This is a genomic window from Pantoea sp. ANP04 (assembly GCF_041982285.1).
Classification (GTDB): Bacteria; Pseudomonadota; Gammaproteobacteria; order Enterobacterales; family Enterobacteriaceae; genus Pantoea; species Pantoea eucalypti.
Genome location: NZ_JAUTYS010000011.1, coordinates 55951 through 113621 on the forward strand (window position 1 = coordinate 55951; position 57671 = coordinate 113621).

At 54.8% G+C, this 57671-nt stretch carries 59 protein-coding genes (1 of these 59 running past the window's edge); 40 read left to right on the forward strand and 19 right to left on the reverse strand.

Annotated elements, in window-relative coordinates; translation table 11 throughout:
- Window positions 1–485: 485 nt before the first annotated feature.
- The gene (locus Q7C21_RS15475; RefSeq protein ID WP_110411566.1) at window positions 486–1409 is read right to left on the reverse strand and encodes a Kdo(2)-lipid IV(A) acyltransferase; all 924 of its coding nucleotides are present in this window, start codon (window positions 1407–1409) and stop codon (window positions 486–488) included.
- Between the two features lie 253 nt (window positions 1410–1662).
- Here Q7C21_RS15475 and Q7C21_RS15480 point away from each other — a divergent pair, with 253 nt between their 5' ends.
- Complete coding sequence (locus Q7C21_RS15480; protein ID WP_003849918.1) at window positions 1663–2712, forward strand: rhodanese-related sulfurtransferase; 1050 nt, start codon at window positions 1663–1665, stop codon at window positions 2710–2712.
- 39 nt (window positions 2713–2751) lie between these two features.
- On the opposite strand, the gene Q7C21_RS15485 is transcribed toward Q7C21_RS15480, so the two are convergent.
- The 9 genes from Q7C21_RS15485 to grxB form a co-directional block, all read right to left on the reverse strand.
- Window positions 2752–3327: a YceI family protein gene (locus Q7C21_RS15485; RefSeq protein ID WP_078804271.1), complete on the reverse strand. Its 576-nt coding sequence runs from the start codon at window positions 3325–3327 to the stop codon at window positions 2752–2754.
- 1 nt (window position 3328) lies between these two features.
- Complete coding sequence (locus Q7C21_RS15490; protein WP_003849915.1) at window positions 3329–3904, reverse strand: cytochrome b; 576 nt, start codon at window positions 3902–3904, stop codon at window positions 3329–3331.
- A 295-nt stretch (window positions 3905–4199) separates the two neighbouring features.
- A complete protein-coding gene (solA, locus tag Q7C21_RS15495) occupies window positions 4200–5312 on the reverse strand; it encodes an N-methyl-L-tryptophan oxidase (protein ID WP_008925919.1) in 1113 nt (370 codons plus the stop codon).
- A 94-nt stretch (window positions 5313–5406) separates the two neighbouring features.
- Window positions 5407–5661, reverse strand: a complete 255-nt coding sequence (bssS, locus tag Q7C21_RS15500) for a biofilm formation regulator BssS (protein WP_003849911.1) — start codon at window positions 5659–5661, stop codon at window positions 5407–5409.
- A 246-nt stretch (window positions 5662–5907) separates the two neighbouring features.
- Window positions 5908–6180, reverse strand: a complete 273-nt coding sequence (locus Q7C21_RS15505; protein ID WP_003849909.1) for a hypothetical protein — start codon at window positions 6178–6180, stop codon at window positions 5908–5910.
- A gap of 144 nt (window positions 6181–6324) precedes the next feature.
- Window positions 6325–6570, reverse strand: coding sequence for a DNA damage-inducible protein I (gene dinI, locus Q7C21_RS15510; RefSeq protein WP_003849907.1), 246 nt, complete (start codon window positions 6568–6570; stop codon window positions 6325–6327).
- A gap of 62 nt (window positions 6571–6632) precedes the next feature.
- The gene (gene pyrC, locus Q7C21_RS15515; RefSeq protein WP_003849906.1) at window positions 6633–7676 is read right to left on the reverse strand and encodes a dihydroorotase; all 1044 of its coding nucleotides are present in this window, start codon (window positions 7674–7676) and stop codon (window positions 6633–6635) included.
- A gap of 134 nt (window positions 7677–7810) precedes the next feature.
- Window positions 7811–8374: a lipoprotein gene (locus Q7C21_RS15520; protein WP_003849904.1), complete on the reverse strand. Its 564-nt coding sequence runs from the start codon at window positions 8372–8374 to the stop codon at window positions 7811–7813.
- 115 nt (window positions 8375–8489) lie between these two features.
- The gene (gene grxB, locus Q7C21_RS15525; RefSeq protein ID WP_003849902.1) at window positions 8490–9137 is read right to left on the reverse strand and encodes a glutaredoxin 2; all 648 of its coding nucleotides are present in this window, start codon (window positions 9135–9137) and stop codon (window positions 8490–8492) included.
- Between the two features lie 299 nt (window positions 9138–9436).
- Here grxB and rimJ point away from each other — a divergent pair, with 299 nt between their 5' ends.
- From rimJ to murJ, 4 genes are all read left to right on the forward strand, one after another.
- The gene (gene rimJ, locus Q7C21_RS15530) at window positions 9437–10027 is read left to right on the forward strand and encodes a ribosomal protein S5-alanine N-acetyltransferase (RefSeq protein ID WP_003849899.1); all 591 of its coding nucleotides are present in this window, start codon (window positions 9437–9439) and stop codon (window positions 10025–10027) included.
- Between the two features lie 16 nt (window positions 10028–10043).
- Window positions 10044–10682, forward strand: a complete 639-nt coding sequence (locus Q7C21_RS15535; RefSeq protein WP_008925922.1) for a DUF480 domain-containing protein — start codon at window positions 10044–10046, stop codon at window positions 10680–10682.
- Between the two features lies 1 nt (window position 10683).
- Complete coding sequence (locus tag Q7C21_RS15540; protein ID WP_008925923.1) at window positions 10684–11604, forward strand: Gfo/Idh/MocA family protein; 921 nt, start codon at window positions 10684–10686, stop codon at window positions 11602–11604.
- A 121-nt stretch (window positions 11605–11725) separates the two neighbouring features.
- Window positions 11726–13264, forward strand: coding sequence for a murein biosynthesis integral membrane protein MurJ (gene murJ / locus Q7C21_RS15545; RefSeq protein ID WP_003849898.1), 1539 nt, complete (start codon window positions 11726–11728; stop codon window positions 13262–13264).
- 308 nt (window positions 13265–13572) lie between these two features.
- Here murJ and flgN read toward each other — a convergent pair whose 3' ends face one another.
- The 3 genes from flgN to flgA form a co-directional block, all read right to left on the reverse strand.
- Window positions 13573–14004 carry a flagellar export chaperone FlgN gene (flgN, locus tag Q7C21_RS15550; RefSeq protein ID WP_003849895.1) on the reverse strand — a complete coding sequence of 144 codons (432 nt, stop codon included), beginning with the start codon at window positions 14002–14004 and terminating at the stop codon, window positions 13573–13575.
- 5 nt (window positions 14005–14009) lie between these two features.
- Complete coding sequence (gene flgM / locus Q7C21_RS15555) at window positions 14010–14318, reverse strand: flagellar biosynthesis anti-sigma factor FlgM (RefSeq protein WP_003849894.1); 309 nt, start codon at window positions 14316–14318, stop codon at window positions 14010–14012.
- Window positions 14319–14423: 105 nt separating this feature from the next.
- Window positions 14424–15083 carry a flagellar basal body P-ring formation chaperone FlgA gene (gene flgA, locus Q7C21_RS15560; protein WP_008925924.1) on the reverse strand — a complete coding sequence of 220 codons (660 nt, stop codon included), beginning with the start codon at window positions 15081–15083 and terminating at the stop codon, window positions 14424–14426.
- Window positions 15084–15237: 154 nt separating this feature from the next.
- On the opposite strand from flgA, the gene flgB reads away from it, so the two are divergent.
- The 11 genes from flgB to flgL all read left to right on the forward strand — a co-directional run bounded on the left by flgB (window position 15238) and on the right by flgL (window position 25210).
- A complete protein-coding gene (flgB, locus tag Q7C21_RS15565; RefSeq protein WP_003849889.1) occupies window positions 15238–15651 on the forward strand; it encodes a flagellar basal body rod protein FlgB in 414 nt (137 codons plus the stop codon).
- Window positions 15652–15653: 2 nt separating this feature from the next.
- Window positions 15654–16058: a flagellar basal body rod protein FlgC gene (gene flgC / locus Q7C21_RS15570; protein ID WP_003849888.1), complete on the forward strand. Its 405-nt coding sequence runs from the start codon at window positions 15654–15656 to the stop codon at window positions 16056–16058.
- A 12-nt stretch (window positions 16059–16070) separates the two neighbouring features.
- The gene (gene flgD / locus Q7C21_RS15575) at window positions 16071–16745 is read left to right on the forward strand and encodes a flagellar hook assembly protein FlgD (RefSeq protein ID WP_003849885.1); all 675 of its coding nucleotides are present in this window, start codon (window positions 16071–16073) and stop codon (window positions 16743–16745) included.
- Window positions 16746–16771: 26 nt separating this feature from the next.
- Entirely contained in the window at window positions 16772–18028 is a 1257-nt protein-coding gene (gene flgE, locus Q7C21_RS15580; protein WP_003849884.1) for a flagellar hook protein FlgE, read from the forward strand.
- A 20-nt stretch (window positions 18029–18048) separates the two neighbouring features.
- The gene (locus Q7C21_RS15585; protein WP_003849882.1) at window positions 18049–18804 is read left to right on the forward strand and encodes a flagellar basal body rod protein FlgF; all 756 of its coding nucleotides are present in this window, start codon (window positions 18049–18051) and stop codon (window positions 18802–18804) included.
- A gap of 17 nt (window positions 18805–18821) precedes the next feature.
- Window positions 18822–19604 (forward strand): flagellar basal-body rod protein FlgG, encoded by a 783-nt coding sequence (gene flgG / locus Q7C21_RS15590; RefSeq protein ID WP_003849881.1) that lies wholly within the window; start codon window positions 18822–18824, stop codon window positions 19602–19604.
- Window positions 19605–19664: 60 nt separating this feature from the next.
- Complete coding sequence (locus Q7C21_RS15595; RefSeq protein WP_008925927.1) at window positions 19665–20375, forward strand: flagellar basal body L-ring protein FlgH; 711 nt, start codon at window positions 19665–19667, stop codon at window positions 20373–20375.
- Between the two features lie 9 nt (window positions 20376–20384).
- Window positions 20385–21494, forward strand: coding sequence for a flagellar basal body P-ring protein FlgI (locus Q7C21_RS15600; RefSeq protein WP_003849879.1), 1110 nt, complete (start codon window positions 20385–20387; stop codon window positions 21492–21494).
- On the forward strand, window positions 21494–22456 hold the full coding sequence (flgJ, locus tag Q7C21_RS15605) for a flagellar assembly peptidoglycan hydrolase FlgJ (RefSeq protein WP_003849878.1): 963 nt from the start codon (window positions 21494–21496) through the stop codon (window positions 22454–22456). Before Q7C21_RS15600 ends, flgJ begins: the two co-directional genes overlap by 1 nt.
- 124 nt (window positions 22457–22580) lie before the next feature.
- Window positions 22581–24230, forward strand: a complete 1650-nt coding sequence (gene flgK, locus Q7C21_RS15610) for a flagellar hook-associated protein FlgK (protein WP_192377523.1) — start codon at window positions 22581–22583, stop codon at window positions 24228–24230.
- A 14-nt stretch (window positions 24231–24244) separates the two neighbouring features.
- A complete protein-coding gene (gene flgL / locus Q7C21_RS15615) occupies window positions 24245–25210 on the forward strand; it encodes a flagellar hook-associated protein FlgL (RefSeq protein WP_003849876.1) in 966 nt (321 codons plus the stop codon).
- Between the two features lie 374 nt (window positions 25211–25584).
- On the opposite strand, the gene rne is transcribed toward flgL, so the two are convergent.
- On the reverse strand, window positions 25585–29037 hold the full coding sequence (gene rne / locus Q7C21_RS15620; protein WP_375150867.1) for a ribonuclease E: 3453 nt from the start codon (window positions 29035–29037) through the stop codon (window positions 25585–25587).
- A gap of 573 nt (window positions 29038–29610) precedes the next feature.
- Here rne and rluC point away from each other — a divergent pair.
- The gene (gene rluC / locus Q7C21_RS15625) at window positions 29611–30567 is read left to right on the forward strand and encodes a 23S rRNA pseudouridine(955/2504/2580) synthase RluC (protein WP_003849873.1); all 957 of its coding nucleotides are present in this window, start codon (window positions 29611–29613) and stop codon (window positions 30565–30567) included.
- 13 nt (window positions 30568–30580) lie between these two features.
- On the opposite strand, the gene Q7C21_RS15630 is transcribed toward rluC, so the two are convergent.
- The gene (locus Q7C21_RS15630; protein WP_003849872.1) at window positions 30581–31168 is read right to left on the reverse strand and encodes a nucleoside triphosphate pyrophosphatase; all 588 of its coding nucleotides are present in this window, start codon (window positions 31166–31168) and stop codon (window positions 30581–30583) included.
- Window positions 31169–31308: 140 nt separating this feature from the next.
- Between Q7C21_RS15630 and yceD the strand changes: the two genes are divergently transcribed.
- The 14 genes from yceD (at window position 31309) to ptsG (ending at window position 43517) form a co-directional block, all read left to right on the forward strand.
- Entirely contained in the window at window positions 31309–31830 is a 522-nt protein-coding gene (gene yceD / locus Q7C21_RS15635; RefSeq protein ID WP_008925931.1) for a 23S rRNA accumulation protein YceD, read from the forward strand.
- 14 nt (window positions 31831–31844) lie between these two features.
- Window positions 31845–32015 (forward strand): 50S ribosomal protein L32, encoded by a 171-nt coding sequence (gene rpmF, locus Q7C21_RS15640; protein ID WP_003849870.1) that lies wholly within the window; start codon window positions 31845–31847, stop codon window positions 32013–32015.
- 25 nt (window positions 32016–32040) lie between these two features.
- Window positions 32041–33081: a phosphate acyltransferase PlsX gene (plsX, locus tag Q7C21_RS15645; protein WP_003849869.1), complete on the forward strand. Its 1041-nt coding sequence runs from the start codon at window positions 32041–32043 to the stop codon at window positions 33079–33081.
- On the forward strand, window positions 33082–34035 hold the full coding sequence (locus Q7C21_RS15650) for a beta-ketoacyl-ACP synthase III (protein ID WP_003849868.1): 954 nt from the start codon (window positions 33082–33084) through the stop codon (window positions 34033–34035). It abuts the gene before it with no gap.
- 16 nt (window positions 34036–34051) lie between these two features.
- Window positions 34052–34984, forward strand: a complete 933-nt coding sequence (gene fabD, locus Q7C21_RS15655; RefSeq protein ID WP_003849867.1) for an ACP S-malonyltransferase — start codon at window positions 34052–34054, stop codon at window positions 34982–34984.
- Window positions 34985–34994: 10 nt separating this feature from the next.
- Window positions 34995–35729, forward strand: coding sequence for a 3-oxoacyl-ACP reductase FabG (gene fabG, locus Q7C21_RS15660; protein ID WP_003849866.1), 735 nt, complete (start codon window positions 34995–34997; stop codon window positions 35727–35729).
- Between the two features lie 154 nt (window positions 35730–35883).
- Window positions 35884–36120, forward strand: a complete 237-nt coding sequence (gene acpP / locus Q7C21_RS15665) for an acyl carrier protein (RefSeq protein ID WP_003849865.1) — start codon at window positions 35884–35886, stop codon at window positions 36118–36120.
- An 85-nt stretch (window positions 36121–36205) separates the two neighbouring features.
- Window positions 36206–37447, forward strand: coding sequence for a beta-ketoacyl-ACP synthase II (gene fabF, locus Q7C21_RS15670; protein WP_008925932.1), 1242 nt, complete (start codon window positions 36206–36208; stop codon window positions 37445–37447).
- A 91-nt stretch (window positions 37448–37538) separates the two neighbouring features.
- Complete coding sequence (gene pabC / locus Q7C21_RS15675) at window positions 37539–38354, forward strand: aminodeoxychorismate lyase (protein WP_008925933.1); 816 nt, start codon at window positions 37539–37541, stop codon at window positions 38352–38354.
- Window positions 38351–39370, forward strand: coding sequence for a cell division protein YceG (gene yceG / locus Q7C21_RS15680; RefSeq protein WP_003849861.1), 1020 nt, complete (start codon window positions 38351–38353; stop codon window positions 39368–39370). Before pabC ends, yceG begins: the two co-directional genes overlap by 4 nt.
- Window positions 39360–39992: a dTMP kinase gene (gene tmk, locus Q7C21_RS15685; RefSeq protein ID WP_003849860.1), complete on the forward strand. Its 633-nt coding sequence runs from the start codon at window positions 39360–39362 to the stop codon at window positions 39990–39992. Before yceG ends, tmk begins: the two co-directional genes overlap by 11 nt.
- Complete coding sequence (holB, locus tag Q7C21_RS15690; protein WP_033743184.1) at window positions 39992–40981, forward strand: DNA polymerase III subunit delta'; 990 nt, start codon at window positions 39992–39994, stop codon at window positions 40979–40981. Before tmk ends, holB begins: the two co-directional genes overlap by 1 nt.
- Before the next feature lie 18 nt (window positions 40982–40999).
- The gene (locus tag Q7C21_RS15695) at window positions 41000–41791 is read left to right on the forward strand and encodes a metal-dependent hydrolase (protein WP_003849858.1); all 792 of its coding nucleotides are present in this window, start codon (window positions 41000–41002) and stop codon (window positions 41789–41791) included.
- A gap of 289 nt (window positions 41792–42080) precedes the next feature.
- Window positions 42081–43517 carry a PTS glucose transporter subunit IIBC gene (gene ptsG, locus Q7C21_RS15700; protein WP_003849857.1) on the forward strand — a complete coding sequence of 479 codons (1437 nt, stop codon included), beginning with the start codon at window positions 42081–42083 and terminating at the stop codon, window positions 43515–43517.
- A 52-nt stretch (window positions 43518–43569) separates the two neighbouring features.
- Here the strand turns inward: ptsG and Q7C21_RS15705 are convergent, their stop codons facing one another.
- Window positions 43570–44709 carry a glycoside hydrolase family 105 protein gene (locus Q7C21_RS15705; protein ID WP_154926090.1) on the reverse strand — a complete coding sequence of 380 codons (1140 nt, stop codon included), beginning with the start codon at window positions 44707–44709 and terminating at the stop codon, window positions 43570–43572.
- Window positions 44710–44712: 3 nt separating this feature from the next.
- Complete coding sequence (locus tag Q7C21_RS15710; RefSeq protein ID WP_003849855.1) at window positions 44713–46311, reverse strand: MFS transporter; 1599 nt, start codon at window positions 46309–46311, stop codon at window positions 44713–44715.
- Window positions 46312–46670: 359 nt separating this feature from the next.
- On the opposite strand from Q7C21_RS15710, the gene hinT reads away from it, so the two are divergent.
- From hinT to Q7C21_RS15750, 8 genes are all read left to right on the forward strand, one after another.
- Window positions 46671–47021: a purine nucleoside phosphoramidase gene (hinT, locus tag Q7C21_RS15715; RefSeq protein ID WP_003849854.1), complete on the forward strand. Its 351-nt coding sequence runs from the start codon at window positions 46671–46673 to the stop codon at window positions 47019–47021.
- 15 nt (window positions 47022–47036) lie between these two features.
- Window positions 47037–47405, forward strand: coding sequence for a YcfL family protein (locus Q7C21_RS15720; RefSeq protein WP_003849853.1), 369 nt, complete (start codon window positions 47037–47039; stop codon window positions 47403–47405).
- Window positions 47406–47416: 11 nt separating this feature from the next.
- On the forward strand, window positions 47417–48013 hold the full coding sequence (gene lpoB, locus Q7C21_RS15725; RefSeq protein WP_003849852.1) for a penicillin-binding protein activator LpoB: 597 nt from the start codon (window positions 47417–47419) through the stop codon (window positions 48011–48013).
- Between the two features lie 16 nt (window positions 48014–48029).
- On the forward strand, window positions 48030–48812 hold the full coding sequence (gene thiK / locus Q7C21_RS15730; protein WP_110411774.1) for a thiamine kinase: 783 nt from the start codon (window positions 48030–48032) through the stop codon (window positions 48810–48812).
- 39 nt (window positions 48813–48851) lie between these two features.
- A complete protein-coding gene (gene nagZ / locus Q7C21_RS15735; RefSeq protein ID WP_375150868.1) occupies window positions 48852–49892 on the forward strand; it encodes a beta-N-acetylhexosaminidase in 1041 nt (346 codons plus the stop codon).
- Window positions 49893–49932: 40 nt separating this feature from the next.
- On the forward strand, window positions 49933–50475 hold the full coding sequence (gene ycfP, locus Q7C21_RS15740) for an alpha/beta hydrolase YcfP (RefSeq protein WP_003849849.1): 543 nt from the start codon (window positions 49933–49935) through the stop codon (window positions 50473–50475).
- Between the two features lie 212 nt (window positions 50476–50687).
- Window positions 50688–51992, forward strand: a complete 1305-nt coding sequence (locus Q7C21_RS15745; RefSeq protein WP_003849848.1) for an NAD(P)/FAD-dependent oxidoreductase — start codon at window positions 50688–50690, stop codon at window positions 51990–51992.
- 560 nt (window positions 51993–52552) lie between these two features.
- Window positions 52553–53095, forward strand: coding sequence for a glycine zipper 2TM domain-containing protein (locus Q7C21_RS15750; protein WP_003849847.1), 543 nt, complete (start codon window positions 52553–52555; stop codon window positions 53093–53095).
- A 143-nt stretch (window positions 53096–53238) separates the two neighbouring features.
- Here Q7C21_RS15750 and mfd read toward each other — a convergent pair whose 3' ends face one another.
- Both mfd and Q7C21_RS15760 read right to left on the reverse strand, forming a co-directional pair.
- On the reverse strand, window positions 53239–56682 hold the full coding sequence (gene mfd, locus Q7C21_RS15755; protein ID WP_375150869.1) for a transcription-repair coupling factor: 3444 nt from the start codon (window positions 56680–56682) through the stop codon (window positions 53239–53241).
- Between the two features lie 228 nt (window positions 56683–56910).
- Window positions 56911–57120, reverse strand: coding sequence for a hypothetical protein (locus Q7C21_RS15760; protein WP_003849845.1), 210 nt, complete (start codon window positions 57118–57120; stop codon window positions 56911–56913).
- Window positions 57121–57387: 267 nt separating this feature from the next.
- Between Q7C21_RS15760 and lolC the strand changes: the two genes are divergently transcribed.
- On the forward strand, window positions 57388–57671 hold the start of the coding sequence (lolC, locus tag Q7C21_RS15765) for a lipoprotein-releasing ABC transporter permease subunit LolC (protein WP_033743171.1). The gene runs 916 nt beyond the window's last position; the window shows 284 of its 1200 coding nt (coding positions 1–284); it begins with the start codon at window positions 57388–57390; its stop codon lies beyond the right edge, outside the window.

The window sequence follows — 57671 nt, forward strand, 5'->3', positions numbered from 1 at the left end:
AGAGCGGTTAAAGATCTGACTGTCACGAAAGAAACTACCGATTAGCTTTAACTTCTTCAAATGCCATAACGGTCTATCAGGCTGTTAAAAAAATGTAAAAAGGAATATAGGTCAAATTAACAAGGCAAAAGCTTGTAATATAAGTTAATTTTAATCGATCCATTAGCCAGAATACATCGTTAAGCCTGGCTAAATAGGATTAGGCCTGGTTTGAAAGTTAATTAGCACCAGATATTATTAAATACAGTACGCTGAAAATTAATGACTAAAAGAAAATCAGGCAGAATAGCGCCTGTTAGTAAGGTTTTTGATTATAAAATCGAATTTTAAATAGATAAATAAACTATTTTGAACTTCATGGTTGATTAATTAACGGTCCTGAAAATTCGATGAAACGATGATCCCGCCACGAGCGACTGATTTATTCAGCAGAGCATAGAGTAAGAAAAGCGCTAAATGCCAGAAAGACATTTAGCGCGAAAGGATTAATAACGGGAGGGTTCGCCTTCGGGGCGGGTTTTAAAGCGACGATGAAGCCACATATACTGTTCCGGTGCCAGCAACACGCCTTCTTCAACCACTTTGTTCATTCTGGCAGCGGTGACAATATCGCTCTCCAGCGTAAATTCGTCGCTGATGTCAGGCAGTATCATCAGTTCATAACCACGACCACCAGGCAGACGACGCGGCACAAAGGGAATAACCGCCGGTTTACCAGTACGAATCAGCAAATGGGTGCCCACCGTGGTTGCCGCTTTTTCCACAGCAAAGAAGGGCGCAAAAACGCTGCTGCGTGGGCCATAATCATGGTCGGGTGCGTACCAGATAATGTCGCCGTTTTTCAGCGCGCGAATCATTCCTTTAAGATCTTTGCGGTCAATCATACTTTTATTTGAACGCATCCGGCCTTTAACCTGCAGCCAGTCGATCAATTTGTTGTCATTAGGGCGATAGACGCCAATGCCTGGATTATGGATACCAAACATGCGCGCCCCAATTTCCAGTGTCAGAAAGTGCATGCCAATAAGCAGGACACCACGCTGACTATCCCGCGCCTGCTGAATATGCTCCAGACCTGAAGGCTTATGCCATTTATTGATGCGCCAGTCAGGCCAGAACCATGCCATACCGGTCTCGATCAATCCCATGCCAACCGATTCGAAATTGTGTTTTACCATCGCTTCACGTTCATTGATCGGCATTTCCGGAAAACATAATTCCAGATTACGTCGGGCGACACTGACGCGGTGCTTCATAAAACGCATCCCGATACGACCAATATTGCAGCCGAGAACATAAAGCAGGGGATAGGGAAGTAGCACCAAAAGATAAAGAAAAGCGACACCCACCCAGGTCAACCAATAGCGCGGGTGAAGCAGTTCTCGTGAAAACTGAGGCAACTGGGTCATATGAAGGTTAATTTTCCTGCGTCGCGCACCGTGCGGTGCTGATATCTCATTAATTTCTGCCATTGTGCCAGTTTTTATCGGGCGTATAAATATCACTGACGGAACAGGCTACTGCAGGCGGATGTAAACTCTCCAGATATTGGCGGAAAAAACAGCACAAGATGATCGGTTCTTACACTGGCCTTTGCATCCTGCTGAAATCAGGTATCATGTGCCCGCTAAAATTCTCCTATTGATAACAGGAAAGAACACCATGCCAGTGTTACATAACCTCGTTTCCAATAAAGAGCTGAAGGCGCGCATGCTGGCTGAAACTGAGCCGCGCACCACTGTCTCTTTTTACAAATATTTCCAGATTGCCGATCCAAAAGCATTCCGTGATGCGCTCTACGTTGGCCTGACAGCACTCAAGGTGTTTGGCCGCGTCTATGTCGCGCACGAAGGTATTAATGCGCAGATCAGCGTGCCCGCCAGTCAATATGAAAAGATGAAAGCGTGGCTCTATAGCTTTGATCCGGCGCTGAATAATCTGCGTATGAATATTGCCCTGGACGATGATGGAAAATCGTTCTGGGTGCTGCGTCTGAAAGTGCGTGATCGCATTGTTGCAGACGGTATTGAAGACAGCAGTTTCGATGCCAGCAATGTGGGTCAGTATCTTAAAGCAGCAGACGTTAACGCGATGCTGGACGATCCTGACGCGCTGTTCGTGGATATGCGAAACCACTACGAATATGAAGTGGGGCGTTTTGATAATGCGCTGGAAGTGCCTGCTGACACCTTCCGCGATCAATTGCCGATGGCGGTTGATATGCTGCAGGATCAGAAAGACAAAAAGATCGTAATGTACTGCACCGGCGGGATCCGCTGTGAAAAAGCCAGCGCCTGGATGCGGCACAACGGCTTTGAGGATGTCTATCACATTGAAGGCGGGATCATCGAGTATGCCCGCCGCGCGCGTGAGCAGGGGTTACCGGTACGCTTCAAAGGCAAAAACTTTGTCTTTGATGAGCGGATGGGTGAACGTATTTCTGACGACGTGCTGTCGAACTGTCATCAGTGCGGCGAACCCTGTGATACCCACGTCAATTGCGTCAATGACGGCTGTCATCTGCTGTTTATTCAGTGCAAAAGCTGCGCAGAGAAGTTTGAGAACTGCTGCAGCCCAATCTGTCAGGAAGAAGCAAAACTCTCTCCGGAAGAGCAGCGCGCTCGCCGGGCGGGACGTGAGAATGGCAATAAGATCTTTAACAAGTCACGTGGCCTGTTAAATATGACTATTCCTTCGCCAGTGAAGAAATAAACGTGGCCGCCTGAAGTGAGCTTCAGGCGGCGTGTTGTTTTACTGACGTACACCTTCAACTGAGATCATCAGCTGCACCTTCTGCGAAGCGGGCCCCAGATCTTTAGTGATGTTGAAATCTTTCAGTGCAATTTCCCCTTCGGCCTCAAAGCCAGCGCGGTAACCGCCCCACGGATCTTTACCTTCACCCAGCATTTTCGCCTCCAGCGTCACCGGTTTCGTCACGCCATTCAGCGTCAGATTGCCGGTAATCTTCAGCTCATCACCCTCTTTTTTTACCTCTGTGGATGTAAACGTGGCCTGCGGGTTTTTACTGGTGTTCAGGAAGTCAGCGCTGCGCAGGTGCTTGTCACGTTCAGCGTGATTGGTATCGACGCTGCTGGTGTTAATGGTGACGTCGACTTTGTCTGCTGCAGGGTTCTTCTCATCAAAAGTGAAGCTGCCATCGAAATCTTTAAAGGTGCCGTAGAGCCAGCTGTAACCCAGATGCTGAATACGGAACTGAATAAACGCGTGCTGGCCCTCTTTATCGATTTTATAGTCTGCAGCATTGGCGGTCATCGAACTGAGCAGCAGGCTGGCACCGGTCATCGCCAGCAGAGTCTTTTTGAACATATTATTTATCCTTTTCAGAGGGAGAAGGGATGCGTAAACCTGACATCCGTTTTAGGGTGATATCACGATCGATAAAATGATGTTTTAACGCAGCCAGACCATGCAGTACCGAGAGGATCACAACCGTCCAGGCCAGCCAGAGGTGAATGTCGCCCGCCAGGTCAGCCTGCGCGCCTGCACCGCTGAACAGCGCAGGCAGGGTAAACCAGCTAAATACAGATATCGGTTTGCCATCGGCGGTTGAGATCAGATAGCCACTGATTAAAATGGTCAGCAGCAGGGTGTACAGCAAAAGGTGCGCAACCATTGAACTGATACGCACCAGCGGGGAATAACTGCTCAGCGGTTTTGGCGGCGGCGAAATAACACGCCACACCAGACGAACAATCAACGCCAGCAGCAGCATCACGCCAATGCTTTTATGAATTTCCGGCGCGTCGTGATACCAGCTATCGTAGTAGCCCAGGCCGACCATCCATAACCCCAGCGCAAACATGGCATAAATCGCCAGCGCCATACACCAGTGCAGCAGCACGGCAATCAGTCCAAACTGATGAGATGAATTGCGTAATAACATGATGTCGTTTCAAAAAAGAAATAATATGAAATAAGAATCTACATTATGAAATATAAAAGCAATTGCCCTTACGTTTCTATAAATTTTATTTTTTAATATGAAATGGCTGAATAAAAGGAGGTGAAGATGCGCAATATTTCTGAATGAGTTATTTGTGGCAAAGGGCTCGTCAACGAATAAGGCGGCGAATTAACCTGAAGTGCGGAATAAAACCGTGTCATTATGTCAGCAAAATTCAGTTTACGTCAGTTAATGTCAATGGGTGGCGCCCACTTGATGCCACCCATTTTCAGCGTCAGAAGCGCGAAAGGCGGAAAGGGGTCAGATCAAATGAGAACGGTTTTTTCTGAGCAAATTCTGCAGCCAGTTCACCTAATACACTGGCAAATTTAAACCCGTGTCCGCTGAGTCCGGTAATCAATAAACGGTCAGGTTCACCTGGCAGCGTATCAATAATAAAGTCCTCATCCGGGCTGAAATCGTAGCTGCAGGCTTCACCATGCAGACAGACACCCACGCCGGGTAAAAACTGACGCAGGAAACCAAAGGCTTCACTGCCATCGGCCGCGACCGCACCAAAAGGTTTACGATCCTCTGGTTGCTGCATCGGCTGCCCGCCATCATGACGCCCCACCTTCAACGCGTTGTTATCCGCCGGGAAGCCATAGAACTGGCTGCCATTCGTCATTTCCACCGTAAAGCCGGGAAACTTATTGTTTTCGCTGTAGCGACCATCAGCCTGATACCAGGCAAACACTTTTCGGGTGGGGGCCACTGGCAGGTCAGGAACTAATTTACCGACCCAGGTGCCGGCACTGACCAGCATTTTGCGACCCCGATAGATACCGTCCAGGGTGGTGACCTGCTGCAGATCGCCATCACGTCCCAGCTCGGTGACCGGACAGTTAAACAGCTGTGCACAGCCCGCCTGCTCCGCCAGCTGAATCCAGCTGCGAACCGCCTGTTCGCACTTCAGATAGCCGGAGTCCGGCTCAAAGACGCCCAGATAACCCTCAGGCACGTTAATTTGCGGCCAGCGCTTTCGCACGTCATCGGGCTGCATTACCTCAATGTTGAGTTGCCAGCGAGCGGCGCTGTCGATGACGTTCTGAATAAAAGGTGACTGAATTGGCGCAAGGTTAAGTACGCCGCTGCGATGCATAATGCGCTCACCGGCGCGCTGTTCCAGTTCATCCCACAGCGTCTGCGCTCTCAGGACCAGGGGAACGTAGCGTTCGCCTTCGCCATAAGCGTGACGGATCAATCGACTTTCGCCGTGATGCGTGCCCTGATTGTGGGGAGGATGTGCACTGTCGATCATCAGCACCGATAAACCCGCCTGGGTAGCATAGTAGCCTGCCGCCGCGCCCACTGAGCCGCTGCCGACGACGATAAGATCATAAATCATGATAACTGTGCTCTAAGAGTAAGATAATCAAAAGAATACCAGAAACAGAAACGAAAAAGGCACCCCTGAGGGCGCCTCTTTGATGCGGCAGAGATTAATGCTTATTGAGGAGTCGTTCTATCTGCTCGGCTGATTCTATCTTGGCGATGCCCGCTTCGAGTATCGAGATAAACTGCCTTGCCACATCCGTTGTCAGCCAGTAAGTAGGGCCAACATCCGCTTCTTCTTCTTTTTGATCCTGCGACGACAGCGAGTGCAGGCGGATCATCATGGCGTCATAGCTATCAACGGTACTGATATCCCAGCCCACCAGCGGATGAGTCTGAATAACGTCTTTTCTTCTGTCCATTATAACCTCCTTATTACTCGTTAAACGAAGTGCATGGTGAGGTTCAATGCGGCTTTTTTATTCCAATAGCGAAACTATTATAACAGTAAACCAGGGAATCATGACTTTTAAAAGGCCGTGAGTCAGCTTCTCACAGAATATTTGCGTTTGAAAGGCGCGGAGGAAAAAATAAAATGCCTGGCAGGCAGGCATTTTAATCACTATTCATTGGGCAGGCAAAAAGTGGCTTCAGCCACGTGAGCCTGCTTAAAGTGTCGGGCTTTCTGGCACGATGCCGCCGCCGCGTTTCTGCAGTGTTTCTGCCAGACGGGCAAAGTGCTGCTGAAGCTGTTCATCATGGTTTTGATTTTGGGCTTCCAGCGACAGATTGTGCACCAGCAGCTGACTGGCGCGATCGTCAAGACAGAAAATCAGACTGGAAAAGGCATTTTCCAGCACCGTCAAACGACGCTGTTGATCACCAATCAGTGCTAACAACTCACCAAAGGTCATCGCCTCTTCCGGTTTATCAGTAGTCATGGTGCGCACCTCCTGTTATGCGTGACGAGCGCAAGGATAGGGTATTGATCATTAAGAGTCTAGATGCAGAGAGGGGGAAGTGCGAGAGGGAAGAAAAGATAAAAAAACCGGGTGGCGACACCCGGAAAAAAAGCACAGTGGCGGTTAATCAGTAATGAACCAGTCATCAGCACTTTCCCACGTCTGCTGCAGGATTTCGCTGATCTGGTCGCGCGTCTCTTTTCCACCGCCCAGCACGCTGAGATTATTGGCACTGGCGTAACGTACCTTGACGTGATTGGTCGAGTCAGGGAACTGTTCATCAATGCGGCGCGATAATTCATCGCTTAACGCTTCAATCGCGCCAGCAGGAAGAGGTCGGGTATTGGATACGGTAATTTCAACGCGCATAATAGCCTCCGGTTAAGATGCTGTATATATTTACAGTATCGACGAGCCGGAGGCAAGTAAAATTATGCGATGCGCCAGTTCAGTGTTTCACCCGCCAGGAACGGCACCAGAGCGTGGCTGCCGAGCGCGATTGATTCAGGCACCTGCCAGGGCTCACGCACCAGCGTAATCGTCCCTTCATTCAGCGGCAGGCCGTAGAAACGCGGCCCATTCTCAGAACAGAACGCTTCGAAATGTTCCAGCGCGTTCAGCTCTTCGAAAACGGTGGCGTAAGCGGGCAATGACGTTGGCGCATTAAACACGCCAGCGCAGCCGCAGCTGGCTTCTTTGAGATGGCGCAGATGCGGCGCAGTGTCAGTGCCGAGGAAGAATCGTGGGTTTCCGCTTGCTACCACCTTACGCAGCGCTTCCTGATGCACGTTGCGCTTAAGGATCGGCAGGCAGTAGAGGTGCGGACGAATACCGCCCACCAGCATATGGTTGCGGTTAAACATCAGATGCTGCGGGGTAATGGTTGCGCCCAGCGTCTCATCGGCGGCGGCGACATAGTCAGCGGCGTCCTGCGTGGTAATGTGCTCCATCACCACCTTCAATGCCGGAAACTGGCTGCGCAGCGGCACCATTACGGTTTCGATAAACCGGGCTTCACGGTCAAAAATATCAACGTGTGCATCGGTAACTTCACCGTGGATCAGCAGCGGCATACCGAGCTTCTGCATACGCTCCAGCACGCGGGCAATCGACGCGATGTTGGTGACGCCATGGCTGGAGTTGGTGGTGGCGTGCGCAGGATAGAGCTTGGCCGCGGTGAACAACCCCGAGGTAAAACCGCGCTCCAGCTCATCAGGATCCAGTGAGTCGGTCAGATAGCAGGTCATCAGCGGCGTAAAAGCGTGCCCGGCGGGCAGCGCCGCCAGAATACGATCGCGGTACGCTTCACCTGCCGCCACGCTGGTTACCGGCGGCACCAGGTTCGGCATGACAATGGCACGACCATTCACCGCGCTGGTATAGGGCAGGACCGTGTTGAGCATCTCATCATCACGCAGATGAATATGCCAGTCGTCAGGGCGACGCAGGGTAAGTTGCTGAGGTTGTGCTGTCATCAGTGAAGCTCCGGCAGAAGGGAAACAAAAGGCATGTTTTGGCCGGGGTCTAAGCATAAGGATTCAGGCAACCGTTTGCACCTGCTTTTTATGTCGATAAAGAAAATCCGCGCCATAAGGCGCGGAGATCGGGATTACTGTGTGAACGGAATGACCAGTTCTCCCGGTTTCACTTCCAGTCCTTTGGCAAATTTCTTCGCCAGCGACTCGCCTTTACTGCGGTCAGCACTCAGTACATAAGCAGGATTTTGATCAAAATAGCTTTTGAGTGACTGATTCAGGTATGGCGTCAGCGTTTTCATAATTGACGCCATTTTTTCCGGGGCAACCTGCGTATCGACAATCTCCAGATCGCGAAGATAGATGGCGCCCTGCTGCGGCTCATAAACCGGCTGAGCACGCATCTTCAATTGCATATCGGCCTGCTGAGGACCAAACAGTGAGGTGACGTTAATTTTTGCATTGCCGGAAAGTGTCACCTTTCCTGGCTCTTCGCGCCCAATCTGACTGGTCAGGTTGTTCAGCACAATATGCGCGTTAACCAGTCCGGATACGCCAATGTCTTTCTCATAGTTGTTGTGCTTCTGCAGCGCCTGATTCACTTCCTGTTCGCTGATGGTGTATTGGGTCAGTTGATTACATCCGCTCACCAGCAGCGCAATCAACAGGGCCGTCAGCCCGAAAAATGCCTTTTTCATCGATCTTTATCCTGAATATCAGAGCCAGTAAACAGGCTATAGCCTGCCTGAATGCGGGGCGGGTGTCATCAGGAAAGGGATGAGAAACGCCGCAGCGTCTCTCATCGCGGCAGGGTTAGTGGGATATTGAAGAGAGAAGATTTACCTGGGTCTGTTTAGCCATATTATCGCGGTAGTCAGCGACCCGTGCTGGCCAGTCGATACCCGCCACCAGCGTCAGTGAGCGCAGCAGTGGAAAGAGATTAAAATCATCTTCTGACAGCTCGCCGTTCACCGCATTGGGCTGTTCGATTAATTTGTCCAGCTTGCGCAGATCCTGGCTGACATTTTTAATTAGCCCGGCCGAGTGACTTTTCAGCGCGTCAAAATCACCGATGCTTGCCTGCTTTTTGGTGCGGAAATAGTCACGCGCCTCCGGGGTAGCGAATTCGGCAAACGCCGACTCAGCAATGCGCGGCAGTAGCAGTTTGTTGACATAGCTATTCATATGACGCAGCCAGTCAGCGATTGCCGGATTCAGCGCGCCGGTAATCAGCGGCTCGCGATCCTGCTGATCGACATAATGCACAATATCCATACTCTCAGGCATCGCGCTGCCATCCTGCTTCTGCAGAATCGGCGCCATTTTCTGCCCAATCAGCCGGTTCGGCGTCTCCTCGTCGTCGTTTAGCATCACCACCAGCTCAACCGGTTTGTTCTTCAGGCCAAAAATCATTCGCGCTTTAACGCAGAAAGGACAGTGGTCATAGATATAGAGCTTCATCCTGATCTCCCGGGTTTCAGAGGGTTATTGTTAAACAGAACGAATCAATTCTTTCTGTTTTCGGGCCTGTGAAAAGTATGGAAGAGATTACTCAACAGGGCAAACTCACCTGGCAGAGGCATCACAGGAACCGCCGCTTAAACCAGCCATTCTGATGAATGAAAGCGGTGATAACAGAGCAAAATCAACCTCTGTATGGCGAAAAAGCTGTAACGTTTTACCGCAGCCCAGGCGACGGTTATAGTGAAAGCCGGTTAATGACGGCTCATCTTCATCAGCCATTGATTTCAGGAGTCAGGATGTTTGGCTATCGTTCTGCCGCGCCCAGGGTGCGATTAACCACCGATAGACTGGTGGTCCGTCTGGTTCACGAACGTGATGCCTGGCGAATGGCAGATTACTATTCGGAAAATCGCCAGTTTTTAAAACCCTGGGAACCGGTGCGCGATGACAGCCACTGCTATCCCTCAGGGTGGCAGGCAAGGCTCGGACTGATTTCGGACATGCATAAGCAGGGTTCCGCCTTCTATTTTATTCTCATGGACAGCGATGAAACCGAGGTGCGGGGCGTGGCGAATTTCAGCAACGTGCTGCGCGGATCGTTTCACGCCTGTTACCTTGGCTATTCACTGGGTGAAAAGTGGCAGGGACAAGGGCTGATGTTTGAGGCGTTGCAGGCGGCTATCCGCTATATGCAGCGCCAGCAGCATATTCATCGCATCATGGCGAACTACATGCCGCACAACCAGCGCAGCGGCGATCTTCTGGCGCGACTGGGTTTTGAGAAAGAGGGATACGCGAAAGATTATCTGCTAATTGATGGGCGCTGGCAGGATCACGTGCTGACAGCGTTAACTCTGCGGGAATGGACGCCTGACCGGCGTGGATAATGATGAGGATGCGAGCATGAAGATGGTTTTATCGGCGCAGGCGTTGCGCGTACTGGGCTGTCTGCTGGAGAAGCAGGTCACCACGCCGGAGCAGTATCCGCTGTCACTGAATGGTGTTGTGGTTGCCTGTAATCAGAAATCGAATCGCGATCCGGTCATGGAGCTAAGCGAAAGCGAGGTTCAGAATCAGCTCGATCTGCTGGAAAAACGGCATCTGATCACCGCCAGCAGCGCCGCCGGGCAACGGGTAGTGAAATATGAGCAGCGTTTCTGTAACTCTGCGTTTGGTGCGCTGAAGCTCAACAGCGCGGAAGTCGCCCTGCTGACGCTGCTGCTGCTGCGCGGGCCACAAACACCTGGCGAACTGCGTACCCGCAGCGGTCGTCTGCATGAGTTCAGTGACGTCAGCGAGGTCGAGCAGACGCTGGAAGGCCTGATGCAGCGTGACGACAGTGCACAGGTGATGCGCCTGGCGCGAGAGCCGGGTAAGCGTGAAAGCCGCTTTATGCATCTGCTGAGTGATGAGAGCGATCAGCCGCAGGCCGCTGACGCGCCGGAAGAGCAGGGCGACCTGGCGACGCGCATTACCCTGCTGGAGCAGCAGGTCGCGGCGCTTCAGGCCCAACTCACCCAACTGCTGCAAACGGAGCGCTGAAATGACACTACGTATTGGTGTGGTGGGATTAGGCGGTATCGCGCAGAAAGCCTGGTTGCCTGTGCTTTCTGCAGCAACAGACTGGACGCTGGTGGGCGCATTCTCCCCGAATCAGGCCAAAGCCCGCCCAATCTGCGACAGTTATCGCATCTCAAATTTTGGTTCGTTAAATGATTTAGCGGCTGCCTGCGACGCGGTCTTTGTCCACAGCAGCACCGCTACGCATTACGACGTGGTCAGGGCACTGCTGCTGGCCGGAAAAGATGTCTGTGTGGACAAGCCGCTGGCTGAAACTCTGGAGCAGGCTGAGTCGCTGGTGGCGCTGGCGGAAAAACGTCAGCGTAAACTGATGGTGGCGTTTAACCGTCGATTCGCGCCGCGCTATCAGCAGCTGCGGGCGAAGATGACCGACGCTGCCTCTCTGCGGATTGAAAAGCATCGCAGCGATAGCGTCGGGCCACAGGATCTTCGCTTTACCCTGCTCGACGATTACCTGCATGTGGTGGACACCGCACTCTGGCTGGGCGGCAAACCGTTTCGCCAGGTTCAGGGACGTATCGACACCAACGAACAGGGACAGATGCTCTATGCTGAGCACCATTTCAGTGTTGAAGGATTAACGATCTCCACCAGCATGCACCGCCGCGCAGGCAGTCAGCGCGAGCGGGTCAGTGCGGTATGTGACGGTAAGTGCATCGACATCAGCGAGATGCGCGACTGGCACGAAGAGCAGAGTGATGGCCTGATAATTACGCAGCCACCCGCCTGGCAGAGCCATCTTGCTCAGCGCGGTTTCAGCGGCGCGGCGCACCATTTCATTGACTGTGTACAAAATCAGACGAAGCCTGAAACCAGCGGTGAACAGGCGCTGATGGCGCAGCGTGTCGTGGAAAAACTGTGGCGCGAGGCCACCCGCGAATAACGCCTTGTAACACTCCGTGCTGGTCATTTCCCTCTGTGGCAGTAGACTGTCGCCGGGCATCCTCAGGTGCCCGCGCTAATTCTCCTTTTTTGCTGATTCTTTTCAGGATGCGCCGTCAATTATGAATTTGTTGAAATCGCTGGCAGCGGTCAGTTCTATGACCCTGTTTTCCCGCGTACTGGGCTTTGCCCGTGATGCCATTGTGGCGCGGGTGTTTGGCGCCGGAATGGCGACCGATGCGTTCTTTGTTGCGTTTAAACTGCCCAATCTGCTGCGGCGTATTTTTGCTGAAGGTGCATTTTCTCAGGCTTTCGTGCCGATTCTGGCTGAATACAAAAGTAAGCAGGGCGAAGAGGCGACCAGACTCTTCCTGGCTTACGTCTCGGGCCTGCTGACGCTGGCGCTGGCGCTGGTCACCGTGGCGGGCATGATCGCTGCGCCCTGGGTCATCATGGTCACGGCGCCCGGCTTTGCTGACAGTCCCGATAAGTTCGCGCTGACCAGCTCGCTGCTGCGGGTAACCTTCCCCTACATTATGCTGATTTCGCTGGCGTCGCTGGCGGGTGCGGTACTCAACACCTGGAACCGTTTCTCGGTGCCAGCCTTTGCGCCGACTCTGCTGAACGTGAGTATGATTGGTTTTGCGCTGTTTGCTGCGCCGCACTTCCATCCACCGGTGATGGCGCTGGCCTGGGCCGTGGTGGCTGGCGGCGTACTGCAACTTGGCTATCAGCTGCCGCACCTGAAGAAGCTGGGGATGCTGGTGCTTCCCCGCCTGAATCTGCGTGATGCGGGTGTCTGGCGGGTTATGCGTCAAATGGGGCCTGCCATTCTGGGCGTTTCTGTCAGCCAGATTTCCCTGATCATCAATACCATTTTCGCCTCGTTCCTGGTCTCAGGTTCAGTCTCCTGGATGTACTATGCTGACCGTCTGATGGAGTTTCCCTCTGGTGTGCTCGGCGTGGCGTTGGGCACTATTCTGCTGCCATCGCTGGCTAAAAGTTTTGCCAGTGGCAACCATGATGAATATTCCCGACTAATGGACTGGGGTCTGCGCCTCTGCTTCCTGCTGGCCCTGCCCAGCGCCGTAGCCCTGGGTATGCTCTCCGGCCCGCTGACCGTGGCACTGTTTCAGTACGGTAAATTTACCGCTTTTGATGCATTGATGACGCAGCGTGCCCTGATTGCTTACTCTGTCGGCCTGATGGGACTGATTGTGGTTAAAGTGCTGGCACCGGGCTTCTATTCCCGTCAGGACATCAAAACGCCGGTTAAAATCGCGATTATTACTCTGATCATGACGCAGGTAATGAACCTGGCGTTTATTGGTCCGCTGAAACATGCCGGTCTGTCACTGTCGATTGGTCTGGCAGCCTGTCTCAATGCGTCGCTGCTTTACTGGCAGTTGCGTAAGAAGAATATCTTTAACCCGCAGCCAGGCTGGAGCAGCTTCCTGATCCGCCTGCTGGTCGCGGTGGTGGTCATGGCTGGTGCACTGTTCGCCATGCTGCAGTGGATGCCCGCATGGGAGCAGGGCCCGATGCTGTGGCGACTGCTGCGTCTGGCGGCGGTCTGTGCAGTTGGCGGCGGGGCCTATTTCCTGGCGCTGGGGCTGCTGGGCTTCCGGTTGCGCGACTATGCTCGGCGCACGACTGTGTAAGGTTTGCAGCCATGAGAAATTCAATGTGCAGGGAACGGGGGCATAGGAGGAAAGCGTCCCACGCCATGGACAAAAACGCCGGGAGCGTTTTTGAACAACGCGAAGCGTTGGCCCGGCAACGGGCGCACCTCAGGGATGAGGTGCGTAATCGCGTGGGCCGAGCGTGTCATGGATGACAGCTTTTGCGTCTTTCCGATCTGACCCGGTTCCCTGTACAGGCACAATCTCAAAGCGAATCGTGATAAAGAAAATAACGCACCAATAAAAAAATCCCGCACCTGGCGGGATTTTTTACGCTACTTTTCGACTCAGGCTTTACGGCTTAACGTCGCCTGGCCTTTACCCATCCCATCCGGGCCATAAAAGGCCTGCGTCTGATGCGGCTTCAGCACTTCAAGTGCATTTTCGGTGTAACGAATCTGATGTTGCAGCAGCAGGCCATTGTGGACATTGGCATCCTGCAGACGACGGGAATGCTGCTGGATCGTATCCCAGCGGCGAGCCATGTCGTTCTGACCACGATAAGGTGCTGATGTCGCCTGACTCTGTTCAGCGGCGCGACGCATCTCATCCAGATAGTTGAGCGTACTGAGCAGCGCGCTTTTATCTTCGGTGATACGCTGCAGCAGGTTGCTGTTAATGCTGCCAGCTGCCAGCTGCTGCTGCTCTTCTTCCAGCACGGCTGACAGCGATGCCAGCACGTCCTGCATCTTATCTAATGTGGTCTGCAAATTACTCATGGGAATTAGTTACCCTCTAAATACGCCTTGGTGTCGGCAATCAGCGCATCGGCGATTTTGCCGGTATCCATCTTCAGTTCGCCATTACGAATGGCGGTTTTCAGTTGTTCAACGCGCTCGACGTTAATATCTTTGCTGCTCGGCTGCATCAATTGCGCCTGCGCGCTGCTCAGGCTGACCTGGGCTGCTGCAGGGGTCGTGGCGGCTGCCACCGGGCTGGCGCTCTGGCGCACTTTGCTGTTACCGGACTCACTGCTATCGCGGCTCTGTACGGTGCTGGCGGGTTTCAGCGGTTGAGTTCTGTCAATGCTCATATTCGGGCTCCTGTACGGTCAGGGGGAAGTCTGCCACCTGAATCATAATAGCGTTATCGCTTTGTTGATTCTTCTATCGGCAGCACTTAGGGCTTCTTTAACACTTTACAGCGTTATAAGAATATTCCCATCCTCCCGGACCTTACCGCTGACAACCTGGCCATTTCCCATCCGGACACGGACCGACTGCGAACGGGCGGCATTGTTCAGCGCCTTGCCCTCACCGCTGGCGTCAAATCCATCACCGCTGGCAATCACCATCACATTCTGACCCGCCTTAACCCGCCACGGCTGACGCAGCGTGGACGGATTAATCGGCTGTCCGGGCTGGATATCGCGCAGCACCACAGCATCGGCGACCGAGTCCGCATTCAGCAGGGCGCGGGCGGGCAGGGTGTCCAGGCGGCCGGTCTGCAGCGTGAAATCACTCTCGCTAACGCTACTGCCCTGACTCAGCAGCCGGTTCGCCACCAGATAAGAGCCGGTGACCTGGACCTGTACCTGGATATAACGGCGATTCTCACCGCAATTTGCCGCCACGCTCATATTGCCCCACAACCGGCTGTTGCCGGGCAGCGTGAACTGTGGCGCCTCACAGGCTGGCCACTGTTCTTTCGGCGTGCGAACCACTACGACCATGCCAGCAGCATGCTGGGCGTCACGCGCTTTAAAAAATTGATTCAGTTGTGCATTGAGATCCCCGGCAGAAGCTGGCAGGGCAATCACGACCAGCAGACTGGTCAGCAGGGTCAGATATCGACGCATTGTGCATTTCCTCACTGATGATGGCGACGAGTGTAACCTTTAAGAAAAATCCTCAATTGTCAAAATAGCGGCCATTTAAGTCGCTATTCAGACGATGACGTCTTGCTTTTTCAAATTAAGCTGCGAGCTCGAAATTCTCATACGCGGAGGAAACATGCTCGACAAACTGGATGCGGCGCTGAAATTTGGTACGGAGGCCCTCAACCTGCGTGCTCAACGTCAGGAGATCCTGGCGTCAAATATTGCCAACGCCGATACCCCTGGATATCAGGCCCGGGATATCGACTTTGCAAGCGAGCTGAGTCGGGTGATGTCCAATGGTCGTGCGGAAGGCAGCAGCATGGCGCTAAAAGTCACGTCAGCCCGGCACATTGAAGCACAGACAAACGGCGCACCATCGATGGATATGCTTTATCGCATTCCCGATCAGCCTTCTGCCGACGGCAACACCGTAGATATGGACCGTGAGCGTACGCAGTTCGCGGATAACAGCCTGAAATATCAAACCGACCTCACCCTCATCAGTAGCCAGATCAAAGGCATGATGAGCGTGTTACAAGGGCAATAATTATGGCCTTGCTGAATATTTTTGACATTGCCGGCTCAGCGATGACCGCGCAATCACAGCGATTAAACGTCAGTGCCAGTAACCTGGCGAACGCCGACAGCGTCACCGGCCCAGATGGTAAGCCTTATGTTGCTAAGCAGGTGGTCTTCCAGACCGATGCGGCACCCGGCTCCGCCACCGGCGGTGTGAAAGTGGCAAAGGTCGTGGATGATCCCACACCCGCGAAGCTAGTGTATGACCCGGGCAATCCCATGGCTGATGCTAAAGGCTACGTGAAGATGCCGAACGTGGATGTGGTTTCTGAAAGCGTCAACACCATGTCGGCGTCACGCAGTTACCAGGCCAACGTTGAAGTGCTCAACACCGTGAAGTCGATGATGATGAAAACCCTGACCCTTGGGCAATAACGGAGAAAATTTATGGCTATCGCGGTAGGCGTTAACGACAAGCTGGACCCCACGGTTCTTAGCTCTTCTAACACCAGTGGCACGGGCAACAATGCACAGGATCTGCAGAACCAGTTCCTGACCATGCTGGTGACGCAGTTAAAGAACCAGGATCCTACGAATCCTATGGATAACAGCCAGCTCACCACGCAGCTGGCACAGATCAATACCCTGAGCGGCATTGAAAAACTGAATACCACGCTGGGATCGATCTCCGGCCAGATCAACACCAGCCAGTCACTGCAGAGCTCCACGCTGATTGGGCATGGCGTAATGGTCAATGGCGGACAGATTCTGGTTGGCAAAGGCACCACGACGCCATTTGGCGTTGAACTGGCCTCTGCCTCAACCGGCGCAACCGCCACCATTACAGATGCCAATGGCTCGGTAATCAACACCGTCGATCTGGGCGCGCTGAGCGCGGGTGTGCACACCTTCTCGTGGGACGGCAAGCTCACCGATGGCTCTGTCGCGCCAGATGGTAAATACAGCGTTGCGATTGCCGCAAGCAATGGCAACACACAACTGGTGGCACAACCGCTTAACTACGCCTACGTCAATGGGGTGAGTACAGCGAACAACACCACAAAACTGGATCTCGGCACCATGGGCTCCGCCACCCTTGACGACGTACGTCAGATTCTCTGATTAACCTGTAGACAGGAAACAAACACATGTCATTTTCCCAAGCGGTCAGCGGCCTTGGTGCTGCTTCAAGTAACCTTGATGTCATCGGTAACAACATTGCTAACTCCGCCACTGCGGGCTTTAAATCGAGCACCATCGCGTTTGCCGATATGTTTGCCGGTTCTAACGTTGGCCTCGGCACCAAAGTCGCTGCGGTAATCCAGAACTTTAACGATGGCGCGACCACCACCACCAGCCGTGGCCTGGACGTTGCGCTGAGCGGTAACGGTTTCTTCCGTATGACCGACAGCAGCGGCGGCGTCTTCTATTCACGTAATGGCCAGTTAACGCTGGATGCCAACCGTAACCTGGTCAACACCCAGGGTCTGAACGTGACCGGCTATCCGGCCAGCGGTTCACCGGCTACCATCCAGGCAGGTGCTAACCCGGTTGCACTGCGTATTCCTACTGAGCAGATGCCCGCCCGTGCGACTACCACTGCCGGTCTGGTTGCCAACCTGAACTCAACGGATACCACGCCATCCGTGCCTACCTTCTCGACGGCGAACGCGGACAGCTACAACAAGAAAACCACGGCCACCGTGTTTGACTCGCAGGGTAATGACCACGCGCTCGACATGTATTTCGCGAAAGACACCGCCAGCAACAGCTGGACCGTGCGCACCATTGATGCCAATACCGGCCTTTCAGCGGGCGATTTCAGAATGGCGTTTGACACCAGCGGTAAGCTGACCAGCGTCTCTAAACTGAATGCAAACGGTACGGTAGCGAGCACCACCACCGATGGCACTGTTGGCCTGACGCTGAACGTGGGCGGTGCCAATGGCGCGGTCGCCAATCAGCCCATCACTATGAGCATGCTGGGCAGCCTGCAGCAGAACACCGGCGCCACCAACTTTGGCAGCCCGACCCAGGATGGTTATGCCCCTGGCGATCTGACCAGCTACGCGATTAATAATGATGGCACCATCACTGGCAGCTACTCAAACCAGAAAACCCAGTTGCTGGGTCAGATCGTCCTGTCGAGCTTCTCGAACCCGGAAGGTCTGCAGTCGAAAGGCGATAACGTCTGGCAGGCGTCAAGCGCATCCGGTCAGGCAGCCATTGGTCTGGCTAACACCGGCACCTTTGGTTCACTGACCGCCGGCGCACTGGAATCTTCCAACGTCGACATGAGTAAAGAGCTGGTGAACATGATCGTGGCGCAGCGTAACTATCAGGCGAATGCGCAGACCATCAAAACTCAGGACCAGATTCTCAACACGCTGGTTAACTTACGTTAATTCGCTAACAGGATTGCCATATGGATCACGCGATATATACCGCGATGGGCGCGGCCAGCCAGACGCTGGACCAGCAGGCGGTGACCGCCAGCAACCTCGCCAACGCCTCTACACCGGGTTTTCGTGCGCAGCTGAATGCGCTGCGCGCAGTACCGGTGAGTGGCTGGTCGCTGCCGACCCGCACGCTGGTCGCCGCCTCTACACCTGGCGCCGACATGAGTCAGGGCGCGATGGATTACACCGAGCGTCCGCTCGATGTGGCGGTGCAGCAGGATGGCTGGCTGGCGGTACGCACCCCTGACGGCAGCGAAGCCTACACGCGTAACGGCAATATGCAAATCAGTCCGACCGGTACGCTGACGGTTCAGGGCAATCCTGTGATGGGCGATGGCGGTCCGATTGTGATCCCGCAGGGCACTGAAATCACCATTGCTGCTGACGGTTCGATCACCGGGCTGAATGCCGGTGATTCCCCGAACGCCACGGTCCAGCTGGGCAAGCTGAAGCTGGTCAGGGCAACCGGGCAGGAGCTGCAGCGCAGTGATGACGGCATGTTCCGTCCTACTGCGTCGACGCAGGCGACCCGCGGAGCCGCGTTACAGGCGGATCCCACCATGCAGGTTATGCCTGGCGTACTGGAAGGCAGCAACGTCAAACCGGTAGAAACCATGGTCGATATGATCGCCAACGCCCGACGTTTTGAGATGCAGATGAAAGTCATCACCAACGTCGACGAAAATGAACAAAAAGCCAACCAGCTCCTGAGCATGGGCTGAGGCACGAGGATAACAACATGATTCGTTCTTTATGGATCGCTAAGACCGGTCTTGATGCGCAGCAGATGAACATGGACGTCATTGCCAACAACCTGGCAAACGTCAGCACCAACGGCTTTAAGCGTTCACGTGCCGTGTTCGAAGACCTGATGTACCAGACCATGCGCCAGCCGGGCACCCAGTCATCAGAACAGACGACGCTGCCATCGGGTTTGCAGATTGGTACCGGTGTCCGTCCGGTGACGACGGAGCGTCTGCATACTCAGGGCAACCTGTCGCAGACCAGCAACTCGAAAGATATCGCCATTAATGGCCAGGGTTATTTCCAGATTCAGATGCCGGATGGCACCTCGGCTTATACCCGTGACGGCGCGTTTCAGGTTGATCAGAACGGCCAGCTGGTGACCAACTCCGGCTTCCCGGTGCAGCCAGGTATTACCATTCCCGCTAACGCCACCAGCATTACGGTGTCGCGTGACGGTGTGGTCAGCGTGACGCAGCAGGGTCAGGCTCAGGCCGCGCAGGTTGGTCAGTTAACCCTGAGCACCTTTATGAATGATGCCGGTCTCGATAGCGTGGGTGAAAACCTCTACAAAGAAACACAGGCATCGGGCGCACCGACAGACAGCACCCCAGGCCAGAACGGCGCGGGTCTGCTCTATCAGGGCTACACCGAAACCTCAAACGTTAACGTAGCGGAAGAGCTGGTCACCATGATCCAGACGCAGCGTGCCTACGAAATCAACAGCAAGGCGATCAGCACTTCCGATCAGATGCTGGCGAAATTAACGCAGCTTTAATCCCGAACAGGGCCAGCCCGTGCTGGCCTGAATGACAGACATTAATAAGGTCGTGACACCGTGGCGAAGCAACAGATTCTCAAGCCTGGACATTGGTTAGTCGCCTCGTTGCTGCTAACTCTTAACGGATGTGCTCTGGTCCCGCGTACCCCGCTGGTCGAAGGTGCAACCACAGCGCAACCCATGCCGTCCGCGCCACCGGTGGTCAACGGCTCCATATTCCAGGGCGTCGCGCCGCTTAACTACGGCTATCAGCCGCTGTTTGAAGATCGTCGTCCGCGCAACATCGGCGATACCCTGACCATTACGCTGCAGGAAAACGTCAGCGCCAGCAAAAGCTCCTCGGCCAGTGCCAGCCGCGATGGCAGCAACAGCCTGGGTATAACCGGGGTGCCGACTGGTCTGGCCGGTCTGGTCGGTGCAGGTGGCGAAAAAGCCAATCTCAGCGCCGAAGGCAAAAACGATTTCGCAGGTAAAGGCGGCGCATCTGCCAATAATACCTTTACCGGCACCATTACCGTCACCGTGGACCAGGTATTGTCAAACGGCAACCTGCACGTGGTGGGCGAAAAACAGATCGCCATTAATCAGGGCACGGAGTTCATTCGCTTCTCGGGCGTGGTCAATCCGCGCACCATCAGCGCCAGTAACGCCGTGTTATCTACCGCTGTCGCCGATGCACGTATTGAGTACGTCGGAAATGGTTATATCAATGAGGCGCAGACCATGGGCTGGTTCCAGCGTTTCTTCCTGAACATCTCGCCGATGTAAGAGGTTTCAATGAAAAAGTTAACGCTGTTACGCGCCGGGCTGGCGCTGCTGCTGGGCGTCAGCCTGCTGGCCAAAGCCGATTTGATTCGTGATTTAACCACGGTACAGGGCGTGCGTGACAACCAGCTGCTGGGCTACGGCCTGGTGGTGGGTCTGGATGGCACGGGTGACCAGACCACCCAGACGCCATTTACTACGCAGACAGTGAGCAACATGCTGTCACAGCTGGGTATTACCGTGCCTGCCGGCACCAACATGCAGCTGAAAAACGTGGCGGCCGTCATGGTCACCGCCAAACTGCCTTCGTTTGCCCGTCAGGGACAGACGCTGGATGTGGTGGTCTCCTCGCTGGGTAACGCCAAAAGCCTGCGTGGTGGCACGCTGTTAATGACGCCGATGAAAGGGGTTGATAACCAGGTTTACGCGCTGGCGCAGGGTAATATTCTGGTCGGCGGTGCCGGTGCATCAGCAGGCGGCAGCAGTGTTCAGGTTAACCAGCTGAACGGTGGACGTATCACCGGCGGGGCAACCGTAGAGCGTGAACTGCAGAGCAACTTTGGTACGCAGAACACCATCAACCTGCAGCTTAACAGCGAAGATTTCTCAATGGCACAGCGTATTGCTGATGCAATCAACGCCCGTGGCGGTTACGGCGCGGCACAGCCGCTGGATGCCCGTACTGTGCAGATCCGCGTGTCACCTAATAATGGTGCGCAGGTGCGCCTGCTGGCTGAGATCCAGAACATTAATGTGTCGATTCCGGTAGAAGATGCCAAAGTGATCATCAACTCCCGTACCGGCTCAGTCGTTATGAACCGTGAAGTGACGCTGAATCAGTGTGCGGTAGCCCAGGGCAACCTGTCGGTGACGGTTAACCAGCAGCAGAACGTGAGTCAGCCTGATACACCGTTGGCCGGTGGTCAGACGGTCGCGACGACGCAGACGCAGATCGATCTGCGCCAGACCGGCGGTGCGCTGCAACGTGTTAACGCCAGCGCCAACCTGAATAACGTGGTGCGTGCACTGAATGCGCTGGGTGCGTCACCAATCGAACTGATGTCGATTCTGCAGTCGATGCAGAGTGCCGGCTGTCTGCGTGCCAAACTGGAAATTATCTGATGGCTGACATGCAATCTCTGACAAGTTCGGCTTTTGACAGCCGCTCCCTGAATGAACTGAAACGCCAGGCCAGCAACGATCCGAAAGCACATGCGTTGCAGGTCGCGCGTCAGGTCGAAGGGATGTTTGTACAAATGATGCTGAAGAGTATGCGCGAGGCGTTGCCGCAGGACGGGATTATGGGCAACGAACAGACCAAACTTTTCACCTCAATGTATGATCAGCAGATTGCACAGGAGATGGGTAAGCGCGGCCTTGGCCTGGCGGAAACCATCGTCAAACAGATGCAGCCTGCCACCGCGCCGGATGAAAAAGCCGGTACGGTGCCGATGAAGCTGGATAACAGCTTTATTCTCAGCACCAGCGGGGCAAAACCCATGGCCGCGGAGCAGCTGGAGCAGATTGTGCGTAAGGCGATGCCGCGTCTGCCGCCGGTTGCGTCACCCACAGGCCTGCCCAGCGACAGCCGCGAGTTCATCGCTCAGCTGACGCAACCGGCGCAGGCTGCCAGTCAGCAGAGTGGCATTCCGCATCACCTGATTCTGGCGCAGGCTGCGCTGGAGTCGGGCTGGGGCCAGCGTCAGATCCTGACCCGCGACGGCAAACCGAGCTACAACGTGTTCGGGATTAAAGCCAGCGGCGACTGGAAAGGTGACACCACCGATATCATGACTACCGAATATGAGCAGGGTGAAGCGAAGAAAGTCCGTGCCAGCTTCCGTGTTTATAACTCCTACTTCGAGGCGCTGACAGACTACGTCAAACTTCTCACCAAAAACCCACGCTATGCGGCGGTGACCAATGCCACATCTGCAGAGCAGGGCGCGCAGGCATTACAGGCGGCAGGATATGCCACCGATCCGAAATATGCGCAAAAGCTGGTGGGAATGATTCAGCAATTCAAAAGTATGGGCGACAAAGTCGTCAAAGCGTACAGCCAGGATATGGGTGACCTGTTCTGATCATTGCGCCTCAAGTTTCACTTAAGCAAGCCGATAACATCCCTATAGCCAGATGCGTTTTCGCCTGCTGGCGCCCACTTTGATGTCTGCCAGCCCGGTTAACGGGGGAACGTAAGGAACCGAGATGTCCAGCATAATTAACTCCGCGATGAGCGGACTGAGTGCCGCGCAGGCCGCTCTGAGCACCACCAGTAACAATATTTCCAATTACACCGTGGCTGGCTATTCACGTCAGACCACGGTCCTGGCGCAGGCAAACAGTACCCTGCAGGGCAACAGCTATTATGGTAACGGCGTGAATATCACCGGTGTACAACGTGAATATGATGCATTTATTGCCACGCAGTTACGCGGTTCCAGCGCGAACTACAGCGCGGTAAGCACCCAGCACAGCCAGATTTCAAACATTGACGATCTGCTGTCGACTTCGACGACCAGCCTGTCAACCTCGCTGCAGGGCTTCTTTACTAACCTGCAGAACGTGGTCAGCAATGCCAACGATCCGTCAGCACGTCAGTCAATGCTCAGCAATGCACAGGGTCTGGTCAGCCAGTTCCAGACCTCGGCGCAATACCTGAACAATATGCAGAACAGCGTCAATGCAGACGTCGGTTCCAGCATCAAGCAGGTCAACACCATTACCAGCCAGATCGCCGATCTGAACAAGCAGATTGGCAAACTGAGTACCGCTAACGGTGCCGCTCCTAACGATCTGCTTGATAAGCGCGATCAGCTGGTGAATACCCTGAATAACGTAGTTGGCGTCACAGTGTCGCAGCAGGATGGCGGCTACACGGTCTCCATGGCGAATGGCCTGACGCTGGTAAACGGCGACAAATCTCACGATCTGGTGGCGATGCCTTCCAGCAGCGATCCGACACGCACTACTATCGGCTATGTCGATAAACAGGCGGGCAACGTCGAGATTCCGGAAAAGCTGATCACCACCGGCTCGCTGGGCGGTCTGCTGGCATTCCGTAGTCAGGATTTGGATCTGGCGCAGAACCAGCTGGGTCAGTTAGCAGCTGCGTTTACGACCAGCTTTAACGATGTTCACAAGCAGGGCTTCGACAGTAACGGCGATCAGGGCGTTGATTTCTTTAATATCGGCAGCCCGCTGGTGGTAAGCAACAGTAAAAACAGCACCGCCGCCTCCGTTACCGCTGAGTGGACCGATACCAGTGCGCTGAAAGCGACCAACTATAACGTCAGCTTTGATGGCACGAACTGGAGCGCCACCCGTGCCTCTGACAGCACCGCTGTGACCATTGCACAGGTTAAAGACGCCAGTGGCAACACCACGCTGAGCTTTGATGGCCTGAAGCTGACCGTTCCCGGCACGCCTGCACCGGCTGCTAAAGACAGTTTTCTGGTGAAGCCGGTCCAGAACGTGATCAACGACATGTCCGTCGCGATCACCAATGAATCTCAGGTGGCCGCAGCAGGTGCCGTTGGCGGTGAAAGTGATAACCGTAATGCGCAAAAACTGCTGAGTCTGCAGGATGCGAAGCTGGTCGGTGGCAACGCCACGCTGTCGCAGGCTTACGCGGCTATCGTCAGTACCGTGGGTAACAAAACCAGTTCACTGCAGACCACCAGCGATACACAGAAAAGCGTGGTCAGTCAGCTGACCCAACGTCAGCAATCGGTCTCAGGCGTAAACCTTGATGAGGAGTACGCCAACCTGACTAAATATCAGCAATATTACATGGCTAATGCGCAGGTGCTGCAGACCGCCAGCACCGTGTTTAATGCATTGATCAATATTCGCTAAGGGCAGGAGATAACATGCGAATCAGTACAAATATGATTTTTGAGCAGCAGGTGCGTGGCATCACTGACTCACAGGCCTCCTGGCTGAAAGTGGGCGAGCAGCTCTCCAGCGGCCGCCGCGTAACTAACCCTTCGGACGATCCCATTGCGGCGTCACGCGCTGTGGTGTTGACCCAGACTCAGCAGCAGGGTAAACAGTTTGCGCTGGCGCGGACGTTTGCCGAACAGGGTTTATCACTGGAAGATAATACGCTGAAAGGCGTAACCAATGGGATCATTGCGGCGCAGGGACTGATCGTTAACGGTTCAACCGGAACGCTGAGCGACGATGACCGTGGTTCGATTGCCACCCAGCTGGAGGGCATTCGCGCCCAGTTGCTGAACCAGGCCAACAGCAAAGATGCCAATGGACGCTATATTTTTGCCGGTTATAAAACCGACAGCGCGCCGTTTGTTGATACGGCAGGCACCGGCGTCAGCTACACAGGCGGTAACGAGGCAATCACCCAGAAGGTCGACACCAGTCGTACCATGACCGTGGCGCATACCGGTGACAGCATCTTTATGTCGATCACCGGCAATGCCACCAAAGAGCCGGATGGCAGCGCCAGCGAAACCAATGTTTTTACGATGCTGGACAGTGCCATTGCGGCACTGAAGGTGCCGCAGGATAACGCAGACGCCGCAACCAAACAGACCTTCCAGGATGCGATGGATAAAACTAACCGTGGTCTGGGTAATGCGCTGAATAATGTTTCAAAAGTGGTTTCTGAAATTGGTACTCAGCTTGGCGAGATTGATACGCTGAATGCCCAGGGCGATGACCGCAGTGTGATCTATAACTCGCAGATGAGTGACCTGGTTAACGTAGATTTAACCGAGGCGGCGTCCAGCTATACCATGCAGCAGACAGCCCTTCAGGCGTCGTACAAGACCTTTACTGATATGTCCAAGATGTCACTGTTCCAGATGAATTCGTAGTCTGACCTGAAATTTTAGGCGTACTTTAACCGGATGCGCTTACTTTTCCCCACTCTCCCGATAAAGGAGGGTGGGATTTTTTTGCCTGCGATTCGGTTGATGGCGGGCGGGAACATTAGCTTTTAAACCAGGTTCTGTGACAGCGGAAAATAATTCGCATGGTTATCCTGCTTTCACGTATTCACCGCACGGACTCCGGAATCACCCACCACAGCCCAACAGCCTACCTGCCGAAATGCCGGAGTAAACCTTCGTTGTTGCCTGACGAGACCCCTGCAGAGACTGTTTATCCGTAATCCGGCTGGCGGGCAGAATTGCAGCCATAAAAAAACCCCGGCTTTAAGGCCGGGGTTCGGTTCACAACAGCTTATGCGTTACGGCTTGGTTGCCGGTGCAGTGGCCTGATGGGTGGCGCTATGCGCTCCTGCAGAACCGCGACCGTCGAACTCATACGGTGCACGCACCCAATCACTGTGCGGAGCCGGTTCTGACTGCCAGACTGGCGCAGGCGCTTTGGTCATTGGCGCAGAAGCAAAATGCTTCCAGCGTGTACCGTCGTTCGGTACAGCTGCAGCTGCTGGCACAGATGCGTCGGCAGGCAATGACACTGCAGGTTCGGTCGCCTTCACAGGTTCCGCCGGCGCGATATCACGTGCAGCAACCGGAGCATGAGGTTCACGAACCGGTGCTGTTTCAGCCTCTGCTGCGACTGGCGCATTCAGCACTTCTTCAACCTCGGCTGCGATCTCTTCACTGACATCAGTGGCTGACTGCTCAGTAACGTCCGCAGGCTGTTCAACCTCTGATGATTGTGCAACCTCTGCAGGCTGTACCGTCTCAACAGCAGGTGTCATAACCGGCGCTTCAGTGACGGGTTCAGCAGGCACGGCTTCAGCCGCGACAGCGTCTGCTTTCACTTCATCGGCAGCCGGAACCACAGAAGGCTGTTCGTCAACCGGGGCGTCAATAGCACGGGTATCATCAGTGTTGACGACCGGCACTGGCGTTTCTGCCTGCGGCTCAGCATGCTGCACTGGCGCGTCCTGCACACCCGATTCCACAGCGGCAGCCACGGGCAGGCCATGGGTAGCCACTGCTGTTTCTTCCGCGCTGTACGCGGGTGTCTGGTGTGTCACATTCTGCACCTGCTCTTCGCTGGCCTGGCTCACCGGATAGCGAATCCAGACTTTACCAGAGGCCATCTCGGGAGACGCTGCTGCTGCGGCCAGAGGCATGGCTGACTGCGTCGGGTAACGCTCATCACGGTAACGACGACGACGCTGTCCGCTCACACGCAGATGGCGTGGCGAACGACGTGAGCGACGTGGCATATTGGCGTTATCACGGTTGTCGCTGTCATCCTGTTCGTCACTCTGCTGCGCCTGGAACTCAGGCTGCGGCTGTGCAACTTCAGCTGGCTGAGGCTGACGCACTTCGGCAGGCTGGACAAAGTCGCTGGCTTCGGCTGGCATAGGTTGACGGTTATCATCAACACGCACCTTCTGGTTCAGCTGACGCGGCTTACGACGCGGCATAACCTGTACGCGCTCATCATCCTGCACCTCGGTCGCGTCCAGGGCTTCTGCGACCACTGCTGGCTGCTCAGCTACTTTGGCGGCTTCTTCACCGGCGCGTTTCTCTTCCTGACGACGACGCTGACGTTCAGCGCGCTGTTCACGGCGCTGTTGCTGCTGCTCATCACGCTGCTGGCGCGCTTCTTCGCTCAGTGCCGGACGCTCTTCGCGTACTTCACCTGACTGAGACTCACGCTTGTTGCGGCGGTTGTTATTATTGCCCTCGCGCGGCTCACGATTTTCACGTGGCTCGCGGCTTTCGCGCGGTTCACGGCTCTCACGCGGTTCACGACTTTCGCGAGGCTCACGGCCCTCACGCGACTGTGCGTTATCCCCGTTACGCGGCGTACGCTCACGACGATTGTTATTGCGACGGTTGTTATTGTTGCTGCGTCGTTCGCCACGACCGTTGTTGTTTTCCTGCTCACCTTCAGGCGCTTTTTGCGGTTCAGCAACCTCAGCGGTCACAGGTTTAGCAGCAGGCGCTTCTTCGCTGGCAAACATTTTTTTCAGGCCGCCAAGCAGACGCCCGAAGAAACCGGTGCTGGCCGTCGCAGGTGCAGCCACCGCAGGTTTAGCTTTTGCCGCTGGCTGAACTTCAGCACGCTGCGCTTCCGGCTCAACTTCTACCGGAGCCGGCGGTGCATCAGGCATCACAAACGCGGCCAGAGCAGGCTGCTCAGGACGACGACGCTCTGCATGCTCTTCTTCCGACGGCATCGCCATTTCGGCTTCGTGCAGCTTCGGCAGATGATAGCTCAGGGTCTGGGTCTCTTCGCCTTTACGTACGCGCAGCACGGAGTAGTGCGGGGTCTGCATCTTGTCATCAGGAACGATGATTGCCCGCACGCCGCCCTGGCGTTTTTCAATCGCGTTGACCGCTTCACGTTTTTCGTTCAGCAGGTAGGAGGCAACCTGAACCGGAACAATAGCGTGAACTTCTTTGGTGTTGTCTTTCAGTGCTTCTTCTTCAATCAGACGCAGAATCGACAAAGCAAGTGACTCGTTATCACGGATGGTGCCGGTGCCGCTACAGCGTGGGCAAACGTGATGACTGGATTCACCTAATGATGGGCTCAGGCGCTGACGGGACATCTCCAGCAGGCCGAAACGCGAAATGTGGCTGATCTGAATACGGGCGCGGTCCTGACGAACAGCTTCGCGAAGACGGTTTTCAACTGCGCGCTGATGGCGTACCGGCGTCATATCGATATAGTCGATAACGATCAGGCCGCCCAGGTCACGCAGGCGCAGCTGACGGGCGATCTCGTCAGCGGCTTCAAGGTTAGTGTTGAACGCCGTCTCTTCGATGTCACCGCCGCGCGTTGCGCGTGCTGAGTTGATATCGATCGCGGTCAGCGCTTCAGTGCTGTCGATGACAATCGAGCCACCGGAAGGCAGGCGGACTTCACGCTGAAAAGCGGATTCGATTTGCGATTCAATCTGATAATGGCTGAACAGCGGGATTTCACCGGTGTAGAGCTTAATTTTGCTGCTGAAGTCCGGACGGCCCAGCGCAGCAATATGCTGACGTGCCAGTTCCAGAACTTTAGGATTATCGATAAGGATTTCACCGATGTCCTGACGCAGATAGTCGCGGAAAGCGCGGACAATCACGTTACTCTCCTGATGGATCAGGAACGGAGCAGGACGGTTTTCAGCGGCTTTCTTGATCGCTTCCCAATGCTTAAGGCGGAAGCTTAAATCCCACTGCAGCGATTCGGCAGATTTGCCGACGCCGGCGGTGCGGACAATCAGTCCCATGCCTTCCGGCAGGTCAAGCGCCGACAGCGCTTCTTTTAATTCTGTACGGTCGTCACCTTCGATGCGGCGAGAGATACCGCCTGCACGTGGGTTATTCGGCATCAGGACCAGGTAGCTGCCCGCCAGAGAGATAAAGGTGGTCAGCGCAGCGCCTTTGTTGCCGCGTTCTTCTTTATCAATCTGAACAATAACTTCCTGACCTTCACGCAGCACGTCTTTAATATTCGGACGACCATGCGCGTTATAGCTGGAGGGGAAGTATTCGCGGGAGATTTCTTTTAACGGGAGGAAACCGTGACGCTCTGCGCCATAATCGACAAACGCAGCTTCAAGGCTGGGTTCAATGCGCGTGATTTTACCTTTGTAGATGTTGGCTTTTTTCTGTTCGTGTCCAGGACTTTCAATATCCAGATCGTACAGACGCTGACCGTCAACCAGGGCAACGCGCAACTCCTCCTGCTGAGTTGCGTTTATTAACATTCTTTTCATCGTGACTTACTCGTTATTCTTTCATGAGTGATTACAGCTGCGGGCATAATTACCCTGGACGAGTATCAACCGATGGCCCCGTGACTTAGTGCAATGTCGTCAACCTCACGGCTGTCGACCGCGCGAGGGGCGCAAATAACGTCGGTGGCCTGTTTTTCATAAGGGAAAACAGCACCAGATAGTGGAAATGCCTGAGAGAATAAAGAAAACCCGTGCATCCCATACTGCTGTCCAGGCCGCAACCCGCAGCCCGCTAAGTGCCTGATTTCGCATTACGTCTTACGCCATTGCTGCGTGTCTGCTCAATCCGGCAAAATGACAATTTCGCTCGGTTTCTGCCCTGAAATGCATCAGTTAGGAAACTCAGGCATTATTCCATTGCTAACCTTCATATAGCAAGGCGACTTTAGCCAGCTTGTGAAGTTTCTTTACATTTAACGCGTTAATGTGTCCGACAATGCAGCGTTTTGCTGAAAAAGCCAGCAGAGAGGCGACTTGCCGTCACACCAACTCCTGAGTTAAGCACAGAAAAAGGGGTGGCGCTATCAGGGGACACTATTTAGAATCGCCGCCATGAAAACAGAGAATCCCGGCGTACATTTTGTCGCCATCACGGCTGAAAATGCCGGACAACGCATTGATAACTTTTTGCGCACCCAGCTTAAGGGTGTGCCAAAGAGCATGATTTATCGCATCGTACGCAAAGGCGAGGTGCGGGTGAATAAAAAGCGCGTTAAGCCAGAGTACAAGCTGGAGGAGGGCGATGAGGTACGCATTCCGCCTGTTCGGGTAGCGGAACGCGATGAAGACGCTGTTTCCCCTAAACTGGCAAAGGTTGCCTCACTGGCTGATGCCATCCTGTTTGAGGATGAGTCGCTGCTGGTAATGAATAAGCCTTCCGGTACCGCCGTGCATGGGGGCAGCGGACTTAGCTTTGGCGTCATTGAAGGGTTACGCGCCCTGCGACCTGAAGCGCGCTTTCTGGAATTAGTGCATCGCCTCGATCGCGATACCTCAGGTATTCTGCTGGTTGCTAAAAAGCGCTCGGCGCTGCGTTCTCTGCATGAGCAACTGCGTGAAAAGGGCATGCAGAAAGATTACCTGGCTCTGGTGCGCGGTAACTGGCCCTCACATCTGAAGGTGGTTCAGGCACCGCTGCTGAAAAACATCCTGCAGAGCGGAGAGCGTGTTGTGCGCGTCAGCAGTGAAGGCAAGGCGTCGGAAACCCGCTTTAAAGTGGAAGAGCGGTTCGACTTTGCCACCCTGGTAAAAGCGAGTCCGGTCACCGGACGCACACATCAGATTCGCGTTCATACACTGCATGCCGGGCATCCCATCGCCTTTGACGATCGTTACGGCGAACGTGACTTTGACAGTCAGCTGGCCTCAACCGGATTAAAACGGCTGTTCCTGCACGCAGCGGCGCTGACCTTTACCCATCCTGGCACGGGCGAAGTAATGCGGGTCGAAGCGCCACTCGATGACGGGCTGAAGCAATGCCTGAATAAACTGCGTCAGATGAAGGCGTAACGGCTCTCCGGTATCAGTCCGTTAAAGGATTGATACCGGCCTGCTGCAACATCTCATTCAGCGCAATCAGCGGCAGCCCAATCAGCGTATTGGGATCGCGGCCCTCCAGTCGATCAAACAGACAAATTCCCAGCCCTTCACTTTTAAAACTGCCGGCACACTGCAGCGGCTGTTCTTTTTCCACGTATCCAGCGATTTCGGCGTCGGTTAAGGTGCGGAAATGCACCACAAAGGGCTCACAGCACTGCAGCAGTCTGCCACTGCCCGGATGAAAAAGGGCCAGACCGGTATAGAAGGTAATGGCTTTACCGCTGGCGGCACGCAGTTGCGCGCATGCATTCTCCGCCGTGTGAGGCTTTCCGGTGATCGTGCCATCCAGCACGCAGACCTGATCCGAGCCGATGATCCAGTGGCTGGGCCAGGTTTTTGCCAGCGCCTGCGCTTTTGCCACGGCCAGGCGTGTTACCAGCGCTTCGGCGGTTTCACCTGGCACGGGGGACTCATCAACCTCCGGCGCGGCGGTCATAAATGGCAAGCCAAGCTTATGCAGTAAAGCCTGCCGGAAGGGCGACGTTGAAGCTAAAAGAATCGATGGTGTCATTTTTTTTCAATAGTGATAGCGAATTGGTGGCAGTCATTTTAAACTGTGCGCCGCACTGGATGCGAATAGTGGTTGAAAGATGCTGTTTAACGGCCTTTTTCTTTGACTCTATGACATTACAAAGTTAATATGCGCGCCCTATGCAAAAGGTAAAATTACCCCTAACGCTGGACCCTGTCCGCACCGCTCAGAAGCGCCTTGATTATCAGGGTGTCTACACATCTGTACAGGTGGAGCGTGTGGCCGAGTCGGTCGTTAGTGTGGACAGTGATGTGGATTGTGCCATGTCGTTTGCGGTTGATAACCAGCGTCTGGCGGTACTGACGGGTACTGCTGAAGTACAGGTGACGTTGCGTTGTCAGCGCTGCAACCAGACCTTTCCCCATCACGTAAAAGTGAGTTACTGCTTCAGCCCTGTCTCTTCTGAAGAGCAGGCCGAAGCATTACCGGAAGCGTACGAGCCGGTCGATGTCAACGAGTTTGGTGAGATCGATTTGCTGGCGGTTGTCGAGGATGAACTGATTCTCGCGCTGCCGGTCGTTCCGGTGCACGATTCTGAACACTGTGAAGTGTCCGAGGCGGACATGGTCTTTGGTAAACTGCCTGCAGAGGCGGAGAAACCAAATCCATTTGCCGTATTAGCCAGTTTAAAGCGTAAGTAATAGGAGTAAGGTCCATGGCCGTACAACAGAATAAACCCACCCGTTCTAAGCGTGGTATGCGTCGTTCGCACGATGCGCTGACCACTGCTGCTCTGTCAGTAGATAAAGTTTCTGGCGAAACTCATCTGCGTCACCACATCACTGCGGATGGTTACTACCGCGGTCGCAAGGTTATCGTTAAGTAAGTTTCTTGCTTAGCAAGGCGATACCTTGACACGTTTGACCCTGGCGATTGATGCCATGGGCGGGGACTTCGGTCCCTGCGTGACAGTGCCTGCAGCATTGCAGGCACTGGCCTCTCATTCGGAACTTTTCCTTCTTCTGGTCGGCAATCCCGACACCCTCATGCCATTGCTTGCCAAAGCGGATTCCTCCCTGACGGGGCGTTTGCAGGTTATCCCTGCCGAATCGGTTATTGCAAGTGATGCGCGGCCTGCTCAGGCCATCCGGAACAGTCGCGGCAGTTCAATGCGTGTCGCGCTGGAGATGGTCAAAGAGGGACGTGCACAGGCCTGTATCAGCGCCGGTAATACCGGTGCACTGATGGGGCTATCAACACTCTTATTAAAACCGCTGGACGGTATCAAACGCCCGGCGCTGATGTCCGTTTTACCGCACCAGCAGCAGGGTAAAACGGTGGTACTGGATTTGGGCGCGAATGTTGACTCAGACAGTGCCATGCTGGTGCAGTTTGCTGTGATGGGGTCGGTAATGGCTGAGCATGTGCTTGGTATTTCACGGCCCCGTGTCGCGTTGCTCAATATTGGTCATGAAGAGACTAAAGGGCTGGAAACTATTCGCGATGCCGCAGTAGTACTGCGAGAATCACCGCAAATCAACTATATTGGTTACCTCGAAGGCAATGACCTGCTTACCGGTAAAACGGATGTGATGGTCTGTGACGGTTTTGTCGGAAACGTCACGCTGAAGACAATGGAAGGCGTGGTAAGAATGTTTCTTTCTCTGCTGAAGTCATCAGGGGAAGGTAAAAAACGGTCATGGTGGCTGACGTTGCTGGGACGCTTAATCCAGAAACGCCTGGCGAAGCGCTTCGGGCAACTCAACCCTGACCAGTACAATGGCGCTTGTCTGTTAGGATTGCGCGGAACAGTGATCAAGAGTCACGGCGCAGCAAATCAACACGCTTTCGCCGTGGCGATAGAACAGGCAGAGCAGGCGGTGAGGCAGCAAATTCCCGAGCGAATTGCTGCGCGCCTTGATGCTGTATTAGCCAGGAGTGACAAAGCCTAGATGTATACCAAAATTATCGGTACGGGCAGTTATCTGCCCAGCCAGGTTCGCACCAATGCCGATCTGGAAAAAATGGTGGAGACGTCGGACGAGTGGATTGTGACCCGTACGGGCATCCGTGAGCGCCGCATTGCTGCGCCTGACGAAACCGTCGCCACCATGGGATTCAGTGCGGCGCAACGCGCCCTTGAAATGGCCGGCGTTGACGCGAACGAGATTGGGCTGATTATTGTCGCCACAACCTCTTCCAGCCACGCCTTCCCAAGCTCCGCCTGCATGATCCAGCAAATGCTGGAGATCAAAGACTGTGCGGCATTTGACCTTGCTGCCGCCTGTGCAGGTTTTACCTATGCGCTGAGCGTGGCCGATCAATACATTAAAAATGGCGCGGTTAAACACGCTCTGGTGATTGGTGCTGATGTTCTGGCGCGCGCGCTGGATCCTGAAGATCGCGGTACCATCATCCTGTTCGGTGATGGCGCTGGTGCGGTCGTGCTGGGTCAGAGCGAAGAGCAGGGGATTATCTCAACTCATCTTCATGCTGATGGTCGCTATGCCCAGTTGCTGACGCTGCCTTATCAGGATCGCGCTCATCAGGATCAGCCTGCTTATGTCACAATGGCAGGCAACGAAGTCTTCAAAGTCGCGGTTACCGAGCTGGCTCACATCGTTGACGAAACGCTTCAGGCCAATAATCTCGATCGCGAAATGCTGGACTGGCTGGTGCCGCATCAGGCTAATCTGCGCATCATCAGCGCCACCGCGAAAAAACTCGGTATGACCATGGATAAAGTAGTCGTTACACTGGATCGTCACGGCAATACCTCTGCCGCATCGGTGCCAAGTGCACTGGATGAAGCGGTTCGTGATGGCCGCATCAAACCCGGACACCTTATTTTGCTGGAAGCCTTTGGTGGTGGATTCACCTGGGGTTCTGCGCTGGTTCGCTTTTGATTGACAGGAACGAAAGATGACGCAAATTGCATTTGTTTTTCCAGGTCAGGGTTCACAGACCGTGGGCATGCTGACTGAATTAGCCGCGACCTATCCGCTGGTTGAAGAGACCTTTCGTGAAGCCTCGGACGCGCTGGGATATGATCTGTGGCAGTTAGTGAGTCAGGGTCCGGCTGAAGAGCTGAATAAAACCTGGCAGACTCAGCCTGCATTGCTTGCCGCCTCGGTGGCTATCTATCGTGTCTGGCAGCAGCAGGGCGGTCAACAGCCAGTCCTGATGGCCGGTCACAGCCTGGGTGAATACTCTGCGCTGGTTTGCGCCGGTGTGCTCAGCTTTGCTGATGCCGTGAAGCTGGTTGAGCTGCGCGGCAAACTGATGCAGGAAGCCGTGCCAGAAGGCACTGGCGCGATGCAGGCGATTATTGGCCTGGATGACGCAGCTATTCGCAAAGCCTGCGAGGAGAGCGCGCAGGGACAGGTGGTTTCACCGGTTAACTTCAATTCGCCGGGCCAGGTGGTCATTGCGGGTAACAAAGAAGCCGTTGAGCGTGCAGGTGCTGCCTGTAAAGCCGCGGGCGCTAAACGTGCCCTGCCACTGCCCGTCAGCGTGCCTTCCCACTGCGCACTGATGAAGCCCGCAGCGGATAAACTGGCGGTCGCGCTGGAAAACATTACGTTTGCTGCGCCTGCGGTGCCAGTGATTAATAACGTCGATGTGAAAGCAGAAACCGATGCTGCGGCAATCCGGCATGCGCTGGTTCGTCAGCTTTACAGCCCGGTTCGCTGGACTGAGAGTGTGGAAGCGATGGCAGAACAGGGCGTTACGCAACTCCTGGAGATGGGTCCAGGTAAAGTCCTGACCGGTCTGACGAAACGTATTGTCGATAGTCTGACAGCGGCTGCCGTTAACGATACAGCATCCCTGACAGCTGCACTCGGTAAGGAATAAGAGGAAAATCATGAGCTTTGAAGGTAAAGTTGCGCTGGTTACCGGCGCGAGTCGCGGCATTGGTCGTGCGATTGCAGAAACCCTGGCGGCACGTGGTGCTAAAGTTGTGGGTACTGCAACCAGCCAGAATGGCGCCGACGCCATCAGTGCTTACCTTGGCGACAAGGGTAAAGGCCTGTTACTGAATGTGACAGATGCTGACTCCATCAGCAGCGTTTTAGAGAATATTCGCGCGGAATTTGGCGAAGTGGATATTTTAGTCAATAATGCAGGCATTACGCGTGATAATCTCCTCATGCGCATGAAGGACGATGAGTGGGAGGATATCTTAGATACTAACCTCACATCGGTATTCCGCCTTTCTAAGGCGGTCCTGCGTGCCATGATGAAAAAGCGCGTGGGCCGTATCATCACCATTGGTTCCGTTGTTGGAACCATGGGTAATGCGGGCCAGGCAAACTACGCGGCAGCTAAAGCGGGTTTGATTGGTTTTAGCAAATCACTGGCGCGCGAAATCGCGTCACGTGGCATTACCGTCAACGTCGTGGCTCCAGGCTTTATTGAGACTGACATGACGCGGGCACTGAACGAAGATCAACGTTCCGGTATTTTGGCGGAAGTCCCTGCGGGTCGCTTAGGCGATGCACAGGAAATCGCCAATGCTGTCGCATTTTTAGCCTCTGACGAAGCAGCCTACATCACAGGTGAAACGCTGCACGTCAATGGCGGAATGTACATGGTCTGATAAATCACGAAATCATTTGCTTTATTTGCGGTTAAAACCGCAAAATAACGCAAAATCGTGGTTCGACCAGCCGGGATTTTGTTGCATCTTTTTCACCATTTTATACACTACGAAAACCATCGCGAAAGCGAGTTTTGATAGGAAATTAAATAGTATGAGCGATATCGAACAACGCGTTAAGAAAATCATCAGTGAGCAGCTGGGTGTGAAAGAGGAAGAAGTCACCAACTCTGCATCTTTCGTAGAAGACCTGGGTGCCGATTCTCTTGATACCGTTGAGCTGGTGATGGCTCTGGAAGAAGAGTTTGATACTGAGATTCCAGACGAAGAAGCTGAGAAAATCACTACCGTTCAGGCAGCGATCGACTATATCAATAGCCATAAAGGCTAATGAATATCTTCAGGCGGTCGCTCGACCGCCTGATTTTTTTGTTTGTCCCACATAGTTCCCTATTTCCCCTCCCTGGAGGACGAACGTGTCTAAGCGTCGTGTAGTTGTGACTGGTCTTGGCATGTTGTCTCCTGTCGGCAATACCGTAGAGTCTACCTGGAGTGCTCTCCTTGCCGGTCAGAGCGGCATTACCCTGATCGACCATTTTGATACCAGTGCTTATGCAACGCGTTTTGCAGGTCTGGTAAGAGGTTTTAATTGTGATGACTACATCTCGCGCAAAGATCAGCGCAAGATGGATGCCTTCATCCAGTACGGCATTGTAGCCGGTATGCAGGCCATGCAGGACAGTGGTCTGGTTGTCACCGACGAAAATGCAGGCCGTGTTGGCGCGGCAATTGGCTCCGGCATCGGTGGTTTAGGTCTGATTGAAGAGAATCATACTTCACTGGTCAACGGCGGTCCGCGCAAAATCAGCCCATTCTTTGTGCCTTCAACCATCGTTAACATGGTGGCGGGGCATCTCAGCATCATGTATGGCCTGAAAGGTCCAAGCATCTCTATCGCGACAGCCTGTACCTCTGGTGTGCACAACATCGGTCATGCTGCACGTATCATCGCTTATAACGATGCTGACGTGATGCTGGCGGGTGGCGCAGAGAAAGCCAGTACGCCATTAGGCGTGGGTGGTTTTGGTGCAGCACGTGCCCTCTCAACCCGAAACGAAAACCCGCAAGCGGCCAGCCGCCCGTGGGATAAAGATCGCGACGGTTTTGTGCTGGGTGACGGTGCCGGCATTGTGGTACTCGAAGAGTACGAGCATGCGAAGAAGCGTGGCGCAAAAATCTACGCTGAAATCGTAGGTTTTGGTATGAGCAGCGATGCCTACCACATGACTTCACCACCAGAAGATGGTTCAGGTGCCGCGGCGGCCATGATCAATGCGCTGCGCGATGCCCAAATGACGCCAGAGCAGATTGGCTATGTCAACGCGCACGGTACGTCCACGCCAGCGGGTGATAAAGCGGAAGCGCAGGCGGTGAAATCGGTCTTCGGGGCAGCGGCCAGCAGTGTGATGGTCAGCTCAACCAAATCAATGACCGGGCACTTGCTGGGTGCCGCAGGCGCTGTTGAAGCGATTTACTCGATTCTGGCACTGCGCGACCAGGCTGTTCCTCCGACTATCAATCTCGACAATCCGGATGAGGGCTGCGATCTTGACTTCGTACCTCACACCGCGCGTCAGGTTTCTGGTCTGGAATACACGCTGTGTAACTCTTTCGGATTCGGCGGAACCAACGGTTCATTGATTTTCCGTAAAGTGTAATCGTTGCTGATTGCTAAAAAGGCCCGCGATGCGGGCCTTTTTTTATCCTGCAAAATGCGGTGAAATCAGAGGTCACGCTCAGGAGAGAACGATGTGGATTAACGGGTTCAGACAATCGACAGTGGCCGCCAGCGACCGCGCACTGCAGTTCGGCGATGGCTGTTTTACTACCGCCGCCGTGCGTCAGGGTAAAATTGTGATGCTGGAAAGCCATATTCAGCGCCTTAAAGAGGGCTGTGAGCGGTTATGGATCGCTGGCGTCGACTGGCATCAGCTTGAGACCGAGATGAAGCAGGCCGCTTATGAACAAACCCAGGCGGTGCTGAAAGTGATTATCAGCGCGGGCAGCGGCGGGCGGGGTTACAGCCGTCGCGGCTGTGGTGAACCTGTGCGAATCGTCTCTCTGACCGCCTGGCCACAACACTACACCGATATACAGCAGCGTGGTGCCCGACTCCGGCTTAGTCCGATTCGTCTGGCGCGAAACCCGCAATTTGCCGGTATCAAGCACCTGAACCGCGTGGAGCAGGTGATGATCCGGGCTCATCTTGACCAGACAGACGCCGACGAGGCGCTGGTGCTTGACACTGAAGGTTGGGTGGTGGAATGCTGTGCGGCCAATTTATTCTGGCGTCAGGGCACGCAGATTTTCACGCCCGATCTCTCGGCATCGGGTGTCGATGGCATTATGCGGCGGAGTCTTATGGCGCAACTTGCTGCCGCAGGTCAGGCTTGCCAGATAGTGAAAAGCGAACCGGCGCAACTGCTGGCCGCCGATGAAGTGGTGATATGTAACGCGCTGATGCCGGTTCTGCCGGTCCGACAGATAGAAGCGGTGCAGTTTACTGAGCGCTCGCTGTTTAAGCAGCTGCTGGCAAGCTGTGAACAAATAATGGATGCATCATGATTCGAAGTAAAAAGATTCTCGTCAGCCTGCTGGCAATCGTCGTTCTCGCAGCGGTGCTGAGTTACTGGCAGGTTAAGCAGTTTGCTGCCACCCCATTGACGCTGAAACAGGAAACGATTTATACGCTGCCTGCCGGCACGGGGCGGGTTGCGCTTGAAGCGCAGCTGGAAGAGCAGAAAATTATTCCCCACAGTATCTGGTTTGGTGCGCTGCTGCGTCTGGAGCCGGAACTGGCGACCTTTAAGGCGGGCACTTATCGCCTTGAGCCAACCATGACCGTACGCTCGCTGTTACAGCTGCTGGCCAGCGGCAAAGAGGCGCAATTCCCGGTGCGGTTCGTCGAAGGTCAGCGGCTCAAAGAGTGGCTGAGTGAACTGCGTAAAGCGCCCTACATCCGGCACACCCTGAAAGACGATCAGTTCGCCACCCTGGCCAGCGCACTCAAGGTGGAGCCTGAACAACTGGAAGGCAACTTCTTCCCGGATACCTATCTCTACACGGCGAACACCACCGATATGGCGCTGTTGCAGCGGGCGCATGATCGGATGAAAAAGACCATTGATGCGGTGTGGCAGGGACGGGCGGACAATCTGCCCTATAAAACGCCACAGGATATGGTGACGATGGCCTCCATCATTGAGAAAGAGACCGGTGTCAGCGAAGAGCGCGCACGTGTCGCCTCGGTGTTTATTAATCGCCTGCGCACGGGAATGCGGTTACAGACCGATCCCACCGTCATCTATGGCATGGGTGACAGTTATAACGGCACGCTGACCCGCAAAGATCTTGAAACCGCCAGCGCGTACAATACTTACACGATTAACGGGCTGCCGCCTGGCCCGATTGCCATGCCGGGCAAAGCGTCACTTCAGGCAGCAGCGCATCCTGAAAAAACGAACTATCTCTACTTCGTTGCAGACGGGAAGGGTGGACATACGTTCACCACCAACCTTGCCAGCCATAACAAAGCGGTGCAGATTTACCGGCAGACACTGAAGGAAAAAAATGAACAGTAAGTTTATCGTCATTGAAGGCCTGGAAGGCGCCGGAAAGACCACTGCGCGTGATGCTATTGTTGCCACGCTGCGCGCCCGGGGCATCAACGATCTGGTCTTTACCCGTGAACCGGGCGGCACGCCGCTGGCAGAACAGCTGCGGACACTGGTCAAGCAGGGGATTGAGGGTGAGCAGGTTACGGATAAAGCAGAGCTGCTGATGCTCTATGCAGCGCGCGTTCAGCTGGTGGAGACCGTCATCAAACCTGCGCTGGCTCGCGGTGCCTGGGTGATTGGCGATCGACACGATCTCTCTTCTCAGGCTTACCAGGGCGGCGGTCGGGGACTCGACAGTGAACTGATGCAGACGCTGCGTGATGCTGTCTTAGGCGATTTCCGTCCCGACCTGACGCTCTATCTGGATGTGACACCTGATATTGGTCTCCAGCGTGCCCGTGCACGTGGCGAGCTGGATCGTATTGAGCAGGAGTCATTGCGCTTCTTTGAGCGCACCCGCGCGCGCTATCTGACGCTGGCAGCAGACGATCCCACCATTCTTACCATTGATGCCACTCAGTCGCTGGAAGAAGTGACCGCGTCACTTAAAGCGACGCTGGATAGCTGGCTGGCGGAGCAGGCGTGATGAACTGGTATCCGTGGCTGAATCAGCCTTACCGTCAGGTGATCAGTCAGCACCAGGAAAATCGCGCGCACCATGCGCTGATGATCCAGGCGATGGCGGGCATGGGCGATGAGGCACTGGTCTGGGGAATGAGCCGCTGGCTGATGTGCCAGCAGCGGGATGGCCTGAAAAGTTGCGGAGAGTGCCACGGTTGTCAGCTGATGCAGGCCAACACCCATCCTGACTGGTATCGGCTTGAGGCAGAGAAGGGCAAAAGTACCCTGGGCATTGATGCGGTGCGTCAGGTGACGGAAAAGATGTATCACTTTGGTCAGCAGGGCGGCGCGAAAGTGGTCTGGCTGCCAGATGCTGCGCAGCTTTCGGAAGCCGCAGCTAACGCACTGCTGAAAACCCTTGAAGAGCCGCCTGCCAACAGCTGGTTCTTCCTCAGCAGCCGTGACCCCTCACGCCTTTTGGCCACGCTGCGCAGCCGCTGCATGACGCTTCATCTGACACCGCCGGACGAAGGACAAAGTCTGCTTTGGCTGAAGAAGCAATCCTCCCACGATGAACAGATGCTGCTGGCGGCGTTGCGCCTGGGCGCGGGCGCACCCGGTGCGGCACTGAGCCTGCTGGAGACCGGACCGTGGCAAGCCCGTCAGAAGCTCTGTGATGCGCTGCCCGCTGCGTTACAGCAGGACATCCTGCAACTGCTGCCTGCACTGAACGCGGACGACGCGGCCGCACGCATCGGCTGGCTGCTCTCGTTATTGCTGGATGCCATGAAATGGCAGCAAAATGCGGGACAATGGCTGAGTAATATTGATCGCCAGGATGTGGTGCAGCTCCTGGCCGGTTACTTTTCCGCCAGTGCGCTCAACAGCAGCACCCAGGCATGGATGCGCTGTCGTGAGCAGTTACTGCATGTGGCGTCAGTCAATCGCGAATTATTGCTGACCGATCAGCTCCTGAGCTGGGCGGACCTACAGAAGCCCACGCTGGTCGGCTAAACCTACCTGAGAGTAATTATGTTTATTGTTGATTCCCATTGCCATCTTGATGGCCTGGATTATGAAAAGCACCACCGTGACCTTGATGATGTGATCGCTAAAGCAGCAGCGCGTGATGTGAAATTTATGCTGGCTATTGCCACCACGCTGCCGGGTTTTCACACCCTGAAAAGTCTGGTTGGCGATCGAAAAAACATTGCGCTCTCCTGCGGCGTGCATCCGCTGAATCAGGAAGAGGCCTATGACGTTGAGGAGTTTCGCCGGCTCTCTGCCGATCCTCAGGTCGTGGCTCTGGGTGAAACCGGGCTGGATTATCACTATCAGCCAGAGACCAAAGATCAGCAGCAGCGCTCATTCCGGGAACATATCCGTACCGGCATCGCGCTGAATAAACCGATTATTGTTCATACCCGGGATGCACGCGAAGATACGCTGGCGATTTTGCGTGAAGAGCAGGTCGAGCGTTGTGGCGGCGTGCTGCATTGCTTCACCGAGGATCAGCCCACCGCCGCAAAGCTGCTGGATATGGGCTTTTACATCTCATTTTCCGGTATTGTCACCTTCCGCAATGCTGAACAGTTACGCGAAGCTGCGCGTTATGTGCCGCTGGACAGGATGCTGGTGGAAACGGATTCACCTTATCTGGCACCCGTGCCGTATCGCGGTAAAGAGAATCAGCCCGCTTATACGCGCGATGTTGCCGAATATCTGGCCGTATTAAAAGGCGTGGATATGGAAACGCTGGCCGCTGCCACCACTCAAAACTTTTCAACGCTGTTTCATATCCCCATGAGTAAGCTGGGCGGATAACCGTCTTTTATTTCACTCTCTGTAATTAATCTGCAACCTGCTTATATGACCCTGTCTATTCAGCCAGGGTCAGCTTTTTATCGTCGATTACTCGTGCGGATCAGTCAGAAATTTCGTAAAGTGCGCGGCTCTGTTTGTTGAAACGTGATAGCCGTCAAAGTAACAATTCGGGATTTATTTTACCCTTCGTAATAAATCAAAAGGCGGTCACCGCCAGCCCGGCAAAGAATCCTCCCTCTTTGCCACGCGCTCTGCGCAAATATGCACTCATACTCAGGAGCTTCACGCTATGTTCAAAAATGCTTTTGCCAACCTTCAAAAGGTCGGTAAATCGCTGATGCTGCCGGTATCGGTTCTGCCGATTGCCGGTATTTTGTTAGGGGTCGGTTCAGCCAATTTCAGCTGGTTACCAGCAGTGGTTTCCCATGTAATGGCAGAAGCGGGTGGATCGGTGTTCGCCAACATGCCACTGATTTTTGCTATCGGCGTGGCGCTGGGCTTTACTAACAACGACGGCGTTTCGGCACTGGCCGCCGTTGTCGCGTATGGCATCATGGTGAAAACCATGGCGGTCGTTGCACCGCTGGTGCTGCATCTGCCAGCGGCAGAGATCGAGGCGAAACACCTCGCCGATACCGGGGTGCTGGGCGGTATCATCGCCGGTTCCATCGCCGCTTACATGTTCAACCGCTTCTACCGCATCAAGCTGCCAGAATATCTGGGCTTCTTTGCCGGTAAACGCTTTGTGCCGATTATCTCTGGCCTGGCGGCGATTGTGCTGGGTGTGCTGCTCTCCTTTATCTGGCCACCCGTCGGTGCTGCGATTCAGGAGTTCTCACAGTGGGCGGCCTATCAGAACCCGGTTGTTGCCTTTGGTATCTACGGCGTTGTTGAGCGCGCGCTGGTGCCATTTGGTCTGCATCACATCTGGAACGTACCTTTCCAGATGCAGATTGGTGAATATACCAATGCGGCAGGTCAGGTATTCCACGGCGACATCCCACGTTACATGGCAGGTGACCCGACCGCAGGTAAACTCTCAGGTGGCTTCCTGTTCAAAATGTACGGTCTGCCAGCGGCCGCGATTGCTATCTGGCATTCAGCGAAACCTGAAAACCGTGCCAAAGTTGGCGGCATCATGATCTCAGCTGCGCTGACCTCATTCCTGACCGGTATCACCGAACCGATTGAATTCTCATTCATGTTCGTGGCGCCGATTCTGTATGTGATCCATGCGCTGCTGGCAGGTCTGGCCTTCCCAATCTGTATCCTGCTCGGAATGCGTGATGGCACCAGCTTCTCACACGGTCTGATCGACTTCATCGTGCTGAGCGGCAACAGCAGCAAAATCTGGCTGTTCCCGATTATCGGCATCATCTACGGCCTGGTTTACTACACCGTATTCCGCGTCCTGATTGCGAAACTGGATCTGAAAACGCCTGGCCGTGAAGAGAGCAGCAGCAGCGAGCAGTCTACCGCGACCGGAACGGAGATGGCGGGCAAACTGGTAGCTGCGTTTGGTGGTAAAGAGAACATCACCAACCTGGATGCCTGTATCACCCGTTTACGTGTCAGCGTTGCTGATGTAGCGAAAGTGGATCAGTCTGAGCTGAAAAACCTCGGCGCTCGTGGCGTGGTGGTTGCGGGTTCCGGTGTACAGGCAATTTTCGGAACCAAATCCGATAACCTGAAAACCGATATGGATGATTACATCCGCAGCATGTAATCATTAAGAGATGAAAAAGCCCCGCTAAGCGGGGCTTTTTTTTGGCCAGGACTCAGAGGTAAACACGCAGATACTCAGTCAGACAGAGCAGGGCCATCGCCTGACCGTACGGCATGGAGGTCAGGGGAACCGTGCGGTAGTAGTCCAGGTCACTGCCCATTGCAGTACCAAAAGAGACCTGCTTCAGCTCGCCATCTTCATCAATATTGGCAATTACGCCGTGCAGCGCTTTTTCTGCCACCTCTCGATACGCAGCGGGCAGATAACGCTTGCGCACCGCTTTCAGGATGCCATAGGCAAACCCGGCGGTGGCAGACGCTTCCGGATAGCTGTGCGGATCATCGAGCAGGGTGTGCCACAATCCGCTGCTGTGCTGACAGGCCTTCAACGCGTTGACCTGGCTCTCCAGCACCTGCTGCAGAAAGCGACGGGTCGCGTGATGTTCAGGCCAGTTCATCATCTCCAGGAAGTCGGGAATGACAATCGTCACCCAGCTGTTGCCGCGCGCCCAGCGCGCATTGGCGAAGTTATGGCGGCCATCAAAGTTCCAGCCGTGAAACCATAAGCCGGTTTCGCGATCCATCAGATACTGGGTATGCAGCAGAAACTGATAGCTCGCTTCTTCAACCCACTCAACGCGCTTCAGCAACTGACCAATTTTAGCCAGTGCCATTACGCTCATCATCAGCGTATCGTCCCAGAGCTGCTGGGTGTTCTCATTGTTATAGACAATATGCTGCAGGCCGCCCTGTTCAGTACGCGGCATCTCATACATGACCCATTCTGCCCAGCGCTCCAGCACCGGCACCCAGGCCGGGTTTCTGGTCTCTTCGTAACGATAAGCCAGCGTCAGAAAGGGGCACACGGTATTCACGTTTTTGGTCGGCGTGCCTTCCGCCAGACGCTGCGTAAACCACCTGTCAATGATGGCCAGCGTCTGCGCGTCACCGGTCTGCTGATAGTAGTGCAGCATGCCGTACAGGCCGATGCCGTGTGTCCACTCCCAGCCCGCCCAGCCTTTAGTATCAATCACCCGGCCATCGTCCAGCCGTAATAAAAATTCGCCTGTTTCATCCGTGATATTGACCAGATTCTGAGTCAGTTTCTGAATCAGCTGAACCAGTTCGCTGCGTGGCAGCAGATACTCAGGCTGGCACAATAACTTGCTGTGTTTAACGGGAAATACAGTCATGGTTTATTCCTGTCGTTTTAAGGTGGTGTTTAAAGAAGGGGTTAATACGGGATGTGCGGTAAGTTTTTCCGGCGCGGGCTTGTTGCGATTAAGGAAGCCAATGTTGTTATTACCCCACAGATTCTCGTAAGGCATGCCTGCCAGCGTTTCGACAATGCTCCGTGCTTCCGGGGTGAGACTTTCCGGCACGATACGGCCTGCCTCGCGCATCTTCAGCGTCTCCTGGCGCAGCACGGTGTGCGTCTGCAAATTCAGTTTAAAACGCAGTGAGACAATAAAGCCGCAGGTCAGCACGGCCACCGTGCCGATGCTGAGAATCGCCAGAATAGTGTGGCTGACGCCCGGCGCCTGCGTGGCCTGGCCAGAGACAAAGCCGGAGAGCTGCAGCACGATGCCCACCAGCATGACGGCACCCGCCTGGGACGCTTTACGCGTCAGGGTCATGATGCCGGCAAATATCCCTTCACGGCGCTGACCGGTGATCACCTCATCCACATCGGCGATATAGGTGTAGGTGTTCCACGGCACATAGTTGATGCCGCCACGCCCCAGGCCTGCGACGGCAGAGATCACCAGCAGCAGAGACATGTTGTCGTTCATTCCGGTATACCAAAGACCGGCATAGGAGAGCGCGGCGAGGCCAAAGAGTATGGCGACCAGACGATAGGCAGGGGCCGGTCCCATACGGATACAGAGCGGGATCATCACCATCACAGCAATAAACTGCAAGACTGCCATTGTGCCCATCAGGCTGGAGGCAACCTGTGCACTCTGCATCAGCACAAACACCACGTACCATGTAAAGACGGCGTTAAACACATCCTGAGCAATATAGCCGCCGAGATACATGCCAAGGTGTTGCCGGAAGATACGGATACGTAAGGTTGAGGCCAGTTCGACATAGAGCCGTTTAAGACTCTGCATCAGCGTCAGCTGCTGCTTTTCCTGCTCCGCACGGCGTGATTCGGCAGAAAAGTCATCGGGGTGACGTTCCCAGGTAAAGCACCACACCAGCGTCAGTACCAGCGCGCAAATTACTGAGAACACCAGGCTGGCATAGAAAAAGGAGAGGGGATTTTCTTTGCCCAGCATGCTCAGCAAAATACCGGGTAAGAATGCGGCCAGTATCGCTGATAATTGTGCCAGACCAATTCGCGCCCCGGAAAAGCGGGTCTTCTGTTTAAAGTCGTCGGTCATTTCCGGCACCAGCGTTTCATAAGGCACCAGAATCATGGTGTAGACGATATCAAACAGCAGGTAAGTGCAGAGATACCACCAGAAACTCATGTCGCTAACCCACATCAGGCTATAACTGAAGACACAGGGTATGCCGAGCAGGATAAAGAATTTCCGGCGGCCAAAACGTTTGCCCAGCCAGGTTGAACCGAAGTTGTCGGTAAGGAAGCCCATCAGCGGGCTGACCACGGCGTCCAGCACGCGAGCGGCGGCGAAAATCAGCGTGGCCTGAATGGGGGTTAATCCACAAAAGGTCGTGTAAAAATAGAGTAACCAGGCGGCAGTCAGCGCCGTTGTGCCTGCTCCGAGAAAATCGCCAGATCCATAGGCCAGATAGTGGCCAGGACCAATTTTACGTGAGCGCATGTGTGAGGCTCCTTAATGTTATGGGGCAATTTGACCGGGTGACGCCAGACATCTCCCCCGGACTGATTAGCAAAGTAGAGCTGACGCGGCGGTTAAACCTTCGCAATCTGGCAACCAAAAGCGTTGAAGTGGCAATCAGGCAAAGAAAAGGGGGGCATAATTCTAATTTATAAAACAGCGTTTCATTTTTATGTGATGGCGGCTGCTTTATGGGTATTCATACTGGGGTTTCAGGCAGGGGAATGAGGGGCTGCTGCAAAGGCACGCGAACAATGCAAGAAAAGTGGTACTGAGGTTGAAAGAAAACAAATTTCTCCCGCATACTGATTGATTACGACTCAGGCTAAAGGAATTGCACCATGGCTGAAGAAACCATTTTTAGTAAAATTATCCGCCGCGAAATCCCCGCTGATGTGGTTTACCAGGACGAGCTGGTCACGGCCTTCCGTGATATTTCGCCTAAAGCACCGACGCATATTTTAATCGTGCCGAATGTGCTGATCCCCACGGTCAACGAGGTGGAAGCCGCGCACGAGCACGCGCTGGGACGCATGTTTACCACCGCGGCGAAAATCGCCCGCCAGGAAGGTATCGACCAAAATGGTTATCGTCTGATTGTGAACTGCAATCAACATGGTGGTCAGGAGGTTTATCACATTCATATGCATCTGCTGGGCGGCGAACCGCTGGGTCCGATGCTCTCTAACTGATAACGGAAACGTGCTATGCGATCCTGGCTGACTGGCCTGCCGATCCTGCTCTGCCTGACGGCTTGCAGCAGTGATAAACCGATGATCAATACGTCACAGTCACTGGTGATGGAGTCCTCTGTGCTGTCGGCAGGGATTATTACCGATGAGCCGACGCTGGATGAGAACGATGGACTCAAACGTGCCACCAGCGTGCTCTATAATCAGCGCGAAACACCGGTCGTTGTGCACTACCGTTATTACTGGTATGACGACAAAGGGCTGGAAATCACCCCGCAGGAACCGGCGCAGACCGTCACCGTTCCGGCGCAGGGCAGCATAGTCGCCGCCTCGCAAATGGGTAACCTGACTGCCAGTAAGGTTCGTCTTTATCTCTATCTTTAAGGATTTTCATCGTGATACGCAGTTTTAATCGTACCGGAACGCTTCTGATGGCGCTCATTCTGACCGGCTGTGTTGTGAAACAGCAGCAGCAGCCTGCACCGGTTGAACCGACCCAGCCCGCTGAGCCAACCCAGCCCGTTCCGCAACCTGAACCGGTACCGCAACCGCAGCCTGTGCCGCAGCCGCCAAAACTGGTGACTATCAACTGGGATGCCACCGTTCAGCCGCTGGTGGCGCAGATGTTACAGGCCGCCAGCGCCGAGCCTGGCAGCGTGCTGCTGGTCGATCGGATCAAAAACAGCACCAATGGCTCGCTGCAAAGCGACAAAGCCACGGCAGCAATCCAGAATGCGCTGAATAATAACGGTAAATTCACCCTCGTCTCTGCAGATCAACTGGCACAGGCCAAGCAGACGCTGGGATTATCGCCGGATGACAGCCTGAACTCGCGCAGTAAAGCCATTGGCCTGGCGCGTAACCTCAACGCACAGTATGTGCTCTACAGTAACGCGCGTGGCGATGTTAAAACACCGACCCTGCAGATGCAGCTGATGCTGGTTCAGACCGGCGAGATCATCTGGTCCGGCAACGGCATTGCTCAGAATTAATCCGGCATTCCAGCGGATCATTGAACAGGTCACGGGCGAACCAGACAAAGCATTGATTATGCCGCTGGCCGGTCTGACCGGACACAGCCAGAAGATTGTCAGCCCGTCCGGCACCTTTATCGTTCGGGCGACACCGCAACCGGCTATTCCCTTTGTGGACCGGCAGCGAGAATTCCGACTGTTACGAAAGTTGAGAACCACGGGGCTGGCGCCGCAGCCCGTAGCGTCACATCGTCAGGGAATTATCCTGACCTGGTGCGCGGGCGAGGCGCTGGATGCACAACGCTTCGGCGAGCAACGTCCGCAGATCGTGGCCCTTCTGAAGCAACTGCACCAGCAGCCGCTGACCGGCTATCAACTGTCGATGTTATCGCTACTGTGGGATTACTGGCAGCTTACACCTCAGCGGCATCATCGCTGGCTGCGAGCGCTCAGGCGCCTGACGCAGCAGGGTGAGCCCCGGCCGCTGAGGCTGGCACCGCTGCACATGGATCTGCATGCCGGTAATGTCATACAAGGTCCCGAAGGCCTGCGTCTGATTGACTGGGAATATGCCGCCGATGGCGACGTGGCGCTGGAACTGGCGGCCGTCTGTGCCAGCGATCCGCAGCACGATGCCGAATGGCTGGCAGAGTATGCAGCGGCGATGCAGCTGCCGCTTCCCGCGCTGGTGCAGCAGGTCAGACGCTGGCAACCCTGGCTGCGCTTGCTGATGGCCAGCTGGTATCAGCTGCGTGCCAGTCAGAGTGAAAACGAAACATTACACCAGCTGGCCCGACAGAGCTGGGAACAGATTTAATCGCGTTATGCAGCTGCATAACGCCACAGGATTCAGGTTATGAGAACACATTTACCCGGCCCGCTGATGCTTGACGTTGAGGGCTATGAACTGGATGGCGAAGAGCGCGACATCCTGAAGCATCCGCTGGTCGGCGGCTTAATTTTATTTGCCCGAAATTATCACGACCCGGCTCAGCTGGCAGAGCTGGTGCGGCAGATCCGCGCGGCCTCTCACTCCCGGCTGGTGGTTGCGGTGGACCAGGAGGGCGGTCGCGTTCAGCGTTTCCGTGACGGCTTTACTCAACTGCCCGCGATGCAATCCTTCGCCGCGCTTCACGATGCAGACACCGCAGGTGAGATGGCGCAGCAGGCGGGCTGGCAGATGGCGGCCGAAATGATCGCGATGGATATCGATATCAGCTTTGCGCCGGTGCTCGACATTGGTCATATCAGCGCTGCCATCGGCGACCGCTCTTTCCACGCCAATCCGGCCATTGCTCTTGCTGTTGCCCGCCGCTTTATTGCGGGGATGCACGAGGCAGGCATGAAGACCACAGGTAAACATTTCCCGGGGCATGGTGCGGTCAGCGCCGATTCGCATAAAGAGACGCCACGGGATCCGCGCGAAGAAAAAACGCTGCGTGAGCATGACATGGCGATCTTCAGCAAGCTGATCACCGAGCAGGCGCTGGATGCCATCATGCCTGCTCACGTCATCTACACCGACGTTGATCCGCTGCCCGCCAGCGGCTCGCCATACTGGCTGAAAACCGTGTTGCGCGAGCAACTGGGCTTTAATGGCGTGATTTTCTCCGACGATTTGTCGATGGAGGGCGCCGCCGTGATGGGAAGCTATTCTGAGCGGGCGCAGCAGTCCCTTTCTGCCGGTTGCGACATGATTCTGGTCTGCAATCAGCGCCAGGGAGCCATCAGTGTGCTGGATAACCTGATCCCGGTCGGGTCAGAGCGCATGACGCAGCTGTATCATCAGGGCAGGTTTACCCGCGGTGAGCTGCAGGCTACGCATCGCTGGAAAACCAATGCCCAGCAACTGAGTGCGCTTCAGGAACGCTGGCTGGCTCACAAGGCGTCGTGGTAAGCAGTGACTGCCCGGCGCTATCTCAACCCTGAGGATTATCATGATCATTTATCTGCACGGTTTTGATTCCAACAGTCCGGGCAATCACGAAAAGGTGCTGCAACTGCAATTTATCGATCCTGACGTCAGGTTGATCAGTTACAGCACCCGCCATCCTAAACATGATATGCAGTTTCTGCTGAAAGAGACCGATAAGATGCTGACGCTGTCCGACGATGACCGCCCTCTGATTTGCGGTGTCGGGCTGGGCGGCTTCTGGTCAGAGCGCATCGGGTTTTTGTGCGGCATCCGCCAGGCGATCTTCAATCCCAACCTCTTTCCGCAGGAGAATATGGAAGGGAAGATTGACCGTCCCGAGGAGTATCAGGACATCGCCACCAAATGCGTCAGCGATTTTCGCGAGCGCAATCGTGACCGCTGTCTGACCTTCCTCTCCCGTCATGATGAGGCGCTGGACAGCCAGCGCATCGCCGACCAGCTGCATCCGTTTTATGACATCGTCTGGGATGAGACAGAAGGGCACAAATTCAAAAACATATCCCCACACCTTCAGCGGATAAAATCTTTTAAAACATCAGGTTAAACCTGTCAGGCACCGCAAGGTGCCTGTTTTCGTTACGTAATTATCTGAGTTTTATTTCTCCGCTTTGATGTATATCAATATTCTTATGTTCTCCTCTTCCCGCCATGCTATTCTGGCCGCAGATTGCGATTTTAACTTCGCCAACCCTATGTTTCTTAAGGTTTAATTTAACCTTTGGTTAACTTTTGGTTCACAATTTGAGGGGGTCTTTGTTGACTACGTCTGTTAAGAGAATTGTTATTGTCGGCGGGGGAGCGGGCGGCCTGGAAATGGCGACGCAATTGGGCCATAAACTGGGTCGTAAAAAGAAAGCCGAGATTATCCTGGTTGATCGTAACCATAGCCATTTGTGGAAGCCGCTGCTGCACGAAGTGGCCACGGGTTCGATGGATGAAGGCATTGACGCACTGAGCTATCTGGCCCATGCCCGCAACCACGGTTTTGAGTTCCAGTTGGGTTCGCTCACCGATATTGATCGCAGCCGCAAAGTGATCCGCCTGGCCGAAGTGCTGAACGCACAGGGCGAAGTGCTGGTGCCACAGCGTGAAGTGGCCTACGACCAGCTGGTCATGGCGCTGGGCAGCACCTCCAATGATTTCGGAACGCCGGGTGTCAAAGATCACTGCATCTTCCTGGACAATCCACATCAGGCGCGTCGTTTCCACAACGAAATGCTCAACCTGTTCCTGAAATTCTCTGCCAGCGAAGGCAAGGTCGAGAAAGTGAACATCGCTATCGTGGGCGGCGGCGCAACAGGCGTTGAGCTGTCAGCGGAGCTGCACAACGCGGTGAAACAGCTGCACAGCTACGGCTTCAAAGGCCTCGGACGCGAAGCGCTGAACGTGACGCTGGTGGAGGCGGGCGAACGTATTCTGCCTGCACTCCCACCGCGCATCTCTGCTGCTGCGCACCAGGAGCTGACCAAACTGGGCGTGCGCGTTCTGACGCAGACCATGGTCACCAGCGCTGAGCGTAATGGCCTGAATACCAAAGGCGGCGAGTTTATCGAAGCCGACCTGATGGTCTGGGCAGCAGGGATCAAAGCGCCTGACTTCCTGAAAGAGATTGGCGGACTGGAAACCAACCGTATCAACCAGCTGGTGGTGAAAGAGACCTTGCAGACCACGCTGGACGATGACATTTACGCCATTGGCGACTGTGCCTCCTGCGCCCTGCCAGGCGGCGGTTTTGTTCCGCCACGTGCCCAGTCGGCGCACCAGATGGCCTCACGCGCGATGGAAAACATCCTGGCGCAGCGTCACGGTAAACCGCTGAAAGCCTATGTCTATAAAGACCATGGCTCGCTGGTGTCGCTTTCCCGCTTCAGTACGGTCGGCAGCCTGATGGGTAACCTGATGCGTGGCTCGATGATGGTGGAAGGGCGTATTGCACGCTTTGTCTACATCTCACTCTACCGTATGCACCAGGTCGCGCTGCACGGCTACTTTAAAACTGGCCTGATGATGCTGGTGGGCAGCATTAACCGGGTGATCCGTCCCCGGCTTAAGCTGCACTAAGCAAGCGTAATCAGTCTGGTCAAGGCTAAGCCTCCTCGATATTGAGGGGGCTTTTTTTTTGCGCCAGACTGGTGGGGAGTCGCGGCTGGCGGACAGCCGTGCAACGGTTTATTCGTCGCGCTGGAGCCCCGTTCAGTCAGCTATGCCGCGCGAACCCTGAGGCGTCAGCGTGAATGGGATATCACCAGTCTGACTGGTTTACAGCCGCTTATTGTTCCTGCGAATCGGCTCACTGTATCGAATCTGACAGGGTTCATGTGTCAATATGATCAGGGCGTAGCGCCAATATTGGTCATCTCTTAATGTATTGAATTTGAAGTGATTAAAGTAAATTCTGGTGTCGATTACTTCTGGCTTACATCTCATCAGAACTCTCCTAAAAACTGGCCCTGATAGCAAAGTGACCAATTTCCTCCATTTATCTGATGTTGCATTTTCGGTCCATCTGTAAAACTTCATCTCAACAAACACGGCGCGTCGCGCACGCCGGTTATACCTCAGTTAACGAGGATGCTTTAACAGCAGGATTGCGCGGTAACACTTTTCAGGAGGAACTTCCTGTGAATAAATCAATGTTAGCGGGTATCGGTATTGGTGTGGCAGCAGCGCTGGGTGTTGCAGCCGTAGCAGGCATGAATGTGTTTGATCGCGGTCCTCAATACGCTCAGGTACTCTCTGCAACACCAATCAAAGAGAGCATCAAACAGCCACGTCAGGAGTGCCGGAACGTCACACTGACCCACCGTCGGGCCGTACAGGATGAAAACCGTCTTGCTGGCTCTGTATTAGGTGCAGTGGCAGGTGGGGTGCTGGGTCACCAGTTTGGTGGCGGTCGCGGCAGGGATGTGGCGACAGTAGCGGGTGCGGTAGCGGGCGGTTATGCCGGTAATCAGGTCCAGGGTGGACTGCAGGATCGGGATACCTACACCACAACCGAACAGCGCTGCAAAACAGTTTATGATAAACAAGAGAAAAAACTGGGATATGACGTGACCTATAAAATAGGCGATCAGCAGGGTAAAATCCGCATGGAAAATGACCCCGGCACGCGTATTCCTCTGGATCGCAATGGTCAGCTGGTTCTCAACGGCGACCAGGCGTAATTGGGCAAAGCTTTGCTGCACTCGCGGCCACACAGCACGACGTAATAGTGAAATAATGAAAAAGGCGCATCGTATGATGCGCCTTTTTTTATCGCCATTTCCCGCGCTTTACCGATTAGCTCAGTAGCGCGCGGGCAGAGGTGTTACGCCTGATGCTCAGCCAGTTGTGAAACAAAGCCCTGCACCCACTCCATGCGAATCTTTCTTTCCGACAGCTCGCGGGTAAACCGCAGGCGTGTCGGGCCATCCAGCTTCCACTGCTGTGGCTCTTTCTGCAACAGGCCGATCAGCCATGCTGGATCCACATTGTTCTTCGGCGCAAAATCGAAATAACCGCCTTTGTCGCTGGCTTCGATCTTACGCAGACCGACAGCACGGGCCTTCAGACGGAGAATCGCCACGTCCAGCAGATTTCGGGCTGGATCGGGCAGCAGGCCAAATCGGTCGATCATCTCCACTTTCAGCTCCTGTAATTCCTCTTCAACCTCTGCGCTGGCGATGCGCTTATAGAGCGAAAGACGGGTGCTGACATCCGGGATAAACGTCTCTGGCAGCAGGGCGGGCATCCGCAGCTCTACCTCTGTCTGATTACTGGTGAGATCTTCCAGTGACGGCTCGCGACCCGCTTTTAGCGCGTCGACCGCATTCTCCAGCAGTTCCATATAGAGTGTGAAGCCCAGCGTCTCCATCTGTCCGCTCTGCTCATCACCCAGTAGCTCGCCGGCACCGCGAATCTCCAGGTCGTGCGTAGCCAGCGCAAAACCGGCTCCCAGATCTTCCAGAGAGGCGATCGCTTCCAGTCGCTTATGTGCATCGGCGGTCATCGATTTTGGATGCGGCGTTAACAGCCAGGCATAAGCCTGATGATGCGAACGGCCAACGCGACCACGCAGCTGATGCAGCTGTGCCAGACCAAAGTGATCGGCCCGCTCAATGATGATGGTATTGGCAGTCGGAATGTCGATACCGGTCTCGATAATGGTGGTACAGACCAGCACGTTAAAACGCTGATGATGGAAATCGTTCATCACCCGTTCCAGATCGCGCTCACGCATCTGGCCATGACCAATCGCCACACGCGCTTCCGGCACCAGTTCGCTGAGACGCTGCGCCGCTTTCTCAATATTTTCAACGTCGTTGTAAAGATAGTAGACCTGTCCGCCACGCAGAACTTCACGCAGGATCGCTTCACGGATCACCAGATCGTCAAATTCACGCACAAAGGTTTTTACCGCTAAACGGCGGGCAGGCGGTGTGGCGATAATCGAGAGATCGCGCATGCCGCTCATGGCCATATTCAGCGTACGCGGGATCGGCGTGGCGGTCAGGGTCAGAATGTCCACATCGGCACGCATCGCCTTGATGCGCTCTTTGTGACGCACCCCGAAGCGGTGCTCTTCATCAACAATCAGCAGGCCGAGATCGTGCCATTTGAGATCGCTCATCAGCAGCTTATGGGTGCCGATTAAAATGTCGATCTTGCCGTCACTGGCCTGTTCCAGCACCTGTGCCTGCTCTTTGGCGGTACGGAAACGGGAGAGCATCTCAATGCGGACCGGCCAGTTGGCGAAGCGATCGCGGAAGTTATCGTAGTGCTGCTGTGCCAGCAGGGTGGTCGGCACCAGCACGGCCACCTGTTTATGGTTCTCAATCGCCAGAAACGCCGCGCGCATTGCCACTTCGGTTTTACCGAAGCCGACGTCGCCGCACACCAGGCGGTCCATGGCCAGCGGCTGGCACATATCACTCAGCACCGCATTGATTGCCTGCGCCTGGTCCGGTGTGGTTTCAAAGGGGAAGCTTTCGCAGAACAGCTGATACTGTTCACGATTATGCTTAAAGGCAAAGCCGGATTTGGCGGCGCGCTGGGCATAGATATCCAGCAGTTCCGCCGCCACATCACGCACTTTCTCAGCCGCTTTCTGCCGGGCGCGTGACCAGGCATCGCTGCCCAGTTTATGCAGTGGGGCGTTATCGTCCGCGCCACCCGCGTAGCGACTGATCAGGTGCAGCGACGAAACCGGCACATAGAGTTTGGCGTCATTGGCGTAGGAGAGCATCAGGTATTCCGCCTGAATACCACCCGCTTCCAGCGTCGTCAGGCCGATATAGCGCCCCACACCGTGCTCCAGATGCACCACCGGCTGGCCGGGGCTCAGCTCCGCCAGGTTACGGATCAGAATGTCCGGATTGATAGTGCGACGGGTATCCTGACGGCGACGGCTGACGCGTTCGCCCAGCAGATCGCTTTCGCAAATCAGTGCCCGGTTACCCTGGGTATCAATGAAACCGCGCTCGCTGGCGCCAATCATCAGACTGAAACGATCGTCGACAGTTTCATCGAAACGATGTACCGGCTGAGGGCGCAGTTTAATCCGGGCCAGCAGTTCCTGCAGGGTCTCGCGGCGGCCTTCGCTTTCAACCGAGAAGACGACAGCACCGCTGAAGGTTTCAATAAACTGACGCAGATGGTCGAGCGGCGCTTTCGCCTGCGCCTGAACGGCAAGGTCGGGCAGCGGGGTGTAACCGAGATTGGTATTCGCCGCTTTGTCGGGCAGCACTTCATTGGTCATCTGAATGCGTGGCCAGGCTTTCAACTCACCCATCAGGGCATCTGGACGCAGCCACAGGGTAACCGGCTCCAGCAGCGGACGCATCGGATCAACGCGGCGATTCTCATAACGCACCTCAGCATCCTGCCAGAAGCGGCGGGCGCTGCCTTCCAGATCGCCACAGTTCACAATCAGGGTGTTATCTGGCAGATAGCTGAACAGACTCGGTAATGGCTGTTCAAAAAAGAGCGGCTGCCAGTATTCAATGCCCGCAGGCAGCGTGCCTTTACTTACCTGCTGATAGACATGCTCCGACTCGCGGCGCACATCAAAAATTTCGCGCCAGCGGCTGCGAAAAAGCTCAATAGCCGCTTTGTCGCTGGGAAACTCATGGGCCGGCAACAGGTTAATTTCCGGGACGGCTTCCAGCGTACGCTGACTGTCGACGTCGAACAGGCGCAGGCTATCAATCTCATCATCGAAAAAGTCGATGCGATAAGGCTGATCGCTGCCCATCGGGAACAGGTCGAGCAGGGCGCCGCGCGTGGCGTATTCACCGTGCTCCATCACCTGATCGACATGGCGATAACCGGCCTGCTCAAGCTGGTCGCGCAGCCGGTCGCGTGACAGTTTTTGTCCCTGCTTCATCACCAGCGCATGGCCATGCAGGAAACTGTGCGGGCAGACGCGCTGCATCAGGGTGTTGACCGGCATGATCAGCATACCGCGCTGCATCACCGGCAGCTGGTAGAGTGTCGACAGGCGCGCGGAGATAATATCCTGATGCGGCGAGAAGCTGTCGTAGGGGAGTGTCTCCCAGTCAGCGAGGTGCGTCACCGGCAGATCGGTAAACTGACGGATCTCATCCAGCAGACGCAGGGCGGTTTGGGTATCGGGGGTAATCATCAATACCGGACCCGCATGGTGTTCGGTAATGCTGGCACACTCCACCGCGTGCGCTGCGCCTATAATCTGGCCAAGCTGACGGTGGTCGCCGGATTTAACGGGCAGGGTATAACGAGTCTGTTCGGGCATGGGATCTCGGGGTTGCTCCATTTTTCCAGGACGTAATCATTCCATATTATGTCAGGGGGATCACCTTTGCGGCACAATTTTCCTGCCGCGCCGCGCTGAATCCAGGGATTGGTCAGCCATTACCTGGCGTCAGCGGTAATGCAGCGGATAGAGAGAGAATAGACGGAGTCTGGCGAGGCAACATAAAAAACCGCCGTCGCTATGCAGCGACGGGGTTAAGCGGGCATTTTATTTTATGGATTGCTGTGTGTAATGCATGCGTGGGCGGTCGATATTTGCCCAGGATAGTTCCTGCTCAGGATGGTAGCTGAGGTTGCCGTCGTCCCACTTTACGTAGTAGCCGGCGGGTGCGTTTCCCTGCTCAAAGACATTGATAATTTCGCCTCTGATCTCCCCGGATTTATGTTTGACGATACTGCCTTTGGGAAATTTCAACATGGTCGCTACCTCTACCTCTACCTCTACCTCTACCGCTGTGCGATAAATTCACCCCTTATCCTGTTACTGATTATAGTCTACACCCCACCTGCGCTGAATAATCAGCCAATAAGCGGCGGCTTTATCGGCTATTCCGCGGCTTTGGGGCAAGAGATGACGCATCCGGATGCAACTTTGCTGCCGACTCAGAGGGTTAGAGGTTTCATAAAGCCAGCCGCTCCTTTATCATCCCACTACCTATTTTCAGGCAACGGCTTACTGGATTCCATGTATCAACCTGTCGCGCTATTTATCGGTCTGCGTTACATGCGCGGACGAGCATCGGATCGCTTCGGTCGCTTTGTCTCCTGGCTCTCAACGATTGGCATTACGCTTGGCGTGCTGGCGATGGTCACCGTGTTATCGGTGATGAACGGTTTTGAGCGTGAACTCGAAGGCAATATTCTTGGGCTGATGCCGCAGGCGCTGATTACCAGCGACAAAGGCAGTCTCAATCCCCAACAGCAACCCGCCGCCTCGCTGAATCTGCAGGGCGTTAACCGCATCGCGCC

Coding starts and splice junctions, on each gene's coding strand:
- flgM (WP_003849894.1), bottom strand. CDS start 14,318: ATGAGCATTGACAGAACTCAACCGCTGAAACCCGCCAGCACCGTACAG.
- bssS (WP_003849911.1), bottom strand. CDS start 5,661: ATGGACAGAAGAAAAGACGTTATTCAGACTCATCCGCTGGTGGGCTGG.
- Q7C21_RS15475 (WP_110411566.1), bottom strand. CDS start 1,409: ATGACCCAGTTGCCTCAGTTTTCACGAGAACTGCTTCACCCGCGCTAT.
- flgJ (WP_003849878.1), top strand. CDS start 21,494: ATGGCTGACATGCAATCTCTGACAAGTTCGGCTTTTGACAGCCGCTCC.
- flgK (WP_192377523.1), top strand. CDS start 22,581: ATGTCCAGCATAATTAACTCCGCGATGAGCGGACTGAGTGCCGCGCAG.
- flgE (WP_003849884.1), top strand. CDS start 16,772: ATGTCATTTTCCCAAGCGGTCAGCGGCCTTGGTGCTGCTTCAAGTAAC.
- rpmF (WP_003849870.1), top strand. CDS start 31,845: ATGGCCGTACAACAGAATAAACCCACCCGTTCTAAGCGTGGTATGCGT.
- flgL (WP_003849876.1), top strand. CDS start 24,245: ATGCGAATCAGTACAAATATGATTTTTGAGCAGCAGGTGCGTGGCATC.
- mfd (WP_375150869.1), bottom strand. CDS start 56,682: ATGCCCGAACAGACTCGTTATACCCTGCCCGTTAAATCCGGCGACCAC.
- flgA (WP_008925924.1), bottom strand. CDS start 15,083: ATGCGTCGATATCTGACCCTGCTGACCAGTCTGCTGGTCGTGATTGCC.
- Q7C21_RS15630 (WP_003849872.1), bottom strand. CDS start 31,168: ATGACACCATCGATTCTTTTAGCTTCAACGTCGCCCTTCCGGCAGGCT.
- flgB (WP_003849889.1), top strand. CDS start 15,238: ATGCTCGACAAACTGGATGCGGCGCTGAAATTTGGTACGGAGGCCCTC.
- yceD (WP_008925931.1), top strand. CDS start 31,309: ATGCAAAAGGTAAAATTACCCCTAACGCTGGACCCTGTCCGCACCGCT.
- flgC (WP_003849888.1), top strand. CDS start 15,654: ATGGCCTTGCTGAATATTTTTGACATTGCCGGCTCAGCGATGACCGCG.
- ptsG (WP_003849857.1), top strand. CDS start 42,081: ATGTTCAAAAATGCTTTTGCCAACCTTCAAAAGGTCGGTAAATCGCTG.
- Q7C21_RS15710 (WP_003849855.1), bottom strand. CDS start 46,311: ATGCGCTCACGTAAAATTGGTCCTGGCCACTATCTGGCCTATGGATCT.
- fabG (WP_003849866.1), top strand. CDS start 34,995: ATGAGCTTTGAAGGTAAAGTTGCGCTGGTTACCGGCGCGAGTCGCGGC.
- flgG (WP_003849881.1), top strand. CDS start 18,822: ATGATTCGTTCTTTATGGATCGCTAAGACCGGTCTTGATGCGCAGCAG.
- Q7C21_RS15490 (WP_003849915.1), bottom strand. CDS start 3,904: ATGTTATTACGCAATTCATCTCATCAGTTTGGACTGATTGCCGTGCTG.
- solA (WP_008925919.1), bottom strand. CDS start 5,312: ATGATTTATGATCTTATCGTCGTCGGCAGCGGCTCAGTGGGCGCGGCG.
- Q7C21_RS15505 (WP_003849909.1), bottom strand. CDS start 6,180: ATGACTACTGATAAACCGGAAGAGGCGATGACCTTTGGTGAGTTGTTA.
- rluC (WP_003849873.1), top strand. CDS start 29,611: ATGAAAACAGAGAATCCCGGCGTACATTTTGTCGCCATCACGGCTGAA.
- Q7C21_RS15535 (WP_008925922.1), top strand. CDS start 10,044: ATGAAGATGGTTTTATCGGCGCAGGCGTTGCGCGTACTGGGCTGTCTG.
- acpP (WP_003849865.1), top strand. CDS start 35,884: ATGAGCGATATCGAACAACGCGTTAAGAAAATCATCAGTGAGCAGCTG.
- Q7C21_RS15585 (WP_003849882.1), top strand. CDS start 18,049: ATGGATCACGCGATATATACCGCGATGGGCGCGGCCAGCCAGACGCTG.
- yceG (WP_003849861.1), top strand. CDS start 38,351: ATGATTCGAAGTAAAAAGATTCTCGTCAGCCTGCTGGCAATCGTCGTT.
- ycfP (WP_003849849.1), top strand. CDS start 49,933: ATGATCATTTATCTGCACGGTTTTGATTCCAACAGTCCGGGCAATCAC.
- Q7C21_RS15520 (WP_003849904.1), bottom strand. CDS start 8,374: ATGAAAAAGGCATTTTTCGGGCTGACGGCCCTGTTGATTGCGCTGCTG.
- rimJ (WP_003849899.1), top strand. CDS start 9,437: ATGTTTGGCTATCGTTCTGCCGCGCCCAGGGTGCGATTAACCACCGAT.
- fabD (WP_003849867.1), top strand. CDS start 34,052: ATGACGCAAATTGCATTTGTTTTTCCAGGTCAGGGTTCACAGACCGTG.
- murJ (WP_003849898.1), top strand. CDS start 11,726: ATGAATTTGTTGAAATCGCTGGCAGCGGTCAGTTCTATGACCCTGTTT.
- holB (WP_033743184.1), top strand. CDS start 39,992: ATGAACTGGTATCCGTGGCTGAATCAGCCTTACCGTCAGGTGATCAGT.
- rne (WP_375150867.1), bottom strand. CDS start 29,037: ATGAAAAGAATGTTAATAAACGCAACTCAGCAGGAGGAGTTGCGCGTT.
- nagZ (WP_375150868.1), top strand. CDS start 48,852: ATGAGAACACATTTACCCGGCCCGCTGATGCTTGACGTTGAGGGCTAT.
- Q7C21_RS15485 (WP_078804271.1), bottom strand. CDS start 3,327: ATGTTCAAAAAGACTCTGCTGGCGATGACCGGTGCCAGCCTGCTGCTC.
- Q7C21_RS15720 (WP_003849853.1), top strand. CDS start 47,037: ATGCGATCCTGGCTGACTGGCCTGCCGATCCTGCTCTGCCTGACGGCT.
- Q7C21_RS15540 (WP_008925923.1), top strand. CDS start 10,684: ATGACACTACGTATTGGTGTGGTGGGATTAGGCGGTATCGCGCAGAAA.
- hinT (WP_003849854.1), top strand. CDS start 46,671: ATGGCTGAAGAAACCATTTTTAGTAAAATTATCCGCCGCGAAATCCCC.
- Q7C21_RS15695 (WP_003849858.1), top strand. CDS start 41,000: ATGTTTATTGTTGATTCCCATTGCCATCTTGATGGCCTGGATTATGAA.
- Q7C21_RS15650 (WP_003849868.1), top strand. CDS start 33,082: ATGTATACCAAAATTATCGGTACGGGCAGTTATCTGCCCAGCCAGGTT.
- Q7C21_RS15760 (WP_003849845.1), bottom strand. CDS start 57,120: ATGTTGAAATTTCCCAAAGGCAGTATCGTCAAACATAAATCCGGGGAG.
- Q7C21_RS15705 (WP_154926090.1), bottom strand. CDS start 44,709: ATGACTGTATTTCCCGTTAAACACAGCAAGTTATTGTGCCAGCCTGAG.
- grxB (WP_003849902.1), bottom strand. CDS start 9,137: ATGAAGCTCTATATCTATGACCACTGTCCTTTCTGCGTTAAAGCGCGA.
- flgD (WP_003849885.1), top strand. CDS start 16,071: ATGGCTATCGCGGTAGGCGTTAACGACAAGCTGGACCCCACGGTTCTT.
- pyrC (WP_003849906.1), bottom strand. CDS start 7,676: ATGACAGCACAACCTCAGCAACTTACCCTGCGTCGCCCTGACGACTGG.
- tmk (WP_003849860.1), top strand. CDS start 39,360: ATGAACAGTAAGTTTATCGTCATTGAAGGCCTGGAAGGCGCCGGAAAG.
- Q7C21_RS15480 (WP_003849918.1), top strand. CDS start 1,663: ATGCCAGTGTTACATAACCTCGTTTCCAATAAAGAGCTGAAGGCGCGC.
- Q7C21_RS15600 (WP_003849879.1), top strand. CDS start 20,385: ATGAAAAAGTTAACGCTGTTACGCGCCGGGCTGGCGCTGCTGCTGGGC.
- pabC (WP_008925933.1), top strand. CDS start 37,539: ATGTGGATTAACGGGTTCAGACAATCGACAGTGGCCGCCAGCGACCGC.
- flgN (WP_003849895.1), bottom strand. CDS start 14,004: ATGAGTAATTTGCAGACCACATTAGATAAGATGCAGGACGTGCTGGCA.
- dinI (WP_003849907.1), bottom strand. CDS start 6,570: ATGCGCGTTGAAATTACCGTATCCAATACCCGACCTCTTCCTGCTGGC.